The organism is Psychrobacter sp. YGAH215 (genome assembly GCF_007280595.1).
Lineage (GTDB): Bacteria > Pseudomonadota > Gammaproteobacteria > Pseudomonadales > Moraxellaceae > Psychrobacter > Psychrobacter faecalis.
On record NZ_VKLR01000009.1, the window covers coordinates 1 to 57,671 of the forward strand.

Genomic DNA, 57,671 nt, shown 5'->3' on the forward strand with positions numbered 1-57,671 from the left:
GCTTGCAGACGGCAGTTTTTAGGTGGCAAAAGACTCAATAACCAGACCCTTTGGACTGAATACACCCAAGGGAAACAGACCTACAAACAACTGGCTGACAAGTATAGCTGTAGTCTTAAAACCATTCAAAGACGCTTAGACAAAGTCAGTACCCAGTATCAAGTTAAACGACCGAATACTGCTAACATCATCATGGATACCACTTACTTCGGTCGTAAGTTCGGTTTAATGGTTTTTATGGACAATACCACTAAAGCCGTTCTTTACTACGCGATAGTCAGTCATGAAACCAACAGTGCCTACAAGCAAGGAATTGATCATCTAGCATCGTTAGGCGTTGATGTACAAAGCATTACCTGTGATGGTAGACGAGGACTGCGTACGTTATTTACCTACACCCCTTGCCAGATGTGCCAGTTCCATCAGGTACAAATAGTAACTCGCTATCTCACTCGTCGACCTAAGAATATCGCAAGTATTGAGCTTAGACGGCTCACTTTAGACTTAACACAGCTTAATAAAGCTGACTTCATAGAGCACTTAGATTATTGGTTGTTAACTCATGAAGACTATCTTAATGAGCGTAGTACCAATGAGGATACTGGTAGAAGTTGGTACACTCACAAACGTCTTAGAAGTGCTTATCGTAGTCTCAGAACCAATAGCGATTGGCTATTCACTTATCAAGAATATGGGCATTTAGATATACCAAATACCACCAATTCTCTTGAAGGGTTATTCAGTGAGTTAAAGCGACAATTACACAGTCATCACGGTCTAAATGAGCAGCGTAAGTTGCGGTTTATTAAAGACTTTTTAGGGTCAAAGTCACTCAAATAGCATGAATTATGTCCATTAGCGACTACCTTCTACTTTTTAGCATGAATTTTGTCCATTACACCTAGCTTGCTAAATATTCGGCCTAATTAGTAAATCTAAGTCCAGACGTTTTAAGCGCCCATACCAACTCAACAAAGGCACGGTTGTTGGTTAAAGGCTCGCCGTCGATGATAAGCACGTAGCCTGAGCCATCAATCCATAAAAATACAAAACTGGTTTCAGGAATCAACAAATCAACTTGCTGAAAGAAAGAAATCGCTTGGCTCTCTACCGCCCAGCCGCGCTGCTTTTGGCGCAGCATAAAGCCTGAAAAGTCCGCCGCCGCCACACTCAACATATCGGCTTCTTCTTGGCTATAGCCGGTACGTGTCAGACAAAACCCTTCATCAGAGCCTATAGCTGCGCGGCGTTTACCCGATAAGCTTGAAACCACATAAGGTAAAAATTGATCAAGCGGCAAATTTGGCGCGGGCAAAAATAACGACAGCTTTTCAACCCAGCCTTTTTCCAAAAAATCGTCTAGCCAAAAATTAGAATAAGTATCAAGCCATACCGACGCAAGCATGGTTTCATGCTGTGATAATAGAGCCTGAAGAGATAATTGTTCTTCAGTCGGCTCAGCTTGCGAGAAAGCTTCAAAAACACCAGCAGGGGTTAGGGTTACGTAGGTTTTATCAGCATTTAGAGTTGATAGCATAGGGTTTACCGTTTTAGTCCGTTTTTTATGATGATCTTGGAATGTTATGAAGCAATTTGCTCATCTACTCCTTTTTTCCATTTTTAATACGGGTTTGTTCGAATTGTTTTTGGCAGTTGTTCCAGCGCTCATCAAAAACCCAGCCACTTCTGCCCAATCGAAACCAAACCAATGAAAACGCTAGCCGATCGCTACGTGATATACAATGCGCAAAGAATTCATCTTCGATTCGTTCGATAATAACGCTATCTTCATTTTCTTTGGCTTGCATAAGCGCGGTGACGATATCGTTAGCGACATCTTTAGCATCATCGCTACTAATACGCAAACGTTGCCTATTGTTGTTGAGAGAGGGAGTGACCAATATGCTCCAACGTGTTGCAAACACACTGTTACGGTCAATATAATCAAATTTTTTGGTAAACTCGTAAAATGCCTGCTCTACTTCTGGCAGAAGTCTACCTTGAATACGATCCAGTATCTCTTCAAATATATAAGGAATATCGTACCAGCAGCCATAAAGGAAGTCTGCAAGAGCGCCTTGCAAAGGTTCTCTTTCATCTAATAAGAGAGCAGCATCAATCCGTTTTTCATGGTATTCAATATTATTTGGGCTCAAAAATACTTGACGAGAATAATAGCGAAAACTGTGACGCGCTGTGATTTCCATTTTTTTAGTAAAATCTAAGTCGATCATAATAGTCTCCTTTGTTGAATCATTAATCTATCTATTGTTTGTAGGCATGCATTTATCGAAACTTCAGTAGAAAATAACGACGATATAGTAAACAAATGAAATAACGGACTATCATCTTGTGACTGTAATACCACTTTAATAAATATCGAATACCTTTATAAAAATAGGATAAAACCAACAACTATCAGCTTGATATATCATGCTGACAGTTGTGTTCAAACGTTATTGTAAAGTTTCCATTAGATCTATCATGAACTCAGCGTCTTCTTCGCTCATAGCCTCAAAACCTTCTGCCATACCAAGCTCTGTTAGTGCAGCTTTGCCCTCATCATCTTTATGAAAGTCAAGAACCGCTTGCGTCAGCTCATCTTCTTTGTCAAAACCGTCTTTGACCAACAACACGTGACTGATGGTTGCCAAATCGCTTTCAATCAGTACCGTAAGCTGCATCTTGGTTAGACGTGATAAGCCATGAAAGACTTCTGCCAAAAACATAGCAGCCTGTGCTTCGTCTTTAATCACTTTTCTAGCAGCGGCCTGATAGTTCTCGGTCACCTCCCAGTTAAGGTCAGATTCTTCTAGATCGACAGCTTCAAGTAAACGCAAACCGATCAGCTTAACATCACGGTTGTCAGCCATAGCAACCGTAGCACCCTTGCTTAAGTCTTCTAGAGTATTAATAGCGCTTTTTTCAGCGGCGGCGATGACCATTTCATCAGACTTACCGATGGGACGGGCAATAGCACGATAGCCTTTTTCACGAATTAAAGTGGCAGCGTCGAATGGATTGGCATAGATTAAATCGATATTACCTGCATTGATTTTTTCTTCTTGTTCAGTATAAGAGGCAGGTGTTACTAGATGTAGATGCATATCTGCTCGTTTTTGCATCAGAGTATTAAACATATGCCAGCCTGCAAAACGCTCAGGAGAAAAGTCAGGGGCAATTAACATATTATAGGTATGCTCACTCATGGCTTAACCCTCCTCATTCTGGTTCATTTGAGCATACTGGACAGTGGCAGCCTCAATCTTGCTACGTGATGGCTTACGGCGTACCGAGGTATAACCAACAGTCTCACCGCGGCGCACATTAGGTACGACTGTGGCATAAACCCAATAATGACTACCGTCTTTACATAGGTTTTTGACATAACCATGCCATTTATTCCCAGCTTGAACCGTATCCCATAGGTCTTTATAAGCGGCTCTTGGCATATCAGGATGACGCAAGATGGATTGTGGCTGACCGATAAGCTCGTCTTCGCTGTAGCCACTAATCTCGACAAAGGCGTCATTGACATGGGTCAACATACCGTCCAAGTCAGTACGTGAGACGATAAGCTTGCCGTCCGGATATGGGCGCTCAATATTGGTGTCATAAAGTACTCTTGAGGTACCGTCATGATAAGTATGCGCAATTTCTTCAGCTGCGCCGTTAGGCTTTTGGTCGGGTAGAGATGCACCCATAAAGACCTCCTTAATTGCGGTTATACATAGTAGTGAAGCTCATACCATAAAATCAATAACCTAAGCCAGATAGAAAAGATCTAGCTCACAGCACTAATTTTGGGGCTTGAGTAACCTCTATGAATAAAACAATAGTAGTAAATTATTAGATGAGCTTAGATAAGGCGACAGCCGCACGTTTGATGTCTAAAAAGATCAAACCAAGCTTGGCATTTGGTTTTGCCATAACGGTCAAAACAGCTTCATCCCCAGCAGAAGTTGTAATGACATAACCCTTTTCACCTTGGATCATAATGCGGTCAATATCGCCACGAGCTAATTCTTTACCCGCACGATCACCTAACGATAATAAGGCAGCAGACATAGCACCAACACGGTCATCGTCAATACCTGCTGGTAGTGCTGAGGCTATCACAAGACCATCATTAGAGATGAGAGCAGATGCTTCAACATCAGCTGATGAGCCATTTAGATCCTCTAGTATTTGTTGAAAATTTTCTGTACGCATAACGATTTCTCCGTGACGAATAAATAAGGGGATAATTGGGATTGGGGATTTGCTGATTTTAGTCTTCGACTAGTGAACAATATTATAAACTCTTACTGTTACTATTGATAGGGCAGAGCGCTATTTAACGCCTTAATATCGCGCATTTTTTACTACTTAATCTTATCTCACCACCGTTTATCGCAATTTTATTATAATTAATAAATAAAAGTTGGCATATTTTAAGTTATTTAGTATTTTTATTTTCCATTAATGTGTTTTTTTTCCTATAGTCTAAGTAGCAAGTAAAGCAATCAAAGGGTTATTTAAGACGACAATGTTGCACAAAATTACCGTAAATCACTCAAATAATAGCGGTCATTTTTTTGACTAACGAGTTTTCACGGCAGGTTTATTGATAGATTATAATGAAATAAATATCCTTTATAAATTTTGATGATGGTGATATTTACTAGACTTATACGGCAAAAAAATGCTATATAGTTATGAGATAAAAATTGTTTGTGCTTCTGGGTTTACGATTTAGAGACACATTCAGTTGGCTTCTAATCTCCCAGTTTCTATATTTACTAGCGTATAGAAACGATTTCAATCTCACATTGGTGTTTTAAATCCCATCGTTTGTATTTAAGCGATAAAACACCCACGTGAATCAGCACGATGACCATTTTTACCCTAAGGAACCTATATGAGTATCAGTCAGGCAATCGAAAAAGTCGAAGCACGTTACGCCCATCAACCTGAATTTATTCAGGCGGTAAAAGAAGTTGCAATCACCATTGCTCCGCTATACGACGCCCATCCGGAATATGATACGTTCAAAATATTTGAGCGTCTTGTCGAGCCTGACCGTGTTATCGCTTTTCGTATCAACTGGGAAAACGATAAGGGTGAAGTGCAGGTCAACCGCGGCTGGCGTGTACAATTCAGCAATGCCTTAGGCCCTTATAAAGGCGGGATCCGCTTTCATCCTACCGTCAACCAATCGGTCCTTAAGTTCTTAGGTTTTGAGCAAATTTTCAAAAACGCCTTAACTGGCTTGCCGATGGGCGGCGGTAAAGGTGGCGCTGATTTTGATCCTAAAGGTAAGTCTGACAGTGAAATCCGCCGTTTTTGCTATGCCTTTATGCGTGAGCTGCATCCATATGTCAGTAAAGACATCGATGTACCGGCAGGCGATATCGGCGTCGGTGGACGTGAAGTCAGCTATATGTTTGCGATGTATAAGAATCTAACCCGTGAGCACGGCGGTGTCTTGACCGGTAAAGGCGTGGGTTTTGGTGGTAGCTTAATGCGTACCGAAGCGACCGGCTATGGCGCAGTTTATTTCTTAGAAAACATGCTTGCCGCTCAAAACGATAACATCAAAGGCAAAAAAGTGTTGGTATCAGGTGCCGGTAACGTCTCACTCCACGCCGCTGAAAAAGCCCACATGCTGGGTGCAACAGTACTAACGGTATCTGACTCACAAGGTACGCTGCACGATGCAAACGGTATGGACCAAGAAAAAATCAACTGGCTAAAAGAGCAAAAAGCCCAAAGTAAGCCGTTGTGTGATTATGTCGATGTATTCGGCGGTGAATGGTTGGCTAAGCAAAAACCTTGGCATATCAAAGGTGATATTGCCATTCCATCAGCGACCCAAAACGAAGTTGATGAGGACGATGCCAAATTAATGGTTGAAAACGGCATTAAATATATTGCTGAAGGCGCTAACATGCCACTGACCGCTGATGCGATTGACTATGTGCGTTTGCACCGCGTCCACTATGCACCAGGTAAAGCGGCCAACGCAGGCGGGGTCGCGGTATCGGGTCTTGAGATGTCACAAAACTCTGTACGTCAATATAAAACCTTTGAAGAAGTCGATGAGCGCTTAAAGTGCATTATGAAAAATATCCACGACTGCGCCGCTGACGCTTCAGAAAAATATAACCAGACCGATAACGGTTATATCGACTATATGGCAGGGGCAAATATCGTTGGTTTTAAACGCGTTGCTGATGCCTTATGTGCTTATGGTATCTTGAACTAAACTTGTCTTAATACGAAAGCAGTTTTTCATAAACCGCGCTTATCTAAGAGGATAGGCGCGGTTTTTTTGACTGCAAACAATGATGATACATTAGGATACTTTTTTGCTGCACAGGTCTATCTCATCAGCGTTATGATAAGAAAAGCGGTAGAGTTGAATAAAAAATACGGTAAACAAAATCGATAGTAATAAATAAAAATATGAATCAGGAGACGATATGATGAATAAAATTCTCAAAGGTTTTAAGCTAACAACATTGGGTGCTTGTCTGACATTAGCCTTGACGACGGGCGTCATAACTACAGCCGCCAGTGCCGCTACTAATGTAGACGAAGTACGCGCCGCGCAAGCCGCGAAAATTAGCTTAAAGCAAGCCATTACTATCGCCAGTAAATCAGCTTCTGGTATTTTAATCAGTGCCGATTTTGATGAGGATGATAGCGATGCCATTGGCAAAGGTGGCGTCTATGAATTAGAATTCAGTACCGATAGCGTCAATTATGAAATCAAAGTAGATGCCAATACAGGTAAAATTGTAAAAAAGGAAACGGATCGTCTTGATGGCGATGATATCAACGTTTACCAAGTTCAGAAAAAAGCGAAAATCGATATTATGAAGGCTATTAATATCGCTGAAAAACAAACGGGTGGTAAGATATTAGAAATTGAATTTGAGAATGATCGCGATTATGCCAATCATACGGCGTATTATAAAGCTGACCTATTAAAAGGTAACAAGATCGTCAGCATCAATGTCGACGCTAACAGTGGTAAAACATTTGCCAATAAGTTCAAAAAGTAGCAGTTATTTTGATAAAAATAGTATAAAAGACATCAGTCATAGGGTTGATGTCTTTTTTATTGAAAACGGCTTATTTACTACGCGAGCACTTAATATAATAAACGCTCAATATAAGTATAACCAAAGTAAGCTCGTCTTACCCTTATTATGAATAAGTAGCTTCATCAAGGAGTTTCATCTAAAAAGCCGCTATATAAAGCCTTATAAATGAGTAAAGCTTAAGAATCTTACGCATACTCACTGTTTTTGTACGTTTATTCTTACCCAACTGCGCTAGTATATGAGCAAGTCATGGTTGCATAAGTAGGATTGCCGTTAAAAATATTATGAATATTAACCGTCACTTAGCCTATTTGATGCAACATAATAGAAAAATAGTATTGAAAAATAGCTGCAGTATCCTCAAATCGGGAAGCCAAAGCCAAGCATGACAGCCAATAGGCACAATTTTTCGTCAAGACTGCTTGTAATGCTTTCACCCTATTTATTGGTTTGCTACTTTTTGCCTTATTCACCTACTTTATAAGGACGTCTTATGAAACGTCGTACGCTTTTAGCCTTTGTCGCCAGTACGGTATTACTTGCCGCTTGTAATCAGTCACCTACTACTGATGCCGATACCAATGCAGCCGATAGTGTGGCGACTGGTGGTTCTGATTTGCTCCAACGTATCAATAATGGCGGCACTATTAACGTCGGTACTGAAGGTACGTATCCGCCGTTCACCTATCATGATGAGAGCGGTAAGCTGACCGGTTATGATGTCGAAGTAACGCGGGCGGTTGCTGATAAACTTGGGGTGGATGTTGAATTTAAAGAAACCCAGTGGGATGCCATGCTAGCAGGTTTGGATTCAAAACGTTTTGACATGGTTGCCAATCAGGTAGGTTTGACCACGCCTGAGCGCTTAGCGAAATATGATAAAGCGACTGAATATAGCTGGTCAGGCGCTGTAGTGTTGGCACCGACTGATGACAATCGTTATAGCTCGTGGGAAGCGCTAAAAGGACTGCGTTCTGCACAGTCGCTTAGCAGTAATTATGGTGAGCTGGCAGAGCGTTATGAAGCTGAAATCGTTCCCGTCGATGGTATGGCGCAAGCGATTCAGTTGGTCAAACAAGGCCGCGCTGACTTTACTATGAATGACAACCTTGCCGTATTGGACTATCTAAAAAAATTCCCAGACGCCAATCTTGAGATTAAATTGGTTGCGCCTGCCAGTGAGCAGACGGGTTCGGGCTTGGTGCTGCTCAAAGGAGATGACGCGGTTGTTGAAAAACTCAATGGCGCCATGGCTGAGCTAAAAGCTGACGGCACGCTAACCAAACTTAGCGAAGAATTCTTCGGTGCTGATATAAGTCAACAAAAATAATGCTAGCGTCTATAACCTCAGTATTAAGCGATTTATTGGCACTATTGCCCTTTATGGATGCTGCACGCGCCCAAATCGTTATCAACTCATTTTGGCCAATGCTCAAAGGCGGTATTTATTATTCGATACCGCTGGCATTGATATCATTTGCGATTGGAATGGTGATTGCGCTGACGGTAGCTTTGATTCGCATCGTGCCGCGTGCAGGATGGTTCCATGAGATACTTTATCGGCTTGCTCGTATCTATGTGTCTGCCATTCGCGGTACGCCGATGTTGGTGCAGCTATTTATTATCTTTTATGGCTTGCCAAGTGTTGGCGTGAAGCTCGACCCATTTCCGTCAGCGATTATCGCCTTTTCGTTGAACATTGGCGCTTATGCGTCGGAAACGGTGCGTGCGTCGATTCTGTCTATTCCAAAAGGTCAATGGGAAGCGGGCTCCACAGTTGGTTTAACCTATCTACAAACCTTTCGCCATGTGATTTTGCCGCAAGCGCTGCGGGTGTCGGTACCGCCATTGTCCAATACCTTTATCAGTTTGGTAAAAGACACGTCTTTGGCGTCATTGGTGCTGGTCACGGAGCTGTTTAAACAGGCGCAAATCATTACCGCCCGTAATTATGAGTTTATGCTGGTTTATACTGAAGCGGCGTTTATTTATTGGGCAATTTGTCTGTTTTTAACCTTTATTCAGGGCAAACTTGAAACCAGACTTGATCGTTATGTGGCGAAATAATTTTTGCTAAAAAATATAGCCATCTTGTCGTTTTTTACCATCAGCGTTTTTTCATTTGTAAGCGGAAACCTCTATGATTCAAGTCACTAATATCCACAAAGCCTTTGGTAGCAATCAAGTGCTCAAAGGCATCGACTTGTCCATTGAAAAAGGCAAGGTAGTGGTCATCTTGGGTCCATCAGGGTCGGGTAAAACCACGTTTTTGCGCTGTCTGAATGCGTTAGAGATTCCTGATCAAGGGGTAATTGCATTTGATGATGGCAGCTTGACCGTCGACTTTGCCACCAAGCCAAAAAAGAAAACCTTACTCGCTTTGCAACGTAAGTCAGGCATGGTATTTCAGTCTTATAATTTATTTCCGCATAAGTCAGCCATTGAGAATTTGATGCTTGGGCCGACGGTGGTACAAGGACAAAGTAAAGCGCAAGCGCGCGAGCAAGCGTTGGCGTTACTTGATAAAGTCGGCTTATCGGATAAAGCAGATTTGTATCCGTTTCAGTTGTCTGGTGGTCAGCAGCAGCGTATTGGTATTGCTCGTGCGCTGGCGATTGAGCCGTCATTGTTGCTATTTGATGAGCCAACCTCGGCGCTTGATCCAGAGTTGGTACAAGATGTGCTTGGAACGATGAAGCAGTTAGCTTCTGAAGGTTGGACGATGGTGGTGGTGACCCATGAGATTAATTTTGCGCGTGATGTTGCTGACCATGTGGTCTTGATTGAAGACGGTCACATAGTCGAAGAGGGTAGCGCCAAGCAGCTATTTGAAGATTCAACGCATCCACGCACGCAAGCGTTTTTGCAGCGTATCGAGCAGTAGTTCATTTTGAAAAAAGACTGGCTTCTAAATAGCCAGTCTTTTTTATTGTATAGTAAGTGAAAAGCAATACCGTAGCGTTTTTAGGACATTTTGACTACACCTTTATGCTTTTTTAACATTAGCCTTTTAAAACCCTGCATTACACCTGCAATAAAAAATTCGTTAATAAACGCTTCGCCCCCTCAGTCGCAAACGACTCTGGGTGAAATTGCACACCTTGTATCGGGTAGTCAGTGTGCGCAAGTCCCATAATCTCATCACCTGCGACCGCTGCATCTGTCAGTCTTAAGTCATGATGGGCGTCATTACTCACGACGGCGGTAACAGTTAAGCAATCTGGTAACGTATCTGCCTTTACCATCAAAGAGTGATAGCGCATGATTTCTATCTCTTGTGGCAAGCCTTGATAGACACCTGCATTATCATGGCGAATGGCTGAGACTTTGCCATGCATTGGTACGCTGGCTCGTACCACTTCGCCGCCAAAGACATGCGCAATGCCCTGCATGCCCAAGCAAACGCCCAATAGCGGCGTCGTCTTGCCCATAACCTCAATCACTTCGGCGCAAATACCAAAATAGGCCGAGTCGTCAGGCGCGCCAGGGCCGGGTGAGATGATAATGCGGTCAAGATTCATCGCCTGTACGTCAGCCAAGGTAATTTCGTTATTACGTTTGACGATGACATTTGCCGCTTGTTTAGCGCCGTCTTTATCACCATCCATGGTCTGTAAAATCTCGCCAATATATTGATAAAGGTTAAAGGTAAACGAGTCGTAGTTATCGATAATTAAAACATTCATAAGGCATAAGCTCTTTAGCAAAAGTACAATGGATTCACGCTGTCATAAAGCTGTCTAACACCACTTTCATCGCTGACAGCTTACGCTGGATTTCTAAGTATTCATCAGCAGGATTGGAGTCGTAAACATTGCCGCCGCAAGTTTGCGCATAAGCCGACTCACCATTGATAAATAGACTGCGAATAGGAATGGCAAAAATACAATCACCATTAAAATTAAAGGAGCCTAGCGCGCCGCCATAAGCACCGCGGCCATCAGGCTCAAGCTCATTAATCACTTTAATGGCTTCCACTTTTGGCGCCCCTGATAAAGTACCGGCGGGGAAGTTGCTGGCAAGGGCGCTAAACATGTCTTCATCGGGATGCAAAATTCCGACGATTTCAGAAGAAATGTGCTGCACGTGTGAGAAGCGTTTGATATCCATGAGGCTACGCACCTTTACCGTACCAAATTGTGCGACACGGCCGATATCGTTGCGATGCAAGTCGACCAGCATATTGTGCTCGGCAATCTCTTTGGCATCATTCAGTAGCGCGCGGGCAAGCTTACGGTCTTCTGCGATATCGACGCCGCGCTTAGCAGTGCCCGCTAATGGGTAGGTTTCCATCTCACCTTGACGTAAGCGAAACAGCAGCTCAGGGGAGGCGCCAATGATGCATTGCTGAGCAAATTTCATAAAGTACATATGCGGTGACGGATTGACCGCGCGCAGCTTTTCATAAATCGGCATCTTATCACCGCTAATACAATATTTAGATTTAAAGCCGACTTCGCACTGAAAGATGCGCCCAGAGATGATGTCTTCTTTGACTTGCAGCACCGCTTTGGCGTGCTCATCTTGACTCATGCCATCACCCAAAAACTCTACCGAGGGTGGTTCATAATTGGGGATGGGCGCGTCAAGTAAGGCTTTGATTTGCTCTATACGGTTGTCTTGTTGTTCAGTTGGATAGTAAAAATAGAATATTTCGCCGGTCATCTTATCAAGCGTTAAGCCATCTAAATACACACCAAATTTGAAGGGTTCGAAATCATCACTGGCTTTGGCGTTGAGACTTGGCTCAAAAAAATTGACACTGTCATAACCCAAGTAGCCAACCAGTCCGCCGCTTTGGTCGCGCGCAATAACGTGCTGCGGGGTGATGCTGCGTAATAGCTGATAAGGATTGTCAGTTTGATAATGTGTGGTTTCGGCGGTTTTATTATCAGTAATTGCTAAGGTGGTACGGTCGATAGCGGCAATAGTCATCACTGGGTCAAAACCAATGGCATGGTGGCGCGCCATATGTCCATCCTCGCCCAATGATTCAAGCAAATAACAAGTCTCAAAAGCGCGCTCAATACGCTTAAATAACGCAAAAAAATCTATATCCTGCGTGAGTTTGATACGCTGTGGTTTGCTAGGAATATCGATAGCAGCAGGTTGGTCAGGCTTGGAAGTAGAAGCGGTCATAACGATGTCCAAAATAGTTCAATGATTTATCAAAAAAATAAGGCAGAATGAAATTATGTTTTTGCCCAATTAAGCGTCTTTTTTATGCGTATTTTCTCTATGAGTTTTAAGTAGGGCGCTCACATCGTGACTTTGCATGGCTTTCGCACCGCGCGAGACAGTGGCGATACCGACGCCGAGCTGCTCAGATATCTCACGCTGGGTGATACCGCGCTCTAACAAATCAAAAATACGGATGCGATTGGCGATTTCTTGTTGTTCTTTATCGGTCAATAGCGCAGTAAATAGCTCGTCGATAGCGCTACTATCGTGACAGCTGGCCAAATGAGTTAATAGACTGTGATAAGGATTGGCGCTCATAATATATAATCTTAGTAAGAGAAAGGATAATAAGCAAAATATTGTTTCGTTTCAGTATTCTAGTACAGTAGTACAAGAAAAACAAGTAACGTGTTTGGACGTTTAGCGTTATTTGTTTAACGCTTGATGTTGAAGGTTAAATTGAAAATAAAAATAAAAGCCAGCGCATGGTGATATGCTGGCTTTTAGGTCATTTATAATTTTAGATAAATTAACGCTGTGGACGTATAAACGGCATGTGTCTATTTACGTCTTTATAGAGTAAATACCTAAATGGACCAGGGCCCCCGGCGTAACAAGATTGCGGGCAAAATGCGCGTAGCCACATAAAATCACCTGCTTCAACTTCGACCCATTCACCGTTTAAGTGATAGACGGCTTTACCTTCTAGCACATATAAACCATGTTCCATGACATGGGTTTCATCAAACGGAATCACGCCGCCTGGTTGAAAAGTAACGATATTGACGTGCATATCGTGACGCATATCAGACTGTTCGGTAAATCTCGTGGTTTTCCAAACACCATTGGTTTCTGGCATCTCAATCGCTTCAACATCATGATCGCTGGTGACAAAGGCTTCTGGCGCATCAAGTCCTTCTACAAACTGATAGGCTTTGCGAATCCAGTGAAATTTAACAGGCTCATTACTATTATTTTTTAGCGTCCATTGACAGGCAGGTGGTAAGAAAGCATAACCACCGGCTTCAAGATGATGGGCTACGCCTTCGATAGTAATATCCATCTCACCTTCAACGACAAACAGCACGGCTTCGGCATTAGTGTCGAGCTCAGGCTTGTCGGAGCCGCCGTTTGGGGCGACTTCAACGATGTACTGTGAAAAAGTTTCTGCAAAACCGCTTAAAGGACGCGCAATCACCCACATGCGCATACCTTCCCAAAACGGCAGGTAGCTAATCACAATATCGGTGAGCACCCGTTTGGGGATAATCGCATACGCTTCGGTAAAAATAGCGCGGTCAGATAACAGTTGCGTTTGCGGCGGTAAGCCGCCAGTTGGGGCGTAATAGGTACTTTTAATTGGCATTATTAATAATCCTTAGGGGGTTTTGCTGTGTTAAATTAGTGTCTATCTTCAAGAGATAAAGGGTGAGTACGGCTGTTTAAGTCTTATTTTCATTTAAGCAAGGCATTAAAAATAGCTTAAATAGTTCAGCTTAGTCTGCGATTTGTGTATTTGGTTCGGCTTGTTCATTTGCTACTTCAATATTCACTTGCCAATCATCAATGGCCAGCTCGTAGCAGTTATTACCCTCACCATTGATACGGTCAATGACCAAAAAATCTGAGTCGCGACCAAGTGCCAGCAGCGGATGATGCCAGACATTGGCATCGTATTGCACGCCTTGATGCGATTTGGCATAAAACACTGATAAATCAGCGGCCGAACGTGGTGGTTCACCAGCTTGTGCGACGACGACAATATAATCTTGACCATTCATCGAAAAAAACGCTTGCGACCCAAAGGGATGATACTCCATCACCGATAAGGCGATAGGCAGTTCGCGCTTTTTGGCACGAAAGATACTGAAGCCAACATCGCCGCCGTCAAGCGTAGCCTGCGTAATCGCATGATGTCGACACGCATAACCTTTATTAATAAAGAAGCAGTTTTCAGAGGTCTGCTCTTCTTTGTCATAGGGTTCAATCACCGTACCATAAGGTGCAAATTCGGCCTTGGTTAAAGGCCTCGCGATAATTGTGGTAGTCATGATGTCACCTTTTGTTTAATGAGCAGTTTTATGTATTTAGTTTAGCTAGCGCCAGATGATTACATCCAGTTGGCGATGTTATCGTCAGTAGCTGGATGGTTTTCATACCAGTGTTTAGCAATGTCATCGCGGCGGCATATCCAGACATCGGGTTTGCTAGTAATGTATTGCAAGAACTTTTTGAGGGCAGTGATGCGGCCCGCACGGCCAATGATGCGGCAGTGCAAACCGATGGTCAGCATTTTGGGTTCGTTTTTACCATTTTTATCGCCCTCTTCGTATAAGGTATCAAAGCTGTCCTTTAAGTATTGATAAAAAGGCTCAGCATTGGTAAAACCAGGGCTTGAAGCAAAGCGCATGTCATTGGTCTCTAAGGTATAAGGAATCACCAAATGCGGTTTACGAGTGATTTTATCACCATTTTCTACTTTTACATTTAGCCAGTAGGGCAGCTCGTCAGCATAAGAGTCTGAATCATAGATATAACCGCCTTGTTCAGCGACCAGCTCACGCGTGTTGGGACTATCGCGGCCGGTATACCAACCAAGCGGCTGACGACCAAGCATACGCTCGAAGATTTCGGTGGCGCGGCGCACGTGTTCGCGTTCCGTTTCGCGATACATGTATTGATAAGTAATCCAGCGTAGCCCGTGACTGGCGATTTCGTGACCATCTTCTAGCACGCGCTCGATAATATGCGGCGTTTTTTCAGCAGCGGCGGCGCAGGTAAAGGTAGTGATGGGCAGGCCATACTCTTTAAAGGTATCTAACACGCGCCAAACGCCCACGCGGCTACCATACTCAAAGGCGGATTCGATAGATTGGTGGCGATTGTTAAATTCGGGCGTACCTAGTACATCCGATAAAAAGCGCTCCGATTGACCATCGCCATGAATGACGCTATTTTCCGCGCCTTCTTCAATGTTTAATACAAACTGTACGGCAATTTTCGCGCCGCCCGGCCAATTGGCATTTGGCGGATTGCCTGCATAGCCTTTTAAATCACGCGGGTAGGTGCCGTGATTAAAATCACTGGTTATTTTTTGACTCATTTTTAAACTATCCTAAATACAATAAAGCAAATTAAAGGTGAGTATTTCTACTGTCGGCTCATTAACTAATTATCTGACTAAATAACTGTCTCATTAAATAACTATAGCCCTGAAGCGTAAGCGACGAGTTGTTGGCGTTCTGCATCGGTCAATTGAGTGAGATTGCCCAGTGGCATATAGCCAGTTTGTACCGCTGTGACAATTTTGTCTTGATGGATTTTCATATCTGCTGGCGTCTGCAAAATGATGCCCGCTGGCGGTGCGGCAAATCCTTGCTGGGTTGGCTGCGCCGCGTGGCAAGTGGTACAACGGGTGTAGACGATATCCATAATGGCATCATCTGCTGAGGCAGTCACAGGTACGACTTCGGTAGCCGCTTCATTGGCAGCGCCAGTTTCGGTAGCAGCACTCATTTCCGAGTTATCGGCTGAACCAGCAGTAACTGGTGGCGTAGTGTCCGATGTAGTGTCTGGTGTAGCGTTTGCTGTAGAAACAGAGGCACTAGCAGCGGGTAATGGCTCAACAGGGGCAGGACGCATCCAAATAATCAATAATACTGTTGCTAATGCCGGAATCCAGAGGAATTTTGGCTTGTGATGCCCCAAGTGTTTTTGATTAAAATAATGACGTACCGTTGCTGTGATGATACCGACAAATACCAACACCAACCAACCGTGCGCATGTGAATACATCATCGGATAGTGGTTGCTAATCATGGTAAAGATAAGCGGCAGGGTAAAGTAGTTATTCATCAGCGAGCGGTTTTTTGCTTGTAGCGCCAAATCCGCCACTTCTTTGCCGGGCTTCACACCGCGGCGCACACAATCTACCAACGCGCGCTGAGCAGGCATAATACCAAAGAAGACGTTCCCCGCCATTACCGTCCCTAAAATGGCACCAATATGAATAAATGAAGCGCGATCACTAAATAGCTGATAAGAGCCCCAGCAAGCGATCACTAGTAATATAAAGATAATACTGCTAAAAATCAGCGAGTTTTTACCAAGACGACTACGAACAATCACTTCATACAGAAAGTAGCTACCAAATAAAAACAATAAGCTGGTCGAAATCGCGCCGATACTGCTGCCAAAAGCGACTTTACTGGGATCAATCAGATAGGCAGTCGCATTGAAATAATAAACGATAGCCAGCATCGCCATGCCAGTAAGCCAAGTGGTATAAGCTTCCCATTTAAACCAATGCAGGGTTTTTGGCATCTCTTCTGGTTCAAGCTTATATTTGGCTATTTCATAAAAGCCGCCGCCATGTACCGCCCATAAGTCACCGGATATACCCTTGTCCGCCTTCCACTGTGGCGGCTTACGTAAACTCATGTCTAGCCAAACAAAGTAAAAGGAGGCGCCAATCCACGCCACGCCAGCGATGACGTGAAACCAGCGGAAAAATAAAGCGACCCAGTCGAGAAGATATGCACCCATGCGCGAATTGTCCTTTTCTTTGCAATACTTTTTTATTCAATGTTTGGTTCAGCGTTCTGTCGTTAATTGAAAACGGTAAAACAGACAGCTATAAATCCATTAAGCCATTCATTTATGAACCGCGATAGGTACTATAGCCGTGTGCGCTGAGCAGTAGCGGTACATGGTAATGACCGCCATCACTGATCATAAAATCGATGACTACTTGCGGGTAAAATGCCGTGAGATTTTGCGCGTCAAAATAGGCTTGGGTCGCAAACGTCAAGGTATAACGGCCAACATCTAAATGATATTTAGCGATATCGATACTAGTATCAAATTTCCAGCTGTCAGCGGCAACTCGACCATCGGCGTTGGTGACACCTGTTGCCAATAGATAGGTCTCACCGTTTGCAGGCACGCGGTGGAGGGTGACTGCGATATCAGCGGCAGGTTTGCCAAGATGGGTATCTAAAATGTGGGAGGAGAGAGTGCCTGACATGATCATTCCTTTAATATAGTAAAAATAAGCACATTTGCTTTAAGCAGTGCCGAGTAGTTTTTGTAAGCGCAAACGGGTAATTTTATTTTGCTCAGTAGCCGCATTTAGTAGCTCAGTGGCGCGGTCGTTTGGCAGGCGTGTGAGTAATAAATCCAGCATTTCTTGCGCGCTTTTGCCCGTCGCAAAGACGATAAAGATAAAGCCAAATTTAGCGAGATACGCTTGATTGCCTTTTGCCAATGCTTCAATGACATCCATGTCAGCATTATTGGCACCAGATTGCTCATGCGCCGCGCTGTCTTGCGTATTGCGGTATTTTTCTTTTAATGAGTCAACGTTGCCGATTTGTGGATGACCATCAAAGGCCTCAAGCAAATTGGCTTCTTGGGTTTGCGCTTGCTGCCAAGCCTTGTCGCTACTGGCAAGTAAGTCGTCTATATCTGCAAAAGGGCGAGCGCCAGCTACGTCATGCGCCCATTTGCTGCTAGTGCAGCAGGTCAATAGTTTTGAGAGTGCTTCGTCTGGCGAGAGGGCATTAAATTGCGCTAGTGTTAAGCTCACGGTGACATCCTTTTCATTTAAATTTAAAACTCTTTATTCTTATGTTTAATTGAGTGATAAGTGGTTTAATAACATCCATTCTGCTTAAACCTGACCATTTGGTCAACTGTTTTATGCAAATTATTTTTATACGCTGGCGAAAACCCTGCTATATTTTCGCTAAATAAAAAATAAAATTGGCTTATCAGTGCTGTTATATGTTGCAATATGGCTACTTATTTATCCTCCTATCCAATGGTTTATCTTATGACCCAACCTAATCATACATCTCAAGCGTCCGATTCTGAGGCGCCTATTCATCGTAATCAGCAAGATATCCGCGCCCAAAATCAAGCAGTAATTTTGGCAGCTGCAGAAGAAGAGTTTGTATTACAAAGCTATCGCGGCGCTACGATGCAGGGCATTGCTGATCGGGCAGGACTACCAAAAGCCAATGTCCATTACTACTTTAAAAATAAAAAAAACCTCTACAAAATGGTTTTGCGCTCTATTATTGAAGAATGGAACGACGGTTTGGTGACAATGACCGTCGATAGCGACCCAAAAGCCGTGATAGAGAAGTTTGTACGCACCAAATTACACCAAGCGTTTGTGCATCCAAACCGTCATAAATTGTTTGCGTTAGAGGTCATCGGCGGCGCCCCATATTTACATGACTTTATGTCGACAACCATGAAAGAGTGGGCGCTTGATAAATCACAAGTGATGAAAACTTGGCATGAGCAAGGCAGAATTGGCATCGCTGACCCATTGCAGCTGTTGATTTTGATTTGGGCAACGACGCAGCGTTATGCAGAATTTGAAACAGAAATCGTCGGTCTGCTACAAAAAGACGCTTATGATAAGCAAGATGAAGCGCGCGCGGCTGACTTCTTAATACCTTTTATTCTGCGCGGTTGCGGGCTTGAATAGCGGATTTTACATAGCGCGCCATTTACTCAGCCAAGCCAGCCGCCGTTATAACGGCTAACCTTCAACCTCACTTTTCGGCAACACGCGCACAGGTTTTAGACCATCTTCTATATGTTGATCAGACGTATCAAACTCGACGCCATAGTTCTTTGGCAAAATCATATCCAACGTGATAGCGACGATACCTGACATGGTCACTGCCGAGCCAAAGATATTGCGGAACAGCTGCGGCGTTTGCGCAAAGACATCAGGAACAAACGCGATACCCATCGATAAACCAAGTGAAGTCGCAATAATCAAGATATTACGGTGGGTAAAATTCACTGTGGATAGGATGCGGATACCCGCAGTAGCAACGGTTGCGAACATCAATAGCGTCACGCCGCCAACCACAGGCTTTGGCAGCTGCGTAAAGATAGCGCCAAGGATAGGGAATAGCCCCATGGTAAATAAAATCGCCGCCACATAAAAACCCACATAGCGGCTGGCGATACCAGTCATTTGAATGACGCCGTTATTTTGGCTAAAGGTAGTGACCGGAAAGGTATTAAATACCGCGGCAATCCACGAATTGACCCCATCACCTAGCACGCCGCCTTTGATACGCTTTTCGTAGACAGGACCTTGAATAGGTTCGCCTGAAATCATTGAAGTTGCGGTCAAATCGCCTGAGGTTTCGATACTGGTAATGATATACATAAAGGCAATCGGAATAAACGCTTGCCAATCAAAGCTCAAACCGTATTTAAAAGGAATAGGGACGGTAAGTAACGGCGCTTCAGAGACTAAAGAGAAGTCAATACGCCCCATCAACATCGCCGCAAATAAGCCAAGCATCAAACCGATAAAAATAGCGCTTGAGCGAATCACTTTATTATTGACGATGCTAATCAGCACCACGCTGACCAGCACCCCGCCGCCCAGTAGTAAATTTTCCATACTACCAAAGTTTTCGGCACCAACCCCGCCCGCCAAATCAGTCAGACCTGTTTTGGTTAAAGACAAACCAATGGTGACAATGACGCAGCCAGTAACGATAGGGCTCATCAAAGATTTGAGTTTGGTGATGAACTGGCTTAAAAATATCTCGACAAATGCGCCGAAGAATGACACGCCAAAGATGACCGACAAAATCTCCTCTGGGCCACCACCTTTATTTTTTACCACAAAACCTGCGGCAAGGACGGCAGCCAAAAAGCCAAAACTGGTGCCCTGTAATGCCATCAGCCCCGAGCCGACGGGCCCTACTTTACGGGTCTGAATAAAGGTGGCGACCCCTGATACCATCAGTGACATGCTAATCAGATAGGAGATGTGCTCTCCCAATCCCAAAGCGCCACCAATGATTAAAGAGGGCGTGATAATACCAACGAAAGCGGCAAGTACGTGCTGTACCGCCCCTAAGAAAGCTTTTGCAGGAGCAGGGCGGTCATGCAGTCCATATAATAAATCAGGGTTTCCTTGAGTAACTTCACTCATTTTGGCTTTCTCCTAAAGTGACTTTTAGTCCAATCTCTGAAGGTAAACCTAAACAGCGTAGGAAAACTGATGATTTGAGAGTTGAGTCCGTGACTTAAAAAAGCCTTTCAGTAAACTCTAGATCTTCATCTTGTTTCTCTAGCTATCTAAGCATTTACTAATTTTCCAACAGAGAGTCGCACTTTTCCGTGTGCTAATAAATAAAAGCAGCTCACCATTATTTATCAATATTGCCAGATATGGTGATTAAAACCTGACTAATTAGTCAGCTATCTAAGGGTATAGCGAAAGCCTTGCTTATTGCAATGTTTTTTTGCGATTAAAATATTAATTTGTTTCATCTCGGCGATTTAACAAAACCTTAATGCGCTTATGACAAATAAAATTACGACTGCTATTAAGTACTTAATAGCAGTCGATGTTAGGTGCTGCTTAACTTTCACAATGTCGTCTATCTTATTGAATTAAATTCCTTACTTTATTTATTGCCAAATTGTTAATACTTCGTTATTATGCCTGTCATATTTCAAATGCTAATAATTATCATTAGTGTTAATCATGTTATTTCTATATGTATTTGTTGATTGAGTAGGCGTGGTCAATCAATAAAACACAAAAATTTTAATAGAAAATAAAAAGCAAAATCCCAAATTGTTTTTTTCGGACCATCTTTTTCAAACTGTCTTTCTAAAGTGGCTCTTAATTCCTTCAATCCTAATAGTAAGTAAAGTGAGTGTGTTATGCGTGAAGTTAAGTCAGCAACATTTTCTAATCAATTAACGGTGTTATCCATGACGGTTTCAGCTATTTTATGGTCACAGCTGGCAATGGCGGCGGAGGAATTGCCTAGTACCACCTTACAAACCATCACCGTAACTGCCAATAGCTCGGTACGTGAAAAGGTGCAAGAGGATGGCGTCGATGTCGAAGACTATACGCCTGCACAGCAAGCGAGCCATTTAAGCGATTTTTTAAATGTGGTGCCAGGCGTGACCATAGGTGGTACGTCAGCGGTCAACCAGCGCATTCGTATTCGCGGTCTTGAAGATAGCAACCTAAAAGTCACCATTGATGGCGCGCGCCAAGAAGGCAAGCTGTTCTATCATATGGGCGATATCACCATTGATCCTGATTTGCTCAAACAAGCGGATGTGGCAGTGGGTAACAATTCTGTCACGCTCGGTAATGATGCACTTGGCGGCGCGGTTGCTTTTAAAACGGTCGATGCCGCTGACTTACTTAAACCTGGTCAAAAGATTGGTGCCAAGCTAAAAGCAGGTTATGCCAGTAATAATGATGAGCTACTGACGTCAGCCACGGTTTTTGGCGCACCATCTGATAATGTCGATTTATTGGCTTATTATGGCAAGCGTGATACCAGCTCGGGTGAAGACGGTGAAGGCCGTGAGTTGTTTGAAGACAGTGAGAGCGAGAGCTTCTTATTAAAAGCCGGTGCTTATGTTGGTAATGACCATCATGTAGGTGCAAGCTTTAGCCGTACTGAGAAAGAAGGGATTTTCCCATTCCGTCCAGATTTTCCGAGTCGCTCTGAGCCACCAATTCCGCAACAGGTGAAGCGCGATACTTATGGTATTGATTATAAGTTTAATCCTAGCAATCCGCTGATTGATATAGATACCAATGTGTATCAGACTAAAACCCGTATTTTGCGCGATTCTGATTATATCAATGATCCAGGTTTTGATTTTAACGCGCAAGTTCAAACCACAGGCGCAAAAATCCAAAACACCAGTGACATTGCTACGAATGTTGGCACGCACAAGCTCATCTCTGGGATTGAGCACTACAAAAAAGAATCGGAGATGGAGCTCGACTTCGTTAAAACAGGGTCAGACGAGGCAACAAACACCTCTGTTTATCTAGAAGACCAATGGAGAAACGGTAAGCTCACTTTAACACCCGGTGTGCGTTATGACCGTTATAAATCTCCTGAGTTTATCGCTGGGGGCAAAACCTATGACAATGTCGTCGGTGCACTTGCTGCAAGCTATGAGATTGCACCACTAACGCAAGTATTCGCTAGCTACACACAGTTATTTAATGGTCCTGATTTAAGCCAAACCATCTTTAATTCGGACGGTGATAAAACGTATGTTAATAATGACTTAAAAGCAGAAGAAGGGTCTAACGCTGAAGTGGGAATCGTTACAACCTTACGTGATCTAACGGTCGCCGGTGATGCCCTGCAACTAAGCGGTAAATATTTTGAAACCGATATCGAAAACTATATTGAGTTTGTACGCGCAGGTAGTAGCAGAGTTGGCATGAATTGCACAACTGGGCAATTAGGTACCAGCGCTGCCCCTGAAGCCTGCCAAGGCGTCATCAATAAAGATGAAGATTTTAAAATTAAAGGCGTTGAGCTCGCCGCTGATTATAAAATGAATAACTTTAGTATGGGTTTGAGCTATTCGCGAGCGCGCAGTAAAGGCGACAAAACAGGCTATAGTATTCCATCAGTGACCGGAAGCAGCTCAGAGTCGGGTGATAAATATATGGTCAATTTGGCTTATAGTCCAACGGAGACCACAGATATTGGCTGGCGCAGTACCTATGTCGCTTCAGTAATGCCAAATACTGGCGAAAATGACATTGAAAAACCAAGCTATGACGTTCATGATATCTTTATGAACTATTCGCCAAAACAAATTGAAGGACTAAAAGCGACGGTTGGCGTTTACAATCTTTTCGATGAAGCTTATGCGAGCCACTCATCTCGCCTAAACCCGATTGATGATGTTGCTACTGACTTCGAGCCAGGTCGTAATATCAAAGCTTCTTTAACCTATCAGTTTTAAGCCTGCATTTATTTTCTAGTCGCAATAGAGCCAGCTTTTTATAAAAAAGAGCTGGCTTTTTTATCGCTATTTTTTGGCACCCAAGCTTTCTTTTTAAACATTACGCTTCGGCTATAGCCCCATTAATCCTATATATTCATAAAGAATCAGCACTCATGACTTCACTTTCCTTCTCTTCTTTTGCATCGAATCTGCGCCGTATTTGTCTTTGGATTCACCGTTATACTGGACTTGTGATGGCAGGCTTTTTAATTATGGCTGGCATTACTGGCTCGTTATTGGCTTTCCATGAAGAGCTAGATGATATGTTTAATTATAAATTGGCTCAAATTGAGCGGCAAGATGGGCCACAGCTTCCTATTGCAACCCTGCACGACAAGGTGATCGCCGCCTATCCAGAGTACAATTTTTCTAGTATGCCAACATCATTAGAAGCGGATAAATCTGCGGTATTCTCGGTCGATAGAGCCAGAGGTCAAAGCGCTAAAAATCAACCTAAAGCCCCGTTTCAAGAGGTTTATGTCAATCCTTATAACGGCGATATCGTAGGAACGCGTGATAAAGACGCGTGGGCATGGCGTAATACCATGTGGAAAGTGTTTTGGTTGCACCGTGATTTATTGCTCGGCGATATTGGTAAGCTGCTGCTAGGTTTGATTGCCCTTATTTGGACGATTAACTGCTTTATTGGCTTTTACTTGACCTTTCCTAGAGCTATTAACGGTAAAAAAGCATTGCAGAAAACTGTACCTAAAACTACGCCTAAAAAACGTGCGTCTTTTATTAAGCGCTGGCTACCGGCGTGGAAAATCCGCCGCAAAACCAATACCTTTAAGCTCAATTATGATTTGCATCACGCTTTTGGTTTATGGTTGTGGCTGATGCTATTTGTCATTGCGTGGTCGAGTGTCGGTTTTAATTTAAAATCGGTGTATCAACCCGTGATGCAAGTATTGGTCGGGTTTGAAGGTAGAGAGGGTAAAAGAGAAGAAAAAGGCAAGTCAAAGACAACAGATAAATCGAGCGAGCAGGCTATGTCAGCCGTTGCACCAATGAGCACTGAAACGGGTAGTAATACCTTTGTTAATAAAGCGAATAGTATTGCGTATTTAACTGAGCAAGCGCATATTGCTGCGCAAAAAAATGGCGTAACCGTACAGCAGACATTGGGTATCCGCAGGCTTACAGAGGAGGGGCAATGGCAAATGCGTTTTAAAACCGACAAAGATGTCGGCACTCACGGTGGTGCCTCGTCTATCACAGTGTCTGCGGCGACTGGCAAAGTTGAAAAGGTTAATTTCGGTTATCAAAGCGCATTTGGTAATAAAATCGACCAATGGTGCTCAACCTTACATATGGGACATATTGGACAGGGTAACGCTCATTTACTGTATCAAATATTTTTAGCAATGATAGGGTTGGCCGTGGCAGTTTTGTCCGCTACCGGTGTGTATTTATGGGTCAAAGCTCGTCAAAGCCGATTAAAGCAAAAATTGACCATTAAAAATAAATTTTCAAACCATTACGGAAAACTAGCTATTAAAAAGCAGTTATAAAACACCCCGTACTTAAACCGTATCGACAATCACGGGTCGGCCTTGATGGTTAAGGACAGTCACATCGACTTTGTATAGCTCTTTCATGGTTTCATGCGTGAGTACATCAACAGGCGCACCGGTTGCCAGTACGCGACCCTCTTTCATCGTCACTACCGTATCGGCAAATTGCGCCGCTTGATTGATGTCGTGCAAGACAATCACCACGGTTTTTTGCTCAGTATGACTCAATTCGCGCAGCTCACGCATCAGACGGCCAGCATGGTACATATCTAGATTGTTGAGCGGTTCATCAAGGAGTAGGTACGGTGTATCTTGGCAGACAATCATCGCAATCAGCACGCGTTGACGTTGACCCCCAGAGAGCGTCGATAAAAAGCGCTCGGCTAACGGCTCAAGCTCAAAGCGTTCGATAATTTCCTGCACTTTTTGCTGATCATCAGCCGTTGGTTGTCCTTGATGATAAGGATAGCGCCCAAACATCAGCAGCTCATGCACACGCAACCGACCTTGTACTTGGTTGTCTTGCCCAAGCATGGCTACGGTCTTAGACAGCGTTCGTGCATGACAGCTGACAATGTCATGCTCCTCATTCCCTATAACGAAACTGACCTGCCCTGATTGTAGCGGTTGCAAGCGCGCCATCACCGAAAACAGCGTCGATTTACCCGCACCATTTGGTCCTATTAAGGCAATTACTTGCGAGGGCGGTAAAGACAGGCTAATGTTATGCAGGATTTGCTGTCTGCCAATATGGTGGGAAACATTATTTATTTTAATCATAGTAGTTCTTGTTTTTAGAAAAATTTAACCGTTGCGTTTTAAAAAGTCATCATTAGCGGCGATAGGTCATAAATATGAGTAATAAAAATACCAAGCCGCCTGCCAATTCAATCACTACTGACAATACACCCGCCATGCCGAGTACTTGCTCAAATATAGTTTGACCGAGGACCAAGCAAATCATCGCCACCAAGCTGACCAATATCAGACGCTCACTGTGATACATATGGCGCGCGATACGATTGGTCAAGGCGCAGACCAGTAAGCCAAAAAAAGTTACCGGACCGACCAAGGCGGTTGCCGTAGCGACTAATACCGCAATGACCGTTAATAGCCCAAAGGCGAGGCGTTGATAGTTGATACCAAGGTTAATTGCTTGTGGTTTGCCCAGCATCAAGACATCGCATTGATAGCGCCAGCGCCAGATAAATAGCGCACTGATGACGCAAATAACAAAGCTAATGCCCAAAAGCTGCGGATTGACCGTATTAAACTGCGCGTAACTGGCCGATTGGACTACCACGAAGTCATCGGGGTTAATGAGCCGTGCAACTAGCGCTGATAAGCTGCGAAACAACACGCCAAAGATAACGCCTACCAGTATCAGCCGCGTTAAATCCTGACTGCTTTTTGAAAACAACAGTCGAAACAACAATAACGACGCGCCAAACATGAGGACGATTTCAAGGGTAAATTTGGTAATGGGGTTGATGCTGGTAAAACTAATGGTGCCTAAAAAGAACACCAATAAGCTTTGTAATAACACATACAGTGAGTCAAAGCCCAATAAGGAGGGTGTCAAAATAGGATTGTGGGTCAAGGTTTGAAAGAGCAGGGTCGATACGCCGATGGCATAACCGACGACCATTAGCGCCAGTAATTTTTTACCGCGTAATGGCAGGGCAAAGTCCCAATAGCCGTTGACGTTAAGTGTCAAAAACAGCGTCATCGAGATAAGTAAAATAATCGCGGCAATGGATTTTGGATGACCAGCGATAAAGGTCCAAAGTTTTGCTAAAAGGTTTTGACGACAAGTATCTTCAAGGCTGTCATTGTCTAAAGTAGCATTTGCTAGAGCGCTCTTTTTTGCCGAGCCAGTCTTGGTAGAATTGTCGTTTATAAAGTTATGCTTAGACGATGAGAACATGAATAAATCCTACTATGCTACCTTCAATAGTAACAACGCCAAGCTTATCTAATCAGACAACAGGACGAATAAATTAAGAAAAGTGTTAACAATCAGGCAGCGACAAGATTGCGCTAGGGCTTATTGCTCAGCAGGCGCACGTAATAACAACCATAAAAATATCACCGTGCCGACCACACCAAAAACTGTCGCCACAGGCACTTCAAAAGGATAACGAATGGAGCGCCCGATAATATCACAAAGTAGCACGGCTGATGCGCCCAAGAGCGCGACTGCGGGCAAGCTGCGACGTAGTTTATCGCCCATAATGCGGCTAACGATATTGGGTACGACCAAACCGATAAAGGGAATCATACCAACGGTTACGACGACGACAGCGCTCATCATCGCCACCATGCCAACACCAAGCCACGTCACTTGTCGTTTACTAATCCCCAAGTTTAGCGCGATATTATCGCCTAAACCGACGATGGTCAGTTTATCGGCGATAATATAAGCCAGCACGCATAGTGCGCCCGTCAACCAAAGCAATTCGTAACGTCCAGCTAATACCGAAGAGAAGTCGCCAAATTGCCAAACGCTGAGCATCTGTAGCGATTCCGTTTGGTAGGCGATAAAAGTGGTTATCGCCTCGATAATGCCACCAAAGACAATACCGATCAGTGGAATCATCAAAAAATCCGTCGGCGGAACGCGATGTATCAGCAGCATAAAGAGCATCATGCCCGCGACTGCCGCAATAGTTGCGACACCCATTTTGACCAGTAGCGCGCTGGCTGGGAACAATAAACTGACTACCAGTAATCCCAATGCGGCGCTTTGGGTTGCCCCAACCATCGAGGGTTCCACGAAGCGGTTTTTCAGCACCACTTGAATAATCATCCCAGCCACCGCCATCGCGATACCCGTCAAAATAATGGCAACGGTGCGCGGAATACGGCTCACCAACATTAATGAACTATCAGAGTTGGCGCTTTGACTGATAAGGCTTTGCAAAATACCTGACCACGAAAAATCTGCTACACCAATGGATAAGCTTAATAACACCAAAAGCCCCATAATAATGAGGCTGGCTGTGTTTATTAACCACGGCGGTATCGCAGCGCGGCGCTGTTTATCACGGGCGTAGCGGCTGCCACTACTTGCACTCGGCTGCCAGCTTGATGGCGCAGCTGGCAGAGTAGAGCTGGTTTTAACGCTGGCTTGAGCACGAGGTGAAAATAATGGCATAACGGCTACTGGCTTACGAATAGGGTGTGAAAAATTTTATGGATAGCAACTGTCATAAGCAACAGCTGCTACTTGTATCTTGTATAGCGTCAAAATTTATTTTGCCTTAGTAAAGGCGTTTTTAATCGTCGTTAAATCCTGTAGCCACTGATAATAACCACCAAAGGCTAAGTAAGAGTCTGGGCTTAGATACACTACCTGGGCTTTATCCCACGCAGTGGTTTGCGCCACCAGTGGGTTGTCCAATACGGCTTTGGCACCCGCACCATCTTCACCGATTGCAGCGCTACGATCGACGACGAACAACCAATCTGGATTGGTCTTTTGTATGTATTCAAATGAGATAGGCTGACCGTGACGCGCATCAGTGATTTTATCATCTGCCATTGGAATATCTAATACGCTGTGAATAAAACCATAACGCGACTTATCACCATAGGCTGACAGCTTATTGCCATTGACCATAACCACCAAGCCTTTGCCTTTATTTTCTTTGGTTAAGGCTTTGGTCTCGTCAATCAGCGTGTCAATATTGCCTTGCAATTTCACTGCTTGATCGCTTTTGCCAAATAACGCACCCAAATCGTGTAAGCGCTGCTTGCTTGACTCATAAATATTTGCCGTATCGATGCTCATATCCAGCGTGGGAGCGATACTCGATAGCTCATTGTGTTTTTCTGCCATACGCGAGCCGATCAAAATTGCTTGCGGCTGCATGGCGTTCAACGCTTCAAGATCAGGCTCAAATACCGTGCCGACTTCTTTAGGATCAGGATGTACTTTTGACTGTAAGTTATCTAAAAGTAGCCCACTTGGCATACCGTCAACCGCTACGTCAAGCGCCGCCAAATCTTGCATCAAGGTCATATCATAAACGACCAATGGTGATGGATTCATGGCCAAATCGACTTTACCTTTTACCGTATCAACTGCGATGGTCGCAACAGAAACGTTGTCATTTTCAGCCACATTCGAGGCCGCATCAGCCGTTTGGTTTTCAGCTTTGGTTTCTGTTATCTCATTATCACTTGAATCAGGCGAACTACAACCTGCTAAGCCAACACTAGCAATGAACGCGGTCATCATGGCGGTCAATAATGGACGTTTAACAAGGAGGCTTGCGGTACGATTAGAACATAAAGTAGTAGTCATAAATAACTCGGTATATCAAAGGTTTGGTTGGTATTGTTATAAGAATGCTAAAAAAACAGCAGAATAATGATAAAAAATAGCGGCTTTATAATTAAAGTTTTACGATCATTTGCTATTTTCACTATAAAAACAATTGCCATAATAAAGTAATTGAGACTTATTATCAATATTAACGATAATGGTTTTTATTAACTGACTTTTCATTCATTAAATTTTTAGTTTTAAACAACTTTGCTCAAGAACTTTGCTTAAGATAGGCAGTAAAAAAATGGAGAGATTAATAATTTACTATTGATAATAGTTATCGTTTGCATTATTATCTACGCTATTCTATCACGGTTAAATGTTAGGGTGTTATGAGTTCAACGGATTTAGAGGCGCCACCACTTAGATTGATACTTATCGCTATTATTTTAGTGGTCGGGCTACACCTGCTTACCGCAATCGCTTTGGTGATCATCAAAGCGCCTACGCTTAAAGATGAGCCCATTAAAGAGACGCCGCCGCTTGAAATCCAAATGGTCACATTACCTACTCAACCCATCGAAAACGTGGTTACTGAGGTAGAGGAAGTGCCGCAAAGTAAAGCTGAATCTATACCAACGTCTAAACCCGAACCCAAGCCTGAACCAAAAACGCAACAAAAAATGAAAGCGGTTACGCCAGTAGATCCAGTAGTAAGAGAAGAAGAACCAATCGTTCAGAAAGAAAAACCTGTACAGACGCCGCCTATAAAAGAACTACCTGTAAAGAAAAAAATAGAAGACAAGCCACCAGTTATTGATAAGTCAGTCGCTGACGAACAGCGCCGTATAATAGCTGCGCAGGCAGAAAAGGCAGCGCAACAAGCGGAAAGACAAGCGCAAGCAAAAGCGCTGCAAGAAGCGCAGGCGCAAGCGGCTCGTGACGCTCAAGCGCAGGCAGACGCCAATGCCGCTAGAGAGGCGGCGCAAAAAGCAGCGCAGGCAAAGGCTGAAAGAGAAGCAGAAGCCGCTGCTCGAGCAAAAGCAGAGGCTGCAGCCAAAGCTGCGGCTGCGGCAAGTAATGAGCCTGTCAATTTTACCGCCAGTGCTGCGAACTGGGCATCGGCGCCAAACTTTAGCTTTCCTGACCGCGCCGCTCGCCGCGCCCGTTCGGGAGATACGCTCAACGTGGTGTTGGTATTAAGAGTCAATAAACAAGGCGGTATCGATAGCGTACGTGTGGCCCAATCGTCAGGAAATCCGCTGTTAGATAAAGAAGCACAGCGCCAAGTGCGTTCAGGTAAATTCAAGCCCTTTACCAAAAACGGCGCGCCAGTGGTCGGTAATGTCACCCTGCCAATTGCCTATGCGGTTCCTTAAATATAAAAGACTGGGTGTAGAAAAGCGCATTTATACAAGCAGATATAAAACAACCGACACATACAAAATATAGTGAAACACAGCGAAATATAGCAACGAGGTACGAAAATAGATATCAAAACTCGTACTGCTAACAATCATAAAATGACAAGTAACGACATCCCACATTAAGGAGTCTGATATGGACTTTACAACCTACTGGCAATATAGCGATATGGTGACCAGAACCTTATTCTTTTTGCTTCTTGTTTTATCTATTGCCTCTTGGGTGACGGGTATCATTCGCATATTGCAAAGTCGCAAACTGGCAGCTAGCGTCGCCGATGATTTGAGTGCGCAGATTCATAGTAAGCAGGTCAGTTTGGTTGAAAGCGATGCCGCGTCTCGGCGTTTGGTGATTGAGCAGACGTTACTCAAGCACATCGGTCGCTATCGTTTTGCCAGTGAGCGCGGTTTGCCGATACTTGGTACGACAGCAGCAATCGCGCCGTTTATCGGTCTGTTTGGCACGGTGTGGGGTATTTTCCATGCGCTGCATAATATCGGTGTCAGTGGTCAAGCAGGATTAGGACAAGTCGCAGGACCTGTCGGTGAGGCCCTTATTATGACCGGTTTAGGGATTGCTGTTGCGATTCCGGCGGTGGTGTTTTATAACCTTGCGATACGTATCAATCGCCGCGTCATGTATCACGCCAATGATAGAGCGCATGATTTATTGGCACAATCTAGCGAGCTTGCTGCAGTGCAACAAGCGCCAATTCAAAAGCCAGCAGTCCAACGTGATACTACTAATCAAGTAACGCAGTTAACGAAGCAGTCAAATGCAGATAAACAAGCTGAGCATTATCATAAATCCGCACCATCGCAGTTGTAGTGATGGTTCAGTAGAGATAATAAGCCAAAAAAGCACGAGCAGAAAAGACGACAATTAACGGTATTGAGAACAATTATGGCATTTCAATTGGGTGACGATGACAGTCAAAGCATGAATGAGATGAATCTTATTCCGCTTATCGATATCATGCTGGTATTGATGATTATCTTTTTATTGACAGCGACCGTACTGAATCCAACGGTGCCATTGGATTTACCGAAAACCAGTGCCGAGGTCAATGAAACACCGCCCGAGGCGATTCAAATTAGCATCGATAAAGATGCAGGTTTGTTTTGGGATGACAAGCCTATCAGTATAGAAGCATTAGAAGTGCGTCTGCAAGAACAGTCGGCGAATGGCAAGGATCCTTCTATCCAGCTGCGTGCCGATAAAGAAAGTAGGTATGATACCGTGGCGCAAGTGTTGGCGGCAGCCAGTCAAGCAGGATTAACGAAGGTGGCTTTTGTTAACGAGTAAGGTTTAAACGACTGATTAATACAGTTGAGCAGTAAAAATAGTTTTTAAAACAATAAGCTAGCAAGGTAAATAAGTAAGCTTAGTAATAAGAAAATAACCACGACAATAACAAGAATAATTAAAATAATAAACTTTCTCTCCCGCCTCGCTTGGGCAACCTTGCGAGGTTATCTTTTTTTAGCAACCCTTCAATTTAGTATATTGTATGGCATTCGGTGGGTCATATAGTGAGTGAAAAGTAATATCGATACATCACGCGCTGCTGATATCAATTTTTCTTGTTTGCTGTGCCTACGCAGACAGAGGCTACAAAAAATTGATATCAGCAATACCGTCGCGTTTTCAGGATGTTTTGACTGTATAGCGACCATTAATCATAGTAATTACCAACCATAACCAAACGGGCGATAACCGTAGCCAAAGCGTCCAGGTCCATAACCGAACGGATAGGGCGAGCGCAGATAATCAAGGTCGCGCTGGCGCATATAATAGTAGCGTCCTTGTGCGTAGGCTTCCTCAAGTTTTTCGATGCCTTCGAGTGGACAGACAGGCTGCCAATCATAACCTTCGCGGCCAAGTTTATAGGCATTGAGCTCAGTGCAGTAGTTTTTTAGACCTTGCTGACGACCTTGCTCCCACAATACGCGGTTTGGCGTTGCGCCAACGACACTTGCACATTGATTGGTATAATTGCCAAAGTAAGCACCCGAGCGCCCGTGAAGTCCATCGACATAGCCGACTTCTTGCCAGTTACTATTTTGGCATTGTTCAGGCGTCAGACTTTGGGTGGTCGCGCAGCCCGATAAAGTCAGTAAAGCTACGCCTACTAGCGAGATGGTCAGCCCAGATTTACCTATAAGTTTGCCGACACCTTTACTTACTGATGCAGCAGTCGATGAGTTTTGTTTAATAAGATAATTCATAATAAACCTGCGCGCGTTTAAAATTATGGTTTATCATAGCACCTTTTTAGGCGACCAACTTTTTGCATCTTGTTATCGGATCAGTGGTTTTATGTACTAAGTATTTGATATGCCACTATAAATAGCAAGGCGTTGGTAAATATCAGGTGTGCCTAGCAGCTAGCCCTTTATAGAAGATAGTATTTACGAGCGTTTGTTTTTTAAAGGTTTACGCTCATTATAAGCGACTAGATAGTCGCCGTTTATATTTAAGCTGTTATATAAAGAGCCACGCTGATAGATTATTCAGCCCGTTTTAATCACTAGCACACCATTAATTTTGTTAAAAGGTCAGACTGTTATGGGAATGTGGATTGCGATCGCCATTGTACTATTTGTATTAGGGAGTATGATGGCGCTTAAACCTAGCGGTATCGACCAGCGTTTGGATAAGCTGCGTATGACGGCGCGCCGTTTGCAGCTCAATCCCAAGTTAGTTACTTGCCCTGATTGGGTAAAAGGCCGTGACAATGAGTATGGTCGCGGCATGATTGGGCAATATGGTTTGGTGCTCGATAATGTCAAGCTGCCATTAACTCGCTATCAGGTGCTAGATGGACAATGGCGTCCGGCAAGTAACGCCAGCAGTAGTGATAACAATAGCAGCGACAATAAAAGCTTACCCGTACAAGCCAATTTTAGCTTGGATAAAGAACCTTTAGCGCTGCCAGCCAGCATCGAGCCATTTGTAAAAGCATTATTGGTGAGGTCGAATAGCATTGTTATTTATTGGGAAGATATTGCTTATGTGCGTCCGGCGACCAATCCTGCTTATCAGCAGCAAACGATTGAAAGCGACTTATTAATCATGAAAGAGAACCTTGAGAAATGGGCATTACAGATGCAAAAGTCGGCATAAAAAACGCACGGTGCTAGTAAAAAATTTTTTCGTCTCCATAAAGAGGCAATATGCAAGTCCTTTTGGCAAACTCTCAGTCATTTTAAGTTGACAGCTTAACGCTTTGCAGTGTAACGTCTTTATAACTGTATCTATGCGTTATGGTTATTGTTTGTTTTATAACCGTTTTTATCGGCCGCCATTACTACAATAATTCGCTGAGCCATTATAACTAACTATTATAAATTGCCAGCTGCCGAGTTTATCCTTATTTTAATTTACTTATTATGGTGTCGTCACTTATGGCAAAAACCGCAACCAAAAAAAGCCCAGCCACGGCAAAAGACCAACCCAAAGGCAAGTCTTTGGTGATTGTAGAATCACCCGCCAAGGCAAAAACCATTAATAAATACTTAGGCGACGACTTTATCGTCCGCTCAAGTATCGGTCATGTCCGTGATTTGCCAGTGGGCGCGAGCAAAAGCGCGAAAAAGCCAGCCGCGAGTAAAAAAGATGACAGCCTAAGCAAAGAAGAAAAAACCCAGCAGGCATTGGTACGGCGCATGGGCGTCGACCCAGAACATGACTGGGCGGCTGTCTATGAAGTATTGCCTAATAAGACTAAGGTTATCAAAGAGCTAAAAGCCTTAGCCAAAGACGCTGACAAAATCTATCTGGCGACGGATATGGATAGAGAAGGGGAAGCGATTGCTTGGCATCTCAAAGAAGTTATCGGCGGCGCAGACAGTAAATATGAGCGCGTGGTCTTTAATGAGATTACCAAATCCGCCATTCAAAATGCCTTTAAACAGCCCTCAAAGCTCGATATTGACCGCGTGAACGCGCAGCAAGCGCGGCGCTTTTTAGACCGCGTCGTTGGTTTTATGGTATCGCCGCTACTTTGGCAAAAAGTCGCTCGCGGTCTGTCAGCTGGTCGCGTGCAGTCGGTCGCCATGCGTTTGGTCGTCGAGCGTGAACATGAGATTCGCGCCTTTATTCCAGAAGAATACTGGCAGATTCACGCCGATACTCATGTTGCTGATAGTAAAGCCAAGAAAGCGGCAGACGCTGAGCACATTGCGATTCGTCTAGAGGCAACCAAGCAAGACGGCAAAACGCTAAAGCTTGTTAATAAAGAGCAGACCGATAAAGTCCTAGAAGTTCTTAATTCAAACGACTTTATCGTGAAAGAGCGCGAAGAGAAGCCAACGCAGTCGCGTCCGAGTGCGCCGTTTATCACCTCGACATTGCAGCAAGCTGCCAGTACGCGCTTGGGCTTTTCAGTTAAGAAAACCATGATTTTGGCGCAGCGTTTATACGAAGCTGGTCATATTACTTATATGCGTACCGATTCGACTTTCTTGTCTGGTGATGCATTAGCCGCCGTACGTGGCTATATCGAAGACAGTTATGGCAACAAATACGTGCCAGAAAAGCCAAACTTCTATGGCAATAAGCAAGGCGCACAAGAGGCGCATGAGGCGATTCGTCCGTCTAACGTCAATATGAAATCGACGCAGTTAAAAGGCGTTGAGCGTGATGCCATTCGTCTATATGAGCTGATTTGGCGTCAGTTTGTCGCTTGTCAGATGACGCCTGCGAAATACTTATCCGTGAATCTATTTGTCGCTGCCGGCGATGTTGAGCTAAAAGCACGCGGTCGCACCCTAGTGTTTGATGGCTTTACTAAAGTCATGCCACCAGCGAAGACTGACGATACTTTATTACCTGATGTCAAACAAGGTGATAAGTTAACGCTCGATAAGCTCGATCCGAGTCAACACTTTACCAAGCCGCCACCGCGTTACACAGAGGCAAGCCTTGTCAAAGAGCTTGAGAAAAAAGGCATCGGTCGACCTTCGACTTATGCGTCTATCATCTCAACCATTCAAGATCGCGGTTACGTGAAGCTTGAAAACAAACGTTTATTTGCTGAAAAAATGGGCGATATCGTCACCGACAGATTGACCGCCAGTTTCCCAGATTTGATGGATTATACCTTTACCGCTGCGCTAGAAGACAAGCTTGACCATGTTGCTGAAGGCGATACCGACTGGAAAGATGTCCTCGATAACTTTTATGGCGACTTTAAAAAGACTCTAGATCGTGCCAAAGAAAAAGATGGTATGCGTCCGAATGATCCAACCGATGTGCCAGACGTCCATTGCGATATTTGCGATCGTCCGATGCAACTACGTACCGGCTCAACGGGTGTATTCTTAGGCTGTACTGGCTATAATTTACCGCCAAAAGAGCGCTGCAAAGGTACCAAGAACTTGATGCCAGTCGAAGCGTTTGCCAATCTTGATGATGGCGACAGCGATGATGAAGCAGCCGAAGTTAAAGATTTGATGGAGAAAAAACGCTGTCCGAAATGCGGTACGGCCATGAATGGCTATATCGTCGATGGTGGTCTAAAGCTGCACATCTGTGGTAATAATCCTGATTGCGACGGCTATATCCTAGAAGAAGGTAAGTTTGAAGTACCGGGTTCAGATGCGCCAACCATCGACTGTGATAAATGCGATGGACAGATGGAACTAAAAACCGGACGTTTTGGGCCATACTTTGCTTGTCAGAAATGTGATAACACGCGTAAGGTGCTTAAAACCGGTGAAGCGGCACCGCCACGTATGGAGCCTATCCATCTGCCGGAGCTAAAATCGACCAAACATGATGATTACTTTATCTTGCGTGAAGGGGCGGCTGGGATGTTCTTAGCCGCGTCTAAATTCCCAAAAGTACGCGAAACCCGTCCACCAAAGCTGGCTGAGTTACGCGAAATCAAAGATAAAATGGAAGATAAATTCCAGTATCTGTTTGCAGGTCCAGATGAGGATCCAGATGGCAATCCAACCATTCTACGTTGGTCACGGAAGAAAAAAGAGCAGTATATTGGCTCTGAGAAAAACGGCAAAGCCACCCGTTGGGGCGTGTACTGGCGTAATGGCGAGTGGGTAGAAGAGTAAAATCTTTCGCCTTTAGATCAATAATGTATAGTCATAAAAAAACCTCTTAGATTATCTAAGAGGTTTTTTGCTATTAACTTTTGGGCTATCAGTTCTTTTCGATGATACCGCAAGCAACGCGATCGCCTGCGTTACCAGCAGGCTGGCTCTTATAATCATCAGCACCGCTATGGACGATAAAGGCTAGACGGTTAACACTGTATTTACCTGCATCAGCGGCAGAGATTTTCTTATTCACATAGTTGATAGTAGCAACGCCATTCGCATCGGCGGTTAAGTTCGGCAAATCTCCTGGATGACCATTCATATCATCAGGATGAGAGTGCGGTTTTTTATCTGGATTAAAGTGACCACCAGCCGCTTTACCCATATCGGCACAGCTACCGGTTTCATGAATGTGCAATGCCACAGTCTTGCCGGGCTGCAAATTCATCAGCTTACCGTAAACTTGGACACCGCCATCGACTGGGCGTAAGAATACTTGACCCACTTCGTTTTTATTACCAGCGACTGCATTGATGGTAGATTTCAACGCAGGTTGGTTAAGTGGATTGCCCGTTTGCATTTGACCTTTGACGGTTTGGCAACCTGTCATCGCTAGAGCTGAACCACATAACAGGGCACTTGCAAGCATCGTCTTATTCATTATTATCTCCATTTATATTTATTTGTCGTGATAAATTTCTGTTATTTATCAAAATACTCAAACATTGCTCAATGTCGCAATCAGTATAGCCAAGGTTTAAATATAACTATTCATTAAATGCGCAACAATCGGTTAATAAATGTAAATAACGTATGCGTTTGAAAAAGGTTTACAGCGTTTTCTTTACTTCGTTTTGCCAAACTAAGGTTTCGCCTGTTGCCATCGTTTGCAATAAATTATAACGAGGCATATCGGTCTGATTATCTGCTGTTGGCGATGTTGGCTGTGAGGGTTGTAAGCTTAATGTTAGCTGACTGCTGCTATCACGCATCAAATCAAACAAAGCGGACTCGATTCTATTGCCTGTCTCACCGCAGCCCATTACAGTACTAATAATAGTGCCGACTTTGAAAGTATTATCATTGAGTAAAAAATAAGGCGCGCGCGCCGTTACAGCCTGAGCTAAAGGATGCGTACTGATTGTTAGGCCAACTTTCAAAGCTCACTGAAATAGGATGATCTGGGTGATAAAAATTGCCCAAAGGTTTTCTAGTTAATTCCCCTTTTGCATCATAAGTATTACTGACGGCACTCACCAGCGTCCAATGATACTGCTCTAATAACTCGTTAGTAATGGGCAATCCAGCGGGAGTTGCCAATGCTTTAGGTGAACCTATAAAAATTAAGCGATTACCATTTTCGATATTAAGTGCCAAACGTTTAGGGGCAGCTTGTATAGCGACTGGCGCTGATTGTGATGTTAAATGTGAAGTTGGCAATAACTCAAAATTAAGCCTAACAGGTGCGTACTTAACAAATAACGATTGAATACTATTATCCTCTTTAATTGCAGTATCAGTATTATTGTCGTCATGACAAGTTGTGGGTACTTTAGTAAGATGAGAATAATAGGGATAAGGCGGCGCGGACAGCGCATGAAAATCCATTCTATAATGCTCACAGCCTTGATGCAGACTTATTGAACTGGGTTCTATTGCTAAGGTAATCGGTGCAAAATTTTCGATATCGGCTATGTTACCGTTTTGATGAATTACTTGCGCCAATTGCCAGTCATAGTGAGCTACCCATTGCATTACTTGTGATTCTTTAATTACTATCTCGTCAGTAAAGTTAGATTTATCTTTAGTAATAGGTGTGTTGACGATAGTGGTCTGCTGGGTACTATTCAATGGCGCAGACTGGCAACCCATTAATCCCACTGCTACAGACAAGCTGATAATAGTTAATGAGCGCTTTATAGTTGGCAGGAGCATTGTAAAATCCTTTTTAAAAAATATGAAAATGAATAGGGGCTAAGGTATTTTCTTTACTTCGTTTTTCCAAATGAGTGTTTCGCCTGAATCAAAAGTTTGCAATAGGTTATAGCGCGGAAAATCGGTTTGGTTTTTTGACTGAGATTCTGATGAAATAGACGGCTGTAGGCTTAAGCTCAGGGTGCTTTTACTGTTACTAACCAGCTTAGAAAGCTCATTTTCAATTCTATTGCCAGTGATGCCGCAGCCCATGACGGTTTGCATTCCTGAGCCAACTAGCAAGGTATAATCTCTCATCAAAATATATGGACCACCGACGCCATTACAGTTTGAGTTAAATGACGCATATTGACTATCATCATATCCTCTAAATATCAACGATACTGGAAACTCTGGATGATAAAAATCACCAATAGATTGTCGAGATATAATCTTTCTATTAACATCAAAAGTATTACGAACGGCGCTCTTTAGCTGCCAATCGTAACGCTCTAGTAATGCATTATCAATTGGTAATCCCGTTGGTTTTCTAAAGGCTAGAGGCTTACCTGTGAATATTAATGTATTGCCATTCTCGATTTTAATCATCAAATTTTTCGGTGCCATTTGAATGTTGTCGAGCTTATTTTCTGCTACTGCTGACAGCGTAATCCCTAATTTTAATAGGCCGTTTTTAGGAAATAGCGCTTCTATATCGCCTTGATTCATTTTATTGCTAGGGGTGTTTTTACAGTCAGAGGGTTTTTGTCTAAGATCGCTACCATACTCAAAAGGTGGCGCATCCATCCACCCAAAGTCGATTGAAAAATGCTGGCAGCCTTGAAATAAGCTTAATGAGCTGGGCGCGACTGCTAAAGTAATGGGATTAGCCGTGTCGATATTAACAAGGTTTCCTTTCTGATCTTTGACGTGTGCCAATTGCCACTGATAATGGCTTGCCCATTGCAGAGTTGTGGCTTTAGTAGGTTCTGGAGCCTGCCCTTTAATAGCTGGCGTTTGCTGTGTTGGCGCAGACGTCATCTTGTCGGGAACAGGAAGTGTTGTCATAATACTCGGAACAACGTTAGGCTGACAACCCATTAGACTTACTGAAAACCAGACAGCTGAACATGCACATAGAGCGAAACGATTTAAAATCAAGTGTTTCAAAATCATAATTATTACCAAATAAACTTTTGTCTAAAATATAGCACAGGGTTTTAACCAGATTGTTTTTTATTATTACCAAAAAAAGCCGCCCATCATGACGATGAGCGGCTCTTTAATTTGTAAGGCTGGATTAGTAACTAATCAGATTAGTTATGCAGCGCTTTGCCTGAGGTTTTATCAACTGTCACTTTGGCAGGTTTCAGCGGCACTGGCATACTGACCAATGCTACTTTTAATATCTCATCAATCGTCGCTACTGGCTGGATGGTCAATCCTTCTTTGACATTATCAGGGATATCGGCTAAGTCACGCTCGTTGGTCGCTGGAATCAAGACGTGCTTGATGCCACCGCGATGCGCAGCTAGCAGCTTCTCTTTGAGACCACCGATACGTAGGATTTTACCGCGCAAGGTAATCTCGCCTGTCATCGCAATATCTGGACGAATGGCAATGCCCGTCAAGGCAGAGACCAGCGCTGTCGTGAGTGCACCACCAGCCGATGGACCGTCTTTCGGGGTCGCGCCTTCTGGCATATGCACGTGGACGTCAGTAGTTTTAAAGGTCTCGTAATCAATCCCTAAGCTGTCACCGCGAGCACGTACTACGCTCATGGCAGCACGAATCGACTCTTTCATTACATCGCCGAGTGACCCTGTAAAGCTCAGCTCGCCTTTACCTTTCATCGCGACCGCTTCGATGGTTAATAGTTCGCCACCGACTTGCGTCCAAGCAAGCCCAGTCACGCGACCAATCTCAGGCTCTTCTTCTGCCAGACCATAATCGTACTGATGGACGCCTAGATAGTCATCGATGTTTTTGTCATCGACTACTACCAGCTCACGTTCGGCTTTTTTCGGAGCACGTGCACCATGGGTTTCAACCGAACCGCGAACCACTTTGCGGCAGATTTTATTGACTTCACGCTCAAGGTTACGCACACCGGCTTCACGCGTATAGCTACGCACGATGCTATGTAATGCCGCTTCAACGATTTCAATTTCGCCTTCTTTAAGGCCATTATTTTTAATCGCTTTCGGCACGAGATATTTCTGCGCGATATTGACCTTTTCTTCTTCGGTATAACCCGGTAGACGAATGACTTCCATACGGTCAAGCAGGGCAGGTGGAATATCCATGCTGTTGGCAGTACAGATAAACATCACTTGTGATAAGTCTAAGTCCATATCCAAATAATGGTCGTTAAAGGTATCGTTCTGTGATGGATCTAGCACTTCAAGCAACGCTGACGCTGGATCGCCGCGGAAGTCTTGCGCCATCTTATCGATTTCATCCAATAAAAATAGCGGGTTTTTGACTTCGACTTTTGCCAATGACTGCACGATTTTACCCGGCATCGCGCCGATATAAGTACGGCGATGACCACGGATTTCCGCTTCATCACGGACGCCACCAAGTGCCATACGCACAAACTTACGACCCGTTGCACGAGCAATCGACTCGCCTAATGAGGTTTTACCAACACCTGGAGGACCAACTAAGCAAAGAATCGGACCGCGCAGTTTTTTCACGCGTGACTGTACGGCGAGATACTCTAAAATGCGGTCTTTGACATCTTGTAAGCCGTAATGGTCTTCATCTAATACGGTTTTAGCTTTATCTAAGTTGATCGAAACTTTGGTCGTCGCATTCCACGGCGTATCTAAAATCCACTCAATATAATTGCGTACCACTGAAGACTCTGATGAAGCAGGTGGCATCATTTTGAGCTTTTTCATCTCTTGCTCGGCTTTTTTTCGCACCTCTTCTGGCAAGTCAGCTTCATCTAGACGTTGCTCAAGCTCAGCTACATCGTCATCACCATCAAAGGCGCCGTCATTCATATCTGACAGCTCATTTTTAATGGCTTTCATCTTCTCGTTCAAGAAGTATTCGCGCTGATTATCTTCCATTTGCTGACGAACCGCTTCTTGGATATCTTGTTCGATATTTTGCTCAGCACTTTGCTTAACGAGATATTCAGTCAACGTATTAATATGGGTTTTGATATCATTTTTTTCTAAAAACGACTGTTTGATATCAAGATCCATCGACACACGGGTCGAGATAAAGTAAACCAACTCAAGCAAGTCATCGATACGCTTTGCCACGCGGGTTAGCTCACGAGCATTACGTAGACGTGCATCGGCATAGCTTTCAAACAGTGTGGTTAAAGCTTTGATTGTGTTTTTCTGTTGGCTCTCATCCATGTCGACATCAAGGTCAGCACGCTCAAATTTTGCCATCAATAGCTCGTCGTGACTCTCTATCGAATCTACACGGGCGCGATATTGACCTTCAATCAATACTTTGATGCAGTTCTCATCGCTATCATGCGGCATGGTACTGACGATGCGACAAACCGTACCGTATTGATATAAATTGTCGTGATCAATATCTTCGGTGAGCGAGTCTTTTTGCGCAACCACCAACACTTTATTGCCATACTCAGCTTGCGCCAATTCAACTGCTTTGACTGAAGGCTCACGACCGACAAATAAGGCAATTTGCATATGTGGATAGACGACAACATCGCGCAGTGCCAATAACGGTAGATAGTCTTCAACAGCGGTGTCTTGACTGTCTTTAGCAGTGTCATCTTCTTGAGTATCATCAGACGCTGATTTGTCTTCTACTGAATTATCAGACGACGTTTCTAGCTCGTTCTGTTGCTCGGTTGCTTGCTCAGTTTGCTGCTCATTGTCATCAGCAAGGGTAGATGATACGTCGACATCGATGTCGATATGGTCTTGGGCAATTTTATGTTCACTCATATATTTTTCCTCGTTCACCAGACTTGTAAAGTCAAGTTAGTGGTTCATGATTAGATAAATGGTGCTGCTATATAAAATTGCAAGGCTATATGACGAGCAGTCATGACAATATTGCGTCTTTATTTGCAGGGTCGATCCTGTCTGCTAAGTTTTGCGCGTGGGATTTATAGCTAAAATCAGGTAAAATGACGCGCGTCTTAACCGCTCCGTTCAAATAGCAACTATATGGGTTAACGTGTGAGTTAAAACGCTAGGGCGAAATAAATAGGTCGGCAATGTGCTAATAGCGTGCCAATAGTCAATAGCGGACCAAAAAACATAGGGTAAGGGGCGAGAATATGACCATCAATGCGGTGCTACTAGCGGTAGTCATCATGCTAGGCCTGTCTTTGGCGCGGGTACACGTGGTACTCAGCTTATTAATCGGCGCGCTGGCAGGTGGGCTGATTGCGGGTCTTGGTATGACCGATACCTTAAATGCCTTTCAAGAAGGTATCCGTAATGGCGCGCAAATTGCGTTGTCTTATGCCTTATTGGGCGCTTTTGCAGTGGCGATTGCACATTCAGGTTTGCCGCAGTCTTTGGCAGGGGCGGTTATTAAACGCATTGATGCTGGCGGGGCAGGTATAGGTACAGGTGGCATGATTAAATACATGCTGTTTGCAGGGCTCGTCACCATGAGCTGCTTTAGCCAAAACTTAATCCCGATTCATATCGCCTTTATTCCATTGCTTGTACCGCCTTTATTGCTTGCCTTTAACCGTATGCAAATCGATAGACGCCTGATTGCCTGTCTGATTACTTTTGGTCTGGTGACCACATATATGTTTATCCCTTATGGCTTTGGCGATATTTACCTCAATCAAATCATGCTTAAAAACGTCGGTGAAGCCGGTATTGATGTATCGAATATTTCGGTCACCAAAGCTATGGCGATTCCGGCACTTGGTATGCTTGTTGGTTTGCTAGTGGCGGTATTTATCAGCTATCGTAAGCCGCGTCAGTATGCCCAATTAGCCATTGATAAAGAGGCTCGCGATGCGGTAGTAGAAAAAGACGCGTTAAGCAAAACAGCTGCCGATGCCCAAACGCAAAGCAAGATGAAAACCATCGTCGCGCTGATTGCTATCGTCACAGCCTTTGTCGTACAGCTTTATACTGATTCATTATTACTCGGCTCAATGTTTGGTTTTGGCGTCTTTATGGCAACGGGCGTGGTCAAATGGCGTGACGCCGATACGGTCTTTAATGATGGTATCAAGCTGATGGCGATGATTGGCTTTATTATGATTACTGCCCAAGGCTTTGCCGAAGTCATGAAAGCGACCGAGCAAATACAGCCGTTGGTTGATGGCGCGGCGTCATTGTTTGCGGGTAATAAAGCGATGGCTGCATTTATTATGCTATTGATTGGCTTGATTGTGACCATGGGTATTGGTTCGTCTTTTTCGACTATTCCTATTTTGGCGGCGATTTATGTACCATTATGTATCTCTTTAGGGTTCTCACCTTTAGCAACCGTGGCGATTATTGGTACAGCTGGCGCGCTTGGTGATGCCGGTTCGCCTGCGTCAGACTCGACGCTTGGACCAACCTCTGGCCTAAACGTTGATGGCCAGCACGACCATATCAAAGACAGTGTGGTACCAACCTTTATCCATTACAATATTCCGTTATTGGTATTTGGTTGGATTGCGGCGATGGTGTTGTAAAGCTATCAAAGTTAAGTAGAGTTTGGTGTAGGCTAGATTTTTAACCCAGCTTTAAAATGTCAATTACCTTGTTATTAAACTGATTCTCTACAAAAAAAATCGTCTTAAAAAAAATAAACAGACCTGCCGAAAGCAAAGCAATAAAAATAGTAAAGATGACAGGAATGTCCAAAAAATCATCCCACCTAATGACGGCGGTGCATGCATCGCCATCATACCGAAACCAAATAAAAATAAAATGCTAGTCAACAGCATAGCGAAGAACTTCCAGCGACTATCCATATATACATCCATAGTTACCAGTAGGCTTAAGTGAAACAGCATCGCCATTATTAATATAACGACTAATTCTATAGGATAGGGGTGCGGAGGAGGAATATTCTGAACGTGAAGTAAATAGGGATCTGTGCTAAAACCTAACGTGATAATAAGACCGACGAAAATGATCCACAAGATAGTAAAAACTACCCTTAGTGGTTTTGAGCGAAAGTAGCTCATTGTTGTCTTTGCAAATCCTTTATGGGTCTTTATTGTCATCTTCAAAATCCTCAATCTCACCAGTTAAACTAGCCAAAAAAGCATCACTGTCAGCCAGTAATTCATTTAAGCGTTTCTTATTAACCACCTTTGCTAATTCGTCGGAGTTAAAGGCTTGTTCTTGACTGTAGTAGAGCTTCTCTCTAGCGTCATCATTTCCCAATGCTCGTAAGTACGTATCAACACTATCAGCGCTAGATGCTTTGTCATAGCGGCTTGTAATCTGATTTCGTTTAAACCACCTCAAGCTACTTGGCGTAATCAAACCATCTAAAGGCACATCCCACGCTTGGCGCTCAAGCTGCTCAACCACTTGGAAATCATAACACCAGCCGATTTTTAACGGCTTTTTTAACCCTGTTCGATGGCTTTTACCAAGTGTCGTGTCATAAAAGCCACCACCCATGCCCATACGATTACCATTTTTATCAACTGCGACTAATGGACAGATAATCACATCTAATTCGTGTGCCCAAAGTAACCTGCGATGATGGTTCTGCTTCATACCTAAGCTATGAATGCGTGTCGGTATATTTAATAGTTTCGACTGATAAATAGGCACAAAGCGCAGACGTTTATCATCATTACCATTTCTAGTACGACCGAGCGAACCAACCACAGGCAGATAAGGCAAATAGCCTAAGCGTTGACACCAGTCCAACAGTGGCTGAGTGGGTAGCTCGCCAAAGCCATTATAATATAAGCCAATCTTTGCATGCGGCGGTAAGCGTTGTTGCAATTTAATTAAATGTAAGCTTGCCATGCGCGCATATTGTCTACGCTCGCCAGCTGTTAATTGCCGACGCTGGCGGGTAAACTGCTTTCTTGGCGGATTACTTAAGCTATCAGCGGTTTTGATATCGTTTTTAGAGTGAGCGTCATCATTCGCTAACTCAGGTAACGAGTCAGATAATGCAGTAGCAGAATGTTGTTGGCTGGTGTTTTTAGACATCAGTTAGCCTCACGGACTTGGAGAAATTTGTGATAAGTCATGCTATCATAACGCCACTTTACATCGTATTTTCCTTTATGTGCAGCGTGTGTTGCACTTTTTCAAAGCAGCTATACAACAAACCATCAAAGAGGGTAGTTATGTCGACACAGAATCAGGCAACTCGTACCGAAAAAGATACCATGGGCAACGTGGAAGTCCCAGCTGACGCTTATTGGGGTGCGCAAACTCAGCGTAGCCGCGAGAACTTTAAAATTGGTGGCGAGACATTGCCACGTCCGATGATTGAAGCAATGGCGCTAGTGAAAAAAGCCGCTGCCATTACCAATGCTAGCCTTGAGCGTATCGAAGGCGATAAGCGCGACTTAATCGTGCAAGCTGCTGATGAAGTTATCAACGGTGGTTTAACGGATCAGTTCCCACTCGTAGTATGGCAGACAGGTTCTGGTACCCAGTCAAACATGAACATGAACGAAGTATTGGCAAATCGTGCCAACGAAATCGCAGGGAACGCGCGCGGCAGCTACACGCCGATTCACCCGAATGACCATGTTAACCATGCACAGTCTACCAACGACAGCTTCCCAACCGCGATTCGTGTGGCGGCTGCCCGTCAGATTAACAGCCTGCTTATCCCAGCGGTAAAAGTACTACGCGATACGCTAGATGCCAAAGCCAAAGAATTCGATAGTATCGTTAAAATCGGTCGTACGCATTTGCAAGACGCGACGCCTTTGACCCTAGGTCAAGAATTCAGCGGTTATGTCAGCCAACTTGACCATTCATTAACTCGTATCGATAACGCGCTACAAGGTCTATATGAATTGCCACTAGGCGGCACAGCGGTTGGTACAGGTCTAAACGCTCACCCTGATTATGCGGTAAAAGCGGCTGAGCAATTGGCTGAATTAACAGGCTTACCGTTTGTCACCTCACCAAATAAATTTGAAGCACTAGCCGCTCGTGATGCCGAAGTGTTTGCTTCAGGCGCACTCAAAACGCTAGCTGGCAGCCTAAATAAAATCGCTAATGACGTCCGTTGGTTGGCATCAGGTCCTCGCTGTGGTTTGGGCGAATTGACGATTCCAGAAAATGAGCCAGGCTCATCTATCATGCCGGGTAAAGTAAACCCAACTCAGTCAGAAGCAATGACCATGGTCGTCGCTCAAGTCATGGGTAACGATGTCACTATCAGCATGGCTGGCGCGTCAGGTAACTTTGAGCTTAACGTTTATAAGCCAGTGATTGCCTTTAACTTATTGCAATCTATCAAGCTATTGGGTGACGCTTGCAACAGCTTTAACGAAAATTGTGCGGTTGGTATCGAGCCAGTCAAAGACAAAATCGATGACTTCTTGCATAATTCATTAATGCTAGTGACTGCTTTGAACCGTCATGTTGGTTATGAAAACGCAGCAAAAATTGCTAAGACTGCTTATAAAGAAAACAAAACTTTGAAGCAAGTGGCGGTTGAATTGGAGTTGTTAACTGAAGCGCAGTTTGATGAGTGGGTAACCCCTGCGGATATGGTGCATCCTTCTTAATTTAGATTTTTTTGGGTAAATAAAAGACCTTGTCATGTAATGTGGCAAGGTCTTTTTTACCTAAAATTTATTTTTAATTAGAACTTATAAAGCAATCCTAGCGTCGTCGTGGCATCCGTCCGCGAGTCAACCATTGGGCTGTCATATTGTTCATTTGGCAGATAGCTTAAGCTTTGATTGGCAAATCCTGCCCAGCGCTCATTAAAGTCATAGTTGGCACTGATATTGATATAAGGGTTTAAGCTATTATTTGACTCATAAGCAGCGACGCCTGTCTTCGCTGACTCTTGTGCACTAACGCCATAATAATAGTTATTGTAGTCAGCATCATGATATTCAAAGCCAATGCTTGGATAGACGGTCAGCTTATCTTTAGTGATTTTGGCAAGATAGGTCAAACGCGCTGTATTACCACCACTTTTATCTAAAACGTCAGTCGCGACTTGCAGGCGAAAACCACCCACAGGCGTACGACGCAGATAGGATAGACCGGCAGCGGCTGAAGCCTTACGTTTATCTAGACCTTGCAGCGCGCCAGTGGCATCGTCAGGGTCGAACTCACTGCCATCGAGCTGCGCATAAGCAGCTAGCTGATTGGTGCCATCATTGATGATATAAGCGCCCGCTTGCGCACCGCGTGCATAGATTCTGTTGTTATCATAAAACACACCCGGCAATACTTTTATGTCGGTGCTGTCTTCCAAATCATAAGCCGACTTGACCGCCATGACGTTGACGCCGACGCTTAAAATGGCATCTTTATCAGTCGGTAAGTTGTTTTTAAACAGTGCGGCATTAGAGATGCTGGCGACACTAAATAGGGCAGTGGCGGTCAATGCGCTAAGGACAGTGCGCGTCAACGGTTTCGATAGCGCTGATGATTTAAACATGGTTTGCTCTCATAAGTGGGTGGGATAAACGGTAAAAAAAGCATTGAAAAGCATTGATAAATAGAATAATAAATAAGTCTGGCATTTTACTCAATGGCGGCGAGCACTTGTAGTATTTGCTGATGGATATCTTGCCACCACCAGACAAAACCAATACTGATCAGCAGCATGACCAGCCACGGTAGCAATTGCCAAATAAGCGTCGATTTGGTCGCTGTTTGTTGTTCGTTAATTTTGCTGTGATTAAGGCTTGCGTGATTAGCATTCACATTCATAGGTAAGTTTACAGCAGAGTCATGATTAAAACTGCTGTTATTATCAAAATTGCCATCATTATCAAAGCGAAAAGAATTGATATAAGTAGTCTGATAAATGTCTTGCGCTTGGTTAGGCATATTCTGTAGCGTAGCAGCCAAGCGCTGACGGTAGGCAATGGCAAACGCCAATGCAATCACCAATCCCGTGACCGCGCCGCCAATATGACCGGCATTATCAATCCCCGGTACGGCAAAGCCATATACCAAATTGATGCCCATAATAATGATTAGGCTTTTCAGATTGAGCACCATACCATTGACTGATATTTTAAACAGCGCGGCTATCAATAGCGCGGCACCGATACCCATGATACCGCCAGACGCGCCCGCCGATATGCCCGGTTGTCCAGTGCCATCTAAGATGCCTTGCCACGTAATATGGTTGTTCAGTAGGTTGCCACCGATTGCCGCCAGTAAAAATAACGCCAAAAACTTCGCTGAGCCAAACATCGGCTCGGCGATTTGCCCAAAGAAATACATGGCAAAACCATTAAACAATAAATGCATCAGACCGATATGCAAAAAGGCACTACTTGCCAAGCGCCATGGTTCACTGTCCATGGTATAAGGCAGAGCATTGGCGCCCCATTTTAGTAATTCTTCAGTCGATGGATTATTGGCATCGACGCCGCTCAGTACTTGCATGATAAATAAACCGATAAAGCTGACTAATAGCAAAGTGGTGACGGGCGCGGTTTTTAATAATTGTTGAATGGTCATAAACGCAAACTATCAATAAAAAGTGATGAGTAGAGTATAAAGGCTAGGGTTAGGGCGTGTCACCCATAAGTGGGTTAGAGTCGATTCAACTGCAAAACGATATAGGGTTGCTAGAATAAATTTTTCGCAGCCTCTGGAGTGCGAAGCACACAGCAAGCAAGGAAGATTTATTCAAGCAGCAAGCTATTTTGGACATATCCTTTTCACACCGAACTGAATATATCAATATTTAATAAAGCTGGGTTTTTTAATAAGGACTGGCTTTTTAATAAGCATGAGTTTTAAGATTCTCATAAGTGCCTTTAACCAAAATGTCATCCGTCACTTGATTGATATCGGTATGACCACAAAACGCCATGCTGATATCACACTCGTTATAAATAAGCTCTAGCGCACGGCGCACACCGTCTTCGCCATAAGCGCCAAGCCCATACAAAAACGCGCGACCAATCATTGTACCATTGGCGCCTACAGCGAGTGCTTTGAGCACATCTTGACCGGAGCGAATACCACTATCGAGCCAAATCTCGATATTGCTATTTTCCGCTCGTACCGCTTGCACGATATCAGCGAGCACGGCAATGGAAGACAACGCCCCATCAAGCTGACGGCCGCCATGGTTTGAAACCACCAACGCATCGGCACCGCTACGAGCAGCCATGATGGCGTCTTCAGGTTCCATGATACCTTTGATAATGAGCTTGCCGCCCCACATATCTTTAATGCGCGCGACATCATCCCAGCTTAGCGCTGGGTCAAACTGTTCAGCCGTCCATGCCGAGAGCGATGAGATATCCTCGACGTTTTTGGCATGGCCGACGATATTACCAAAGCTATGCCGTTTGGTGCCGAGCATATTCATGCACCACTGCGGCTTGGTCATGAGGTTTAATATATTGGCAAGGGTAGGTTTTGGCGGCGCAGATAGACCGTTTTTGATGTCTTTATGGCGCTGTCCGAGCACTTGTAAATCCGCGGTTAAGATAAGCGCGGAACAATTGGCCGCTTTAGCGCGGCGAATCAGGTTTGCCATAAATTCTTGGTCGCGCATCACATAGAGCTGGAACCAAAACGGCGCACTGGTGTTTTCTGCCACATCTTCGATAGAGCAGATACTCATGGTTGAAAGCGAGAAGGGCACGCCAAATTTCTCCGCTGCTCGCGCGGCGTGAATCTCACCATCGGCCCACATCATGCCAGTAAAGCCAGTTGGGGCGATAGCAACGGGCATTTTGACTTTTGAGCCCAGCATATCCGTGGCAAGCGAGCGCCCTTCCATATTGACCAGAACCCTTTGGCGCAATTTAATACGGTCAAAGTCGGTTTCATTGTTGCGATAAGTAGTCTCAGTCCATGAGCCTGAATCGACATAATCATAAAACATCCGTGGTACTTTACGCTCGGCAACACGGCGCAAATCCTCAATTTCCGTTATTTTCTTTAAATCTTTCATAAGTTTCTCATTATTATCATTTTTTACGTTGTCTGTTTTATGACGCTGCTAATAATTGCTGCAAATCCAACACTGAAAAAGGATAGTTCAAGCGTTTTGATGGCGTCAATATCACAGGAATCGTAGTAGCAAACTCCATCATCAGCACCTCATCAAAATCAGCAATATCAACATACTGATAGCGTATCGGCTGCACCGCTTGAAATTGGCTAAGCAGCTGCTCAGCGATGTCACAAAGATGACAGCCAGTCGTTCCGAGTAGCCACCATTTATCCTGATTTTCAGCCGTACCAAGATTGGGATTGGCGGCAATCATGCGTGCCCGTAACATTGCTACTGTATTATTAGCCATATTTACACTCTTATTCATATATCTATTTATCGCCAAGCGTTAGTTTTAAATTTTTAAAGAAAAGTATTCGTAGCACTTGGCAGTATTTACATAATAAAGAAATAGGGTAAATAATGACAGCGATTGTGAGATTAGGTAAGATGACCTGCTATTTATGATTAACGCGTTAGGGTTAACAGTTTATTATGTTGACTATTTTTTAACTACTTGGATATCGCTCGCATGGCAAGTTTTGGCACATTTCTCAAACGCTTATTACTGGCATTCATGTTGTTGGTGGTGGCTTTTCATATATTGGTCGCAGGTCTGCTACTGATTTGGAAGACCCAGCCGATTAATAATAGCATGTTTATGCTGACCCATCGTTTAACGGGTGGCACGGTCACGCAAACGTGGGCTGAGTATGACGCCATTGCCAAATCTGCCAAACAAGCAGCGATTGTCAGTGAAGATTCGACCTTTAGCCAGCATAATGGCTTTGATATGAAAGGCATTAAGGCGGCACAGAAAAAGAACGAAGAAACGGGCAAAATGTCAGCGGGCGGCTCAACGATTACCCAGCAATTGGCCAAAAACTTATTTCTTACCTCGCATCGCTCTTATACCCGTAAAGCTGAAGAAGCGATTATCACAGTAATGATAGAAACCTTTTGGGATAAGCAGCGCATTTTGACCGCTTATCTCAACGTCGCTGAGTTTGGTAACGGCATTTATGGTATTGAAGCCGCCGCCCAGCATTATTTTGATAAATCAGCGGCCAATCTAAACCGTGACGAATCGGCTTTACTCATCGCCATGTTGACCAATCCAAAATACTACGAAGGTCATCAAAGTGACAAACGCTTGCGCAACAAACAACGTATCATTAAAAAACGCATGAAAAATGCCGTCTTACCGCAATCCGCTTAGGAAACGTTTGGCTTAGCGTGTAATTAGCTTAGATTGTCGGTTGGCATTAAATAGCGTTCATAAAAAATAAAAGATGACGGCATATCGATCACGTAAAGGATTAAAAAGGTGGCAAAGATGGTTAATAAGCAAAATAACGATCATGAAATTAACGATAGTATTGATGTTAGTACAAAAACGGATAGTGAACTCAGCACGAATCTGGTCAAAACAGAAGAAGAGCTAACAGCAAGCTCGAGCAAAGGATTGAGTGAAATAGACTGGCAGCGTTTCGACGATGGCAGCTATTCGCCGAGCAGCTATATCAATCGCGATTTGTCTTTGTTGCAGTTTCATCTGCGGGTGTTGGCGCAGGCGGCCAGTCCGCGCCATCCTTTGTTAGAGCGCTTGTTTTTCCTCATTATCTTTTCTTCCAACATGGATGAGTTTTTTGAGATTCGTGTCGCCGGTATCATGCAAAAACTCAATATGGGTGATGTCTCAACCAGCGCTCATGGTATGCGCCCAAGCGAGGTGCTCAGAGAAATATCTGCTGTCACTCATAAAGCCATCAGCGAGCAATACCGCATTTTAAATGAAGATATCCTGCCAGCCCTGGCTCAAGAAGATATCCGCTACTTAAAGCGTGACGAGCTAACTCCTGAGCAATCGGCATGGATGAAGCAGTATTTTACCGAGCAAGTCTCACCAGTTTTAACACCGATTAGCATTGATCCGGCGCATCCGTTTCCGAGATTGGTAAATAAAAGCTTAAACTTTATCGCCACGCTAGAGGGCAAAGATGCCTTTGGTCGTGATATCAATCTCGCCATTGTACCAGCGCCACGCAGCTTACCACGTGTCATCCGCTTGCCGGATGAGCTGACGGGTGGTAAAGAGCATCATGTGATGCTATCGGCGGTGATTCATGAGCATATCGGTGAGTTGTTCCCGGGGATGAATGTCACTGGTTGTCATCAGTTTAGACTAACGCGCAATGCCGATTTGGATTTGGCAGAGGATGTCGATGATATTGCCAAGGCACTAGAGGGCGAGCTTGAAAACCGCCGCTTTGGCGACAAGGTGCGTTTAGAGGTCACTACCGATTGCCCAGCGCCGATTAGCGATTATTTGCTCAATGAGTTTGAGCTGCATGACAATCAACTTTACCGCGTCAATGGGCCGGTGAACTTAACACGCTTGCTGTTTGACTTTAATATCCCCGCGCTACGTTATCAGCCTTTTACCCATGTCGTCCCCAAACCGTTCCGCCGTGAAGTTGATAAGCTCGATAAAGCGACCAGTATGTTTGCCGCGATGCGTAAGAGCGATGTCTTGGTTCATCATCCGTTTCATGCGTTCTCGCCGATTATCAATCTATTATGGCAGGCAGCAAGTGACCCAAAAGTGCTCGCCATTAAGCAAACGCTATATCGTTCAGGTACCAATTCAGAAATCGTTAAAGCCTTAGCGGCGGCGGCGCGCAATGGTAAAGAAGTCACGGCGGTTATCGAGTTACGCGCCCGTTTTGATGAAGCCTCAAATATCGCGGTGGCTAATTATCTGCAAGAAGCAGGCGCGGTGGTGGTTTACGGTATCGTCGGTTACAAGACTCACGCCAAATTGATGCTTATCATTCGCCGTGAAAACGATAAAATTCGTCGTTATGTGCATCTCGGTACGGGCAACTATCATGCTGCCAATGCCAAAGTTTATACCGATTATGGTTTATTTAGTGCCGACCCTGATATCTCAGAAGACGTGCACAAAATCTTCCAAGAGCTAACAGGCATGGGCAAACCTGCCAATCTAAAAAAACTCCTACATGCGCCGTTTACCTTGCATGAAAAGCTCATGAGCTTTATCGATGATGAAATTGCTCAAGCCAAAGCAGGCAAACGCGCTCATATTATCATCAAGGTCAATGCGCTGACCGAGCGCCGACTGATTGATAAATTGTATGATGCATCGCAGGCAGGCGTTAAGATTGAGCTGATTTTGCGCTCCATGTGCTGCCTGCGCCCGCAAGTAAAGGATTTGTCCGAAAATATCACCGTCCGTTCTGTGATTGGGCGCTTTTTGGAACATACGCGCATTTATTACTTTTATAATGCTGGCTATGAGCGCTTGTATTGCGGCAGCGCCGACTGGATGGACCGCAACTTATTCCACCGCGTTGAGGTGGCGTTCCCAATCGAAGACAAAAAGCTATTCAAACAAATTTATCAAGATGGTTTAATCAACTATCTACACGACAATACTCAGGCTTGGGCGCTTGACGGTAACGGCGTTTGGCAGCAATTACAACCAGCGGCAGATGAAACACCGCATATCGCACAAGAGCATTTATTAAAGGTCATCAACGGCGTTGGCGAGACAACTTAGACTAGTTCTCAACAACCTTTTTAGATTCAATAAGCATTGAAAAATCCAAATAAAAACCAAGCATCTGTATTTATCGGATCTTGGTTTTTTTATTTAACAGCGCTTATAAAGTTGCGGAATAAATTACTAAAAAAGTAGCGTACCAATGAAAAGCAAGTTACAAACTGTCGGCTAACCTCACATTTATTCACACATTGATACGGCAGTACACTGGTGAGCAGTCAAAAATTATTCTTATAATTAAGTTATACCTTGTCTCTGATAGCTGATAGACAGCAGTCTATATATCAATAATTTATAAAGAGCGAGCAAGGATAAGCTAATTATAGCTAGTACAATTTTATTATAAATAAATTACAAATAAGAGGAATTGCACCATGAGTAATACCAATAATGACATATCTGATGTAAAAAAAGCGGCAGAACAAGCAGATAGCCAACAAATCGAAAAAAACCTAACCGATAACAAGCAAGTCGATAAACCTGAAAATCTAAGCGAAGAGCAAAAAACGCCTTTTATCGAAGATGATTTGCGGACTGATAAATAATAAAACTAATCTGCTGCTCTACACCAAACGCGAGGGACACGCCATGAAAGACTTTACCCAACCTAATGATGAAGAACCGGTACTAATTGATGATCCAGCGGCATTAAAGCCAAAAAATCCTAAAGACAGTTACAAAGGTCGAAAGTACGAGCCGGATATTGATGGACCTGAGCAAGCATCACAGGAAACCGATGAAGTATATGTAGACCCACGTAAAGAAGAGGATTTGCCACCTGGTGGTAAAAACGTTGCTGATTTAAACGCTTATGACTTGTCTCAAAAGAATAATGAGTAAACGTGAGAACGATAAGCGAATTTACCATAACGATAAAAATAATAATTTAAAAAACAATAAGGATATTATGATGCAAGCCAAAGATATGCCAACCAAAGATCCTGAATTAACCAAAACTCGTATTCAGGAGACTGATATTCGAGAAACCGCTATTACAGAGAATGAGGTTCATTCATCTGTTGCTCATGATGAAATCGAAGACAATACTAGAGTCAATAAAGGAACCGATACCTTTAAAGAAGGTGTGATAGAAACAGAGCATGTAAACAAAAATGACAATCCTGCGCGTCAGCCAGATCGCCGCGATCAAGAAGGCAATGCTTTCGATGAAGGGGTAAATGAGCATACTATCATGCCTGAAGCGGCTAAAAGTACCGATATAAACGATTTAAATCGCTATGCCAATGTCGATAATGCGCAAACACGCGTACTAAATCCTGATGAAAAAGATTTCTAATAGTTAAGATGAAAGGTGTTTAGCGAGGCTAAGAGTGCTAGCAAATATAGATAGCTATTTTTTATATGCTTATAATTATAAAGAGAAGGCCTATGACTATACAAAACGACAAGAACGTTAATGCTACGGACGTTAATGATAAGGATGTTGATGTGAATCAGCAAAAGCGAAATCATCCAGAAGATAACCCCAACCTAAAAGATGCCGATGACAATAATGGTATTGTACCTGACGATGCCCTGCAAAAGGTCAATCCGGCAGAAGCAGAACGGTTGACGGATGACCACGATCCCCATCATGTGGTAAAAAATCACAAACAATATGATACTTCGATAACCGAAAGCGATAAATAATGGCTTTCAGAACAATAAAAGATTGAATGAAATAAGAAACGGATAATTTATAGTGGCGCTTTAAGTAAAATTTATAGTGTCGCTTTAAGTAGTAAGATTTAAAAAGGTTTAACCCTTAGCAAGAATTTATACGCTAACGGTTAAACCTTTTTTATTTCAGGTGAAAATTAATAAGATGATTAGATAATTAAGCAGGGTTACCACTATGAAAGCGTAGCTCGCTATCTGGACTTGATATCAGCTCTGCTTCAACTTCTTTAAAAAAGGCGACACGTTCGTCAATATTATCTTCAGCTAAAGACTGCGCCAATGCCAAATAATCTTCAAAATGGCGACTTTCTGATTTAAGTAAGTAGCGATAGTACTTCGCCAATCGTTCATCATTAATGACTTCTGCCAATGTGGCAAAACGCTCGCAAGAACGTGCCTCGATAAATGCCCCAATAATTAAGACATCTACCATCGCCGCTGGCTCGTAGGTACGTTTATGCTTGAGCATGCCTTTGGCATAACGTCCAGCGCTCAGATATTTCCATGCTTGCCCGCGCTCATTCATGATGCCGAGCACTTGCTCATAATGCAGCATCTCCTCGCGTATCAATTGTGCCAATTTGCGCTGTAAGTCATAAGAAAACTCATAACGAAAGATTAAATTCATCGCCGTACCAGCCGCTTTTTTTTCGCAGTTGGCATGGTCTTGAATGATTAACGGCAAATCCGCAAGGGCAGCATCGACCCAAGCCTGCGTGGTACGTGCGCCTAAAAATTCATAAATAGGCGATAGGTCTACTTTTAGTGGCGTTCTTAATTGCGCGATATCGACACTGTCTTCTTGAGTGCTGTCTTGGTCAGCGTCATTATTTTGAGTTAGCGTTGCAAGATTTTGGGTAGTAATAGTCATAGTTTTTCGGACTTTTTAAAGAGTAGATGTAAGGCAGTATTTATTAAACAATAATAAAAAGACTTAAGAGTGAGAGCTATTATAACGACTATAACGGCAAATATTTTTAATGGCGCTTGGCATTTCTGGCATGATAGATAATCAGGCAAGCTTGGTACTTTTAAATGCTTTGGCTTAACAGATAACTATTAAGCATAATTTGATGTAGTAATGATTACTCAAGGTTTATACATCATTTCAATTCTAGCGCTTAAGCAGACTATTTACCGCACCTAAAGCCATGTGGCTTATAGGGTATCATTTATAGACAGCCTAAGTATTTACTTAGTGAATGGTCTTTCCTTGTTTATTTCATTATTTGATAGTAGGATGAGATTTTGCTTTTAGAATATCTTGTCTTACTATTATTATCAGTTAATAGCTAGTCAAACGGTATTATATCAACTATCCATGCTAGCGCAAAAAGTAACGCTTAGCGCCTTAGCATTGGCTTTGCACTGCACTAAATAGTAGCAATATAGATAATAGCAATCCGCGATTAACACACTTCACGAACAGATAAGGATAACAATATGAGCCAGTCTTCTAACGCCAATCGTATTCAAAAAGGCATTCTTGCCATCGATAAGCAGATGTTCGATTTTATTGAAAACGAAGTGCTGCCGAAAGTCGGTGTTGATTCAGACAGCTATTGGTCAGGTTTTGAAAAGGTTATTAAAGAATTTACGCCGCGCAATAAAGCGCTGCTCGCGACCCGTACCAAAATTCAGAAGCAAATTGACCAGTGGCATCTCGACAATCCTGCCAAAAATGGCGATATTGATTACCCAGCTTATAAAGCGTTTTTACAAGAAATCGGCTACTTATTACCAGAAGGTGATGATTTCAAAGTCAGCACCCAAAACGTCGACGACGAGATTGCCCATATCGCAGGCCCGCAGTTGGTGGTGCCAGTCCGTAACGCACGCTATGCATTGAACGCAACCAACGCTCGTTGGGGCAGCTTGTACGACGCCTTGTACGGCACAGACGTCATCAGCGATGAAAATGGTCAAGAAGCCAAAGGTGGCTATAACCCAACGCGCGGCGCCGCTGTCGTCGCCTATGCCAAAAAATTCTTAGATGAA

The 57,671-nt window shown here is 43.8% G+C and carries 54 protein-coding genes (1 of these 54 running past the window's edge); 23 read left to right on the plus strand and 31 right to left on the minus strand.

The window, feature by feature from the left end; translation table 11 throughout:
* Window positions 1-840, plus strand: an 840-nt coding sequence (locus tag FOR85_RS04950; protein WP_223808515.1) for a hypothetical protein, incomplete at its 5' end; no start/stop codon positions are given.
* 82 nt (window positions 841-922) lie between these two features.
* Here the strand turns inward: FOR85_RS04950 and FOR85_RS04955 are convergent.
* The 5 genes from FOR85_RS04955 to FOR85_RS04975 form a co-directional block, all read right to left on the minus strand.
* Complete coding sequence (locus FOR85_RS04955) at window positions 923-1,537, minus strand: hypothetical protein (protein ID WP_144296984.1); 615 nt, start codon at window positions 1,535-1,537, stop codon at window positions 923-925.
* 64 nt (window positions 1,538-1,601) lie between these two features.
* Window positions 1,602-2,234, minus strand: coding sequence for a hypothetical protein (locus FOR85_RS04960; RefSeq protein WP_144296985.1), 633 nt, complete (start codon window positions 2,232-2,234; stop codon window positions 1,602-1,604).
* A gap of 222 nt (window positions 2,235-2,456) precedes the next feature.
* Complete coding sequence (locus FOR85_RS04965; RefSeq protein ID WP_144296986.1) at window positions 2,457-3,209, minus strand: phosphate/phosphite/phosphonate ABC transporter substrate-binding protein; 753 nt, start codon at window positions 3,207-3,209, stop codon at window positions 2,457-2,459.
* Between the two features lie 3 nt (window positions 3,210-3,212).
* Window positions 3,213-3,704 carry a PAS domain-containing protein gene (locus FOR85_RS04970; RefSeq protein ID WP_144296987.1) on the minus strand — a complete coding sequence of 164 codons (492 nt, stop codon included), beginning with the start codon at window positions 3,702-3,704 and terminating at the stop codon, window positions 3,213-3,215.
* Between the two features lie 145 nt (window positions 3,705-3,849).
* Window positions 3,850-4,212, minus strand: coding sequence for a roadblock/LC7 domain-containing protein (locus FOR85_RS04975; RefSeq protein ID WP_144296988.1), 363 nt, complete (start codon window positions 4,210-4,212; stop codon window positions 3,850-3,852).
* Window positions 4,213-4,900: 688 nt separating this feature from the next.
* Here FOR85_RS04975 and gdhA point away from each other — a divergent pair.
* The 5 genes from gdhA (at window position 4,901) to FOR85_RS05000 (ending at window position 9,975) form a co-directional block, all read left to right on the plus strand.
* Window positions 4,901-6,247, plus strand: a complete 1,347-nt coding sequence (gene gdhA, locus FOR85_RS04980) for an NADP-specific glutamate dehydrogenase (RefSeq protein ID WP_144296989.1) — start codon at window positions 4,901-4,903, stop codon at window positions 6,245-6,247.
* A 217-nt stretch (window positions 6,248-6,464) separates the two neighbouring features.
* Window positions 6,465-7,049, plus strand: coding sequence for a PepSY domain-containing protein (locus FOR85_RS04985; RefSeq protein WP_144296990.1), 585 nt, complete (start codon window positions 6,465-6,467; stop codon window positions 7,047-7,049).
* 535 nt (window positions 7,050-7,584) lie between these two features.
* On the plus strand, window positions 7,585-8,421 hold the full coding sequence (locus FOR85_RS04990) for an amino acid ABC transporter substrate-binding protein (RefSeq protein WP_144296991.1): 837 nt from the start codon (window positions 7,585-7,587) through the stop codon (window positions 8,419-8,421).
* Between the two features lie 53 nt (window positions 8,422-8,474).
* Window positions 8,475-9,158: an amino acid ABC transporter permease gene (locus tag FOR85_RS04995; protein ID WP_180952590.1), complete on the plus strand. Its 684-nt coding sequence runs from the start codon at window positions 8,475-8,477 to the stop codon at window positions 9,156-9,158.
* Window positions 9,159-9,231: 73 nt separating this feature from the next.
* Window positions 9,232-9,975, plus strand: a complete 744-nt coding sequence (locus tag FOR85_RS05000) for an amino acid ABC transporter ATP-binding protein (protein ID WP_102077631.1) — start codon at window positions 9,232-9,234, stop codon at window positions 9,973-9,975.
* Window positions 9,976-10,114: 139 nt separating this feature from the next.
* Here FOR85_RS05000 and FOR85_RS05005 read toward each other — a convergent pair whose 3' ends face one another.
* The 9 genes from FOR85_RS05005 to uraD all read right to left on the minus strand — a co-directional run bounded on the left by FOR85_RS05005 (window position 10,115) and on the right by uraD (window position 17,859).
* A complete protein-coding gene (locus FOR85_RS05005) occupies window positions 10,115-10,777 on the minus strand; it encodes an aminodeoxychorismate/anthranilate synthase component II (protein WP_144296992.1) in 663 nt (220 codons plus the stop codon).
* 34 nt (window positions 10,778-10,811) lie between these two features.
* Window positions 10,812-12,230 carry an anthranilate synthase component I family protein gene (locus FOR85_RS05010; protein WP_144296993.1) on the minus strand — a complete coding sequence of 473 codons (1,419 nt, stop codon included), beginning with the start codon at window positions 12,228-12,230 and terminating at the stop codon, window positions 10,812-10,814.
* Window positions 12,231-12,299: 69 nt separating this feature from the next.
* A complete protein-coding gene (locus FOR85_RS05015; RefSeq protein ID WP_068407232.1) occupies window positions 12,300-12,590 on the minus strand; it encodes a Trp family transcriptional regulator in 291 nt (96 codons plus the stop codon).
* Between the two features lie 211 nt (window positions 12,591-12,801).
* Window positions 12,802-13,638: a bifunctional allantoicase/(S)-ureidoglycine aminohydrolase gene (locus tag FOR85_RS05020; protein ID WP_068407228.1), complete on the minus strand. Its 837-nt coding sequence runs from the start codon at window positions 13,636-13,638 to the stop codon at window positions 12,802-12,804.
* A gap of 130 nt (window positions 13,639-13,768) precedes the next feature.
* Window positions 13,769-14,323 carry an ureidoglycolate lyase gene (locus FOR85_RS05025; RefSeq protein ID WP_068407225.1) on the minus strand — a complete coding sequence of 185 codons (555 nt, stop codon included), beginning with the start codon at window positions 14,321-14,323 and terminating at the stop codon, window positions 13,769-13,771.
* Window positions 14,324-14,382: 59 nt separating this feature from the next.
* Complete coding sequence (gene puuE, locus FOR85_RS05030) at window positions 14,383-15,375, minus strand: allantoinase PuuE (protein ID WP_144296994.1); 993 nt, start codon at window positions 15,373-15,375, stop codon at window positions 14,383-14,385.
* 101 nt (window positions 15,376-15,476) lie between these two features.
* Window positions 15,477-16,817, minus strand: a complete 1,341-nt coding sequence (locus FOR85_RS05035) for a urate hydroxylase PuuD (RefSeq protein ID WP_144296995.1) — start codon at window positions 16,815-16,817, stop codon at window positions 15,477-15,479.
* 112 nt (window positions 16,818-16,929) lie between these two features.
* The gene (gene uraH, locus FOR85_RS05040) at window positions 16,930-17,298 is read right to left on the minus strand and encodes a hydroxyisourate hydrolase (RefSeq protein ID WP_068407216.1); all 369 of its coding nucleotides are present in this window, start codon (window positions 17,296-17,298) and stop codon (window positions 16,930-16,932) included.
* Between the two features lie 39 nt (window positions 17,299-17,337).
* On the minus strand, window positions 17,338-17,859 hold the full coding sequence (uraD, locus tag FOR85_RS05045; protein WP_144296996.1) for a 2-oxo-4-hydroxy-4-carboxy-5-ureidoimidazoline decarboxylase: 522 nt from the start codon (window positions 17,857-17,859) through the stop codon (window positions 17,338-17,340).
* Between the two features lie 246 nt (window positions 17,860-18,105).
* Between uraD and FOR85_RS05050 the strand changes: the two genes are divergently transcribed.
* Window positions 18,106-18,771, plus strand: coding sequence for a TetR/AcrR family transcriptional regulator (locus tag FOR85_RS05050; protein WP_144296997.1), 666 nt, complete (start codon window positions 18,106-18,108; stop codon window positions 18,769-18,771).
* A 54-nt stretch (window positions 18,772-18,825) separates the two neighbouring features.
* Here FOR85_RS05050 and FOR85_RS05055 read toward each other — a convergent pair whose 3' ends face one another.
* Window positions 18,826-20,250, minus strand: coding sequence for a uracil-xanthine permease family protein (locus tag FOR85_RS05055; protein ID WP_144296998.1), 1,425 nt, complete (start codon window positions 20,248-20,250; stop codon window positions 18,826-18,828).
* Between the two features lie 740 nt (window positions 20,251-20,990).
* Here FOR85_RS05055 and FOR85_RS05060 point away from each other — a divergent pair.
* Window positions 20,991-23,069 (plus strand): TonB-dependent receptor domain-containing protein, encoded by a 2,079-nt coding sequence (locus FOR85_RS05060; RefSeq protein WP_144296999.1) that lies wholly within the window; start codon window positions 20,991-20,993, stop codon window positions 23,067-23,069.
* 155 nt (window positions 23,070-23,224) lie between these two features.
* Window positions 23,225-24,625, plus strand: a complete 1,401-nt coding sequence (locus FOR85_RS05065) for a PepSY domain-containing protein (protein ID WP_144297000.1) — start codon at window positions 23,225-23,227, stop codon at window positions 24,623-24,625.
* Window positions 24,626-24,637: 12 nt separating this feature from the next.
* On the opposite strand, the gene FOR85_RS05070 is transcribed toward FOR85_RS05065, so the two are convergent.
* The 4 genes from FOR85_RS05070 to FOR85_RS05085 form a co-directional block, all read right to left on the minus strand.
* Window positions 24,638-25,408 (minus strand): ABC transporter ATP-binding protein, encoded by a 771-nt coding sequence (locus tag FOR85_RS05070; RefSeq protein ID WP_144297001.1) that lies wholly within the window; start codon window positions 25,406-25,408, stop codon window positions 24,638-24,640.
* Window positions 25,409-25,460: 52 nt separating this feature from the next.
* Window positions 25,461-26,555, minus strand: a complete 1,095-nt coding sequence (locus tag FOR85_RS05075) for an iron chelate uptake ABC transporter family permease subunit (RefSeq protein WP_144297002.1) — start codon at window positions 26,553-26,555, stop codon at window positions 25,461-25,463.
* A gap of 120 nt (window positions 26,556-26,675) precedes the next feature.
* A complete protein-coding gene (locus tag FOR85_RS05080; protein ID WP_223808516.1) occupies window positions 26,676-27,785 on the minus strand; it encodes an ABC transporter permease in 1,110 nt (369 codons plus the stop codon).
* Window positions 27,786-27,881: 96 nt separating this feature from the next.
* On the minus strand, window positions 27,882-28,937 hold the full coding sequence (locus tag FOR85_RS05085; protein ID WP_144297003.1) for a siderophore ABC transporter substrate-binding protein: 1,056 nt from the start codon (window positions 28,935-28,937) through the stop codon (window positions 27,882-27,884).
* A gap of 356 nt (window positions 28,938-29,293) precedes the next feature.
* Here FOR85_RS05085 and FOR85_RS05090 point away from each other — a divergent pair, with 356 nt between their 5' ends.
* The 3 genes from FOR85_RS05090 (at window position 29,294) to FOR85_RS05100 (ending at window position 31,631) form a co-directional block, all read left to right on the plus strand.
* Window positions 29,294-30,280 carry an energy transducer TonB gene (locus FOR85_RS05090; protein ID WP_144297004.1) on the plus strand — a complete coding sequence of 329 codons (987 nt, stop codon included), beginning with the start codon at window positions 29,294-29,296 and terminating at the stop codon, window positions 30,278-30,280.
* Between the two features lie 181 nt (window positions 30,281-30,461).
* Window positions 30,462-31,154: a MotA/TolQ/ExbB proton channel family protein gene (locus FOR85_RS05095; protein ID WP_068407190.1), complete on the plus strand. Its 693-nt coding sequence runs from the start codon at window positions 30,462-30,464 to the stop codon at window positions 31,152-31,154.
* Window positions 31,155-31,229: 75 nt separating this feature from the next.
* Window positions 31,230-31,631, plus strand: coding sequence for a biopolymer transporter ExbD (locus tag FOR85_RS05100; RefSeq protein WP_068407187.1), 402 nt, complete (start codon window positions 31,230-31,232; stop codon window positions 31,629-31,631).
* Window positions 31,632-32,014: 383 nt separating this feature from the next.
* Here FOR85_RS05100 and FOR85_RS05105 read toward each other — a convergent pair whose 3' ends face one another.
* The gene (locus tag FOR85_RS05105; RefSeq protein ID WP_144297005.1) at window positions 32,015-32,554 is read right to left on the minus strand and encodes a DUF2799 domain-containing protein; all 540 of its coding nucleotides are present in this window, start codon (window positions 32,552-32,554) and stop codon (window positions 32,015-32,017) included.
* A 340-nt stretch (window positions 32,555-32,894) separates the two neighbouring features.
* Between FOR85_RS05105 and FOR85_RS05110 the strand changes: the two genes are divergently transcribed.
* The gene (locus FOR85_RS05110) at window positions 32,895-33,452 is read left to right on the plus strand and encodes a hypothetical protein (protein WP_144297006.1); all 558 of its coding nucleotides are present in this window, start codon (window positions 32,895-32,897) and stop codon (window positions 33,450-33,452) included.
* Window positions 33,453-33,733: 281 nt separating this feature from the next.
* Window positions 33,734-36,400: a type I DNA topoisomerase gene (gene topA, locus FOR85_RS05115; RefSeq protein WP_068407179.1), complete on the plus strand. Its 2,667-nt coding sequence runs from the start codon at window positions 33,734-33,736 to the stop codon at window positions 36,398-36,400.
* Between the two features lie 88 nt (window positions 36,401-36,488).
* On the opposite strand, the gene FOR85_RS05120 is transcribed toward topA, so the two are convergent.
* From FOR85_RS05120 to lon, 5 genes are all read right to left on the minus strand, one after another.
* Entirely contained in the window at window positions 36,489-37,046 is a 558-nt protein-coding gene (locus tag FOR85_RS05120) for a superoxide dismutase family protein (protein WP_144297007.1), read from the minus strand.
* 169 nt (window positions 37,047-37,215) lie between these two features.
* Window positions 37,216-37,389 (minus strand): hypothetical protein, encoded by a 174-nt coding sequence (locus tag FOR85_RS12620; RefSeq protein ID WP_190295502.1) that lies wholly within the window; start codon window positions 37,387-37,389, stop codon window positions 37,216-37,218.
* A 76-nt stretch (window positions 37,390-37,465) separates the two neighbouring features.
* Window positions 37,466-38,320, minus strand: coding sequence for a hypothetical protein (locus FOR85_RS05130; RefSeq protein WP_144297009.1), 855 nt, complete (start codon window positions 38,318-38,320; stop codon window positions 37,466-37,468).
* Between the two features lie 39 nt (window positions 38,321-38,359).
* The gene (locus FOR85_RS05135; RefSeq protein ID WP_144297010.1) at window positions 38,360-39,367 is read right to left on the minus strand and encodes a hypothetical protein; all 1,008 of its coding nucleotides are present in this window, start codon (window positions 39,365-39,367) and stop codon (window positions 38,360-38,362) included.
* Between the two features lie 248 nt (window positions 39,368-39,615).
* Entirely contained in the window at window positions 39,616-42,240 is a 2,625-nt protein-coding gene (gene lon / locus FOR85_RS05140; RefSeq protein ID WP_144297011.1) for an endopeptidase La, read from the minus strand.
* A 338-nt stretch (window positions 42,241-42,578) separates the two neighbouring features.
* Between lon and FOR85_RS05145 the strand changes: the two genes are divergently transcribed.
* The gene (locus FOR85_RS05145) at window positions 42,579-43,952 is read left to right on the plus strand and encodes a Na+/H+ antiporter family protein (RefSeq protein ID WP_144297012.1); all 1,374 of its coding nucleotides are present in this window, start codon (window positions 42,579-42,581) and stop codon (window positions 43,950-43,952) included.
* A gap of 517 nt (window positions 43,953-44,469) precedes the next feature.
* Here FOR85_RS05145 and FOR85_RS05150 read toward each other — a convergent pair.
* Entirely contained in the window at window positions 44,470-45,441 is a 972-nt protein-coding gene (locus FOR85_RS05150) for a 5-formyltetrahydrofolate cyclo-ligase (RefSeq protein WP_144297013.1), read from the minus strand.
* A gap of 140 nt (window positions 45,442-45,581) precedes the next feature.
* Between FOR85_RS05150 and fumC the strand changes: the two genes are divergently transcribed.
* Window positions 45,582-46,985 (plus strand): class II fumarate hydratase, encoded by a 1,404-nt coding sequence (gene fumC, locus FOR85_RS05155; RefSeq protein ID WP_102077658.1) that lies wholly within the window; start codon window positions 45,582-45,584, stop codon window positions 46,983-46,985.
* Window positions 46,986-47,062: 77 nt separating this feature from the next.
* On the opposite strand, the gene FOR85_RS05160 is transcribed toward fumC, so the two are convergent.
* From FOR85_RS05160 to FOR85_RS05175, 4 genes are all read right to left on the minus strand, one after another.
* A complete protein-coding gene (locus tag FOR85_RS05160) occupies window positions 47,063-47,875 on the minus strand; it encodes a MipA/OmpV family protein (protein ID WP_102077661.1) in 813 nt (270 codons plus the stop codon).
* Between the two features lie 86 nt (window positions 47,876-47,961).
* A complete protein-coding gene (locus FOR85_RS05165; protein WP_144297014.1) occupies window positions 47,962-48,912 on the minus strand; it encodes a rhomboid family intramembrane serine protease in 951 nt (316 codons plus the stop codon).
* A gap of 265 nt (window positions 48,913-49,177) precedes the next feature.
* The gene (locus FOR85_RS05170; RefSeq protein WP_144297015.1) at window positions 49,178-50,365 is read right to left on the minus strand and encodes an alpha-hydroxy acid oxidase; all 1,188 of its coding nucleotides are present in this window, start codon (window positions 50,363-50,365) and stop codon (window positions 49,178-49,180) included.
* A gap of 37 nt (window positions 50,366-50,402) precedes the next feature.
* Entirely contained in the window at window positions 50,403-50,717 is a 315-nt protein-coding gene (locus FOR85_RS05175; protein WP_102077664.1) for a glutaredoxin family protein, read from the minus strand.
* 222 nt (window positions 50,718-50,939) lie between these two features.
* Here FOR85_RS05175 and mtgA point away from each other — a divergent pair, with 222 nt between their 5' ends.
* The 6 genes from mtgA to FOR85_RS05200 all read left to right on the plus strand — a co-directional run bounded on the left by mtgA (window position 50,940) and on the right by FOR85_RS05200 (window position 55,643).
* Window positions 50,940-51,626 (plus strand): monofunctional biosynthetic peptidoglycan transglycosylase, encoded by a 687-nt coding sequence (gene mtgA / locus FOR85_RS05180; RefSeq protein ID WP_144297016.1) that lies wholly within the window; start codon window positions 50,940-50,942, stop codon window positions 51,624-51,626.
* Between the two features lie 117 nt (window positions 51,627-51,743).
* Window positions 51,744-53,990, plus strand: coding sequence for a polyphosphate kinase 1 (gene ppk1 / locus FOR85_RS05185; protein WP_223808517.1), 2,247 nt, complete (start codon window positions 51,744-51,746; stop codon window positions 53,988-53,990).
* 377 nt (window positions 53,991-54,367) lie between these two features.
* Window positions 54,368-54,538: a hypothetical protein gene (locus FOR85_RS12625; protein ID WP_190295503.1), complete on the plus strand. Its 171-nt coding sequence runs from the start codon at window positions 54,368-54,370 to the stop codon at window positions 54,536-54,538.
* Window positions 54,539-54,581: 43 nt separating this feature from the next.
* Window positions 54,582-54,833, plus strand: a complete 252-nt coding sequence (locus FOR85_RS05190; RefSeq protein WP_102077667.1) for a hypothetical protein — start codon at window positions 54,582-54,584, stop codon at window positions 54,831-54,833.
* 67 nt (window positions 54,834-54,900) lie between these two features.
* Window positions 54,901-55,290, plus strand: coding sequence for a hypothetical protein (locus FOR85_RS05195; protein ID WP_223808518.1), 390 nt, complete (start codon window positions 54,901-54,903; stop codon window positions 55,288-55,290).
* 92 nt (window positions 55,291-55,382) lie between these two features.
* Window positions 55,383-55,643: a hypothetical protein gene (locus tag FOR85_RS05200; protein WP_144297017.1), complete on the plus strand. Its 261-nt coding sequence runs from the start codon at window positions 55,383-55,385 to the stop codon at window positions 55,641-55,643.
* 187 nt (window positions 55,644-55,830) lie between these two features.
* Here FOR85_RS05200 and FOR85_RS05205 read toward each other — a convergent pair whose 3' ends face one another.
* Window positions 55,831-56,544 (minus strand): tRNA-(ms[2]io[6]A)-hydroxylase, encoded by a 714-nt coding sequence (locus tag FOR85_RS05205; protein ID WP_223808519.1) that lies wholly within the window; start codon window positions 56,542-56,544, stop codon window positions 55,831-55,833.
* Window positions 56,545-57,116: 572 nt separating this feature from the next.
* Between FOR85_RS05205 and FOR85_RS05210 the strand changes: the two genes are divergently transcribed.
* Window positions 57,117-57,671, plus strand: partial view of a malate synthase G gene (locus FOR85_RS05210; RefSeq protein ID WP_144297018.1) — the beginning only. The gene runs 1,650 nt beyond the window's last position; only the first 555 of its 2,205 coding nucleotides appear in the window; the start codon lies at window positions 57,117-57,119; its stop codon lies beyond the right edge, outside the window.

Bases quoted from the DNA above. Each gene is read 5' to 3' on its own strand.
- FOR85_RS04990 (WP_144296991.1), top strand. From the start codon at position 7,585: ATGAAACGTCGTACGCTTTTAGCCTTTGTCGCCAGTACGGTATTACTT.
- gdhA (WP_144296989.1), top strand. From the start codon at position 4,901: ATGAGTATCAGTCAGGCAATCGAAAAAGTCGAAGCACGTTACGCCCAT.
- FOR85_RS04975 (WP_144296988.1), bottom strand. From the start codon at position 4,212: ATGCGTACAGAAAATTTTCAACAAATACTAGAGGATCTAAATGGCTCA.
- FOR85_RS04960 (WP_144296985.1), bottom strand. From the start codon at position 2,234: ATGATCGACTTAGATTTTACTAAAAAAATGGAAATCACAGCGCGTCAC.
- FOR85_RS04965 (WP_144296986.1), bottom strand. From the start codon at position 3,209: ATGAGTGAGCATACCTATAATATGTTAATTGCCCCTGACTTTTCTCCT.
- FOR85_RS05130 (WP_144297009.1), bottom strand. From the start codon at position 38,320: ATGCTCCTGCCAACTATAAAGCGCTCATTAACTATTATCAGCTTGTCT.
- FOR85_RS04985 (WP_144296990.1), top strand. From the start codon at position 6,465: ATGATGAATAAAATTCTCAAAGGTTTTAAGCTAACAACATTGGGTGCT.
- FOR85_RS05190 (WP_102077667.1), top strand. From the start codon at position 54,582: ATGAAAGACTTTACCCAACCTAATGATGAAGAACCGGTACTAATTGAT.
- FOR85_RS05020 (WP_068407228.1), bottom strand. From the start codon at position 13,638: ATGCCAATTAAAAGTACCTATTACGCCCCAACTGGCGGCTTACCGCCG.
- FOR85_RS05075 (WP_144297002.1), bottom strand. From the start codon at position 26,555: ATGTTCTCATCGTCTAAGCATAACTTTATAAACGACAATTCTACCAAG.
- FOR85_RS05150 (WP_144297013.1), bottom strand. From the start codon at position 45,441: ATGTCTAAAAACACCAGCCAACAACATTCTGCTACTGCATTATCTGAC.
- FOR85_RS05120 (WP_144297007.1), bottom strand. From the start codon at position 37,046: ATGAATAAGACGATGCTTGCAAGTGCCCTGTTATGTGGTTCAGCTCTA.
- FOR85_RS04995 (WP_180952590.1), top strand. From the start codon at position 8,475: ATGGATGCTGCACGCGCCCAAATCGTTATCAACTCATTTTGGCCAATG.
- FOR85_RS05060 (WP_144296999.1), top strand. From the start codon at position 20,991: ATGCGTGAAGTTAAGTCAGCAACATTTTCTAATCAATTAACGGTGTTA.
- FOR85_RS05205 (WP_223808519.1), bottom strand. From the start codon at position 56,544: ATGACTATTACTACCCAAAATCTTGCAACGCTAACTCAAAATAATGAC.
- topA (WP_068407179.1), top strand. From the start codon at position 33,734: ATGGCAAAAACCGCAACCAAAAAAAGCCCAGCCACGGCAAAAGACCAA.
- FOR85_RS05050 (WP_144296997.1), top strand. From the start codon at position 18,106: ATGACCCAACCTAATCATACATCTCAAGCGTCCGATTCTGAGGCGCCT.
- FOR85_RS05035 (WP_144296995.1), bottom strand. From the start codon at position 16,817: ATGGGTGCATATCTTCTCGACTGGGTCGCTTTATTTTTCCGCTGGTTT.
- FOR85_RS05005 (WP_144296992.1), bottom strand. From the start codon at position 10,777: ATGAATGTTTTAATTATCGATAACTACGACTCGTTTACCTTTAACCTT.
- FOR85_RS05095 (WP_068407190.1), top strand. From the start codon at position 30,462: ATGGACTTTACAACCTACTGGCAATATAGCGATATGGTGACCAGAACC.
- FOR85_RS05025 (WP_068407225.1), bottom strand. From the start codon at position 14,323: ATGACTACCACAATTATCGCGAGGCCTTTAACCAAGGCCGAATTTGCA.
- FOR85_RS05105 (WP_144297005.1), bottom strand. From the start codon at position 32,554: ATGAATTATCTTATTAAACAAAACTCATCGACTGCTGCATCAGTAAGT.
- FOR85_RS05160 (WP_102077661.1), bottom strand. From the start codon at position 47,875: ATGTTTAAATCATCAGCGCTATCGAAACCGTTGACGCGCACTGTCCTT.
- FOR85_RS05090 (WP_144297004.1), top strand. From the start codon at position 29,294: ATGAGTTCAACGGATTTAGAGGCGCCACCACTTAGATTGATACTTATC.
- FOR85_RS12625 (WP_190295503.1), top strand. From the start codon at position 54,368: ATGAGTAATACCAATAATGACATATCTGATGTAAAAAAAGCGGCAGAA.
- uraH (WP_068407216.1), bottom strand. From the start codon at position 17,298: ATGTCAGGCACTCTCTCCTCCCACATTTTAGATACCCATCTTGGCAAA.
- FOR85_RS04970 (WP_144296987.1), bottom strand. From the start codon at position 3,704: ATGGGTGCATCTCTACCCGACCAAAAGCCTAACGGCGCAGCTGAAGAA.
- FOR85_RS05010 (WP_144296993.1), bottom strand. From the start codon at position 12,230: ATGACCGCTTCTACTTCCAAGCCTGACCAACCTGCTGCTATCGATATT.
- FOR85_RS05135 (WP_144297010.1), bottom strand. From the start codon at position 39,367: ATGACAACACTTCCTGTTCCCGACAAGATGACGTCTGCGCCAACACAG.
- FOR85_RS05170 (WP_144297015.1), bottom strand. From the start codon at position 50,365: ATGAAAGATTTAAAGAAAATAACGGAAATTGAGGATTTGCGCCGTGTT.
- lon (WP_144297011.1), bottom strand. From the start codon at position 42,240: ATGAGTGAACATAAAATTGCCCAAGACCATATCGACATCGATGTCGAC.
- fumC (WP_102077658.1), top strand. From the start codon at position 45,582: ATGTCGACACAGAATCAGGCAACTCGTACCGAAAAAGATACCATGGGC.
- FOR85_RS05110 (WP_144297006.1), top strand. From the start codon at position 32,895: ATGGGAATGTGGATTGCGATCGCCATTGTACTATTTGTATTAGGGAGT.
- FOR85_RS05145 (WP_144297012.1), top strand. From the start codon at position 42,579: ATGACCATCAATGCGGTGCTACTAGCGGTAGTCATCATGCTAGGCCTG.
- FOR85_RS05000 (WP_102077631.1), top strand. From the start codon at position 9,232: ATGATTCAAGTCACTAATATCCACAAAGCCTTTGGTAGCAATCAAGTG.
- FOR85_RS05080 (WP_223808516.1), bottom strand. From the start codon at position 27,785: ATGCCATTATTTTCACCTCGTGCTCAAGCCAGCGTTAAAACCAGCTCT.
- FOR85_RS05175 (WP_102077664.1), bottom strand. From the start codon at position 50,717: ATGGCTAATAATACAGTAGCAATGTTACGGGCACGCATGATTGCCGCC.
- FOR85_RS05055 (WP_144296998.1), bottom strand. From the start codon at position 20,250: ATGAGTGAAGTTACTCAAGGAAACCCTGATTTATTATATGGACTGCAT.
- mtgA (WP_144297016.1), top strand. From the start codon at position 50,940: ATGGCAAGTTTTGGCACATTTCTCAAACGCTTATTACTGGCATTCATG.
- puuE (WP_144296994.1), bottom strand. From the start codon at position 15,375: ATGAGTCAAAAAATAACCAGTGATTTTAATCACGGCACCTACCCGCGT.
- FOR85_RS05200 (WP_144297017.1), top strand. From the start codon at position 55,383: ATGACTATACAAAACGACAAGAACGTTAATGCTACGGACGTTAATGAT.
- FOR85_RS05195 (WP_223808518.1), top strand. From the start codon at position 54,901: ATGATGCAAGCCAAAGATATGCCAACCAAAGATCCTGAATTAACCAAA.
- ppk1 (WP_223808517.1), top strand. From the start codon at position 51,744: ATGGTTAATAAGCAAAATAACGATCATGAAATTAACGATAGTATTGAT.
- FOR85_RS05065 (WP_144297000.1), top strand. From the start codon at position 23,225: ATGACTTCACTTTCCTTCTCTTCTTTTGCATCGAATCTGCGCCGTATT.
- FOR85_RS05165 (WP_144297014.1), bottom strand. From the start codon at position 48,912: ATGACCATTCAACAATTATTAAAAACCGCGCCCGTCACCACTTTGCTA.
- FOR85_RS04955 (WP_144296984.1), bottom strand. From the start codon at position 1,537: ATGCTATCAACTCTAAATGCTGATAAAACCTACGTAACCCTAACCCCT.
- FOR85_RS05015 (WP_068407232.1), bottom strand. From the start codon at position 12,590: ATGAGCGCCAATCCTTATCACAGTCTATTAACTCATTTGGCCAGCTGT.
- FOR85_RS05070 (WP_144297001.1), bottom strand. From the start codon at position 25,408: ATGATTAAAATAAATAATGTTTCCCACCATATTGGCAGACAGCAAATC.
- FOR85_RS05085 (WP_144297003.1), bottom strand. From the start codon at position 28,937: ATGACTACTACTTTATGTTCTAATCGTACCGCAAGCCTCCTTGTTAAA.
- FOR85_RS05100 (WP_068407187.1), top strand. From the start codon at position 31,230: ATGGCATTTCAATTGGGTGACGATGACAGTCAAAGCATGAATGAGATG.